The following is a 57,671-nucleotide window of genomic DNA, read 5'->3' as shown; positions in this document are numbered from 1 at the left end:
ACGGAAACGTCCTGGAAGAGGCCGTGCCCATCAAAAACCAGGCCATTGAGCCGTCCACCGCCTACCTCATGACAAGCCTTTTGAAGAGCGTGGTGGAAGAGGGCACGGGCAGGCGCGTGCGCAAGCTCGGACGCCCTGCCGCCGGGAAGACCGGCACCACCAACAACCTCTACGACGCCTGGTTCATGGGCTACACCCCCACCTACGTCACCGGGGTCTGGGTGGGCAACGACAAGAAAGCGCCCCTGGGCAAAAGCGAAACCGGCTCACGGGCCGCCAGCCCCATCTGGCTGAGCTTCATGAAGGGGATCCTCGCCGACAAGCCCGTGAAGGTCTTTGAGGTGCCCGAAGGGGTGGTCTTTGCCAAGATCGACACCGAAACCGGGCTCCTCCCCGGCCCGGACACAAAAAAAACCCTCTTTGAATGCTTCAAAGAGGGCACCGTTCCCACCGAGCAGTCCCAGCCCCTCACCCGGGAGGCGGACCGCGACGAAATTTTTAAAGAGAACCTGTAACGGCAGATTCCAGGGCATCAATCTCGGCCTCGCTGAAGACCCGGATGCCGTGCTGTTCAAGAAGGGCCGCGGTGACGCCGCGGCCCGGGATACGGGTGCCCTGAAAGCGCCCGTCGTAGATGAGGTGGCTCCCGCAGGAGGGGCTTCTCTCCTGGAGCAGAGCAAAGCGGATGCCCTTTTCCAGGCAAAAGGCCAGGGCCTTTCGGGCGCCGTCCACAAAGGCTTCGGTCACATCCTCCCCCTTCTCTGAGACAACGCGGGCCGTGCCGTCCAGCACGGCCTTTCCGCCCCCCTCACCGATGATCTCTGCCGGGTCCCGGGGGGTGACCAGTCCGCCCTCCACCTCCGGGCAGAACAAAACAGCCTTTCCCTCCGCCAGCCACTTTTTGATCCGTTTGTCCACATCCTCCACGGGAATTCCGTTGTACCGAACGTTTTCTCCCGCCAGGCAGGCGCTGATCATCACATGAGGCATGTTTACTTTTCCTTCCATCCTTCTATATAATTGCCCAAACAAAACCATGCCCTTCACCCTGACGCAGGATGAGACATGTCCCTTTTCATCACACTTTCCACGATTCTTTTTCTGGCCCTCATCGGCTACCACCTGGTCTACGGGAGCCCGGGCAGCCGCTTTCACCTTTCGGGGGCTGCCTTTCTCCTGGTGGGATACCTCCTGGGCCCGGACCTGCTTGGAATCCTCGACGAACAAACCGCCACGGAGCTCTACCCCCTGGACGGGCTGGTCACCGGGTGGGTGGGGCTGATGTACGGCCTGCAGCTCGACCTTCCTTTCATGCGGCGTCTCTCCCCGCCGTTTCTGGTGGCCGTCATCCTGGACACCGGCATGACCCTTCTTCTCTTCGTGGCCGTGATCCTGCTCTTTTTCCCCCTGCTGGAGCCGGGACACACCCTCTCCCTGGCCCTGGTGACGGCTGCCACGGCCGCCTGCAGCTCCCAGGCCGCCCTGGTCATGGCCAGCCCGGGCCTGAGACCCACCCGGGCCGTCACCACCCTGATGCGCATTGCAACGGCGGGAAGCCTCCTCAGCCTCGGGGTGTTTGCGGCGGCCTTTTTCTTTTGCGCCCCCAACCCTTTGCCGGACCGGCTCTCCATGTCCATCCAGACCGACCTTCCCATGGTCCTCATGAGCACCGCCGCCCTGGTGGTACTCTACACCCTCTTTTTCTCGGAGCGGCGCCCCAGGGAAGAACTGCTCCTCATTGTCACCGGCATGGTGGTCCTCACGAGCGGGCTGGCGGCAACCCACCATTTTTCCCCTCTGCTGGCCAACGCCATCACCGGTTTTTTCCTCGGAAACACCACCCGGTACAGGGACCGCATTTTATCCATGGTGATCATCCTTGAAAAGCCCCTTTACCTGCTCCTGCTTATTTTACTGGGAGCCCGGGCCGTCACCTTCTCCCAGAGCCTTGTGCTGACGGCGGTCCTTTACCTTCTCCTGCGCTCGTCAGCCAAGCTGGCCGGGGGATGGCTCATCTCTCACCTGCACACCGGCGTGGCCCTGCCCAGGCGCGCTGGCATTGCCTTTATGGAGCAGGGAGGCCTGGCCCTGGCCCTCTGCTTTGACGCCCAGCACGCCTTTCCAGGACCGATCACCCACAACCTTGTCACCGCCATCCTCCTGGCCACCCTGGTCAGTGACCTCTCCGGACGGCTTACCTGGGGCGAGCTGGTCCCCAAAAGGGAGACCACGCCATGACCCCGCGCCCCGCCACCCGCATCGTCCGAAACGCCATCACCCTGGCCATGGCCGTGGCCCTGTGCGCCTGGTCCATGGAGATCCCCATCGACAGCAGCTGGCAGGTGGCAGGCGCCATCAACATCACCCTGGCAGCCACCCTGCTCTGCGGCTTTCTCACCGCCGAACTCCTCGCCCACCTGGGCATCCCCAAAATCACCGGCTACATCCTGGCAGGGGTGGTGGCAGGGCCCCACGTGACTCAGTTCCTCGACGTGGACACCGTGGAAAAGCTCCAGCTCATCAACGAGATCGCCTTAAGCTTCATCGCCCTGCACGCCGGGGCCGCCCTGGACCGCACCCTGCTCTCGGGCCGCAGCCTGGCCCTGGGCCTCAACCTGGCCTTTCAGTGCCTGCTGGTTCCCCTCATCGTCTTCGGCGCCATCATGGTCACCGCCCCCCTCTTTGCCTTCACCGCCCAGATCACCCAGGCCCAGCTCCTGGCCCTGGCCCTTTTGTCGGGCATCATCGCCATCGCCAGGTCCCCCTCGTCAGCCATGGCCATCATCACCGAATGCCGCGCCCGGGGCCCCTTTACCGAAACGGCCCTGGGCATCACCGTGGCCATGGATGTGCTGGTCATCATCCTGTTCACCGCGGCCCTGGCCCTGCTCTCCCCCCTTTTGGACGGAAGCCGCGCCACGGGCTGGCACCAGGCCGGAGTCCTGGTCCTCGAACTGGCAGGCTCCCTTACCATGGGGGCCCTTCTGGGCATGGGCATCAACGCCTTTTACAAGCGGGTGGGAAAAGACCACGCCCTTTTTCTGCTCTTCATCGCCTTTACCGTCACCCGCCTCTCTGTGCTCACAGGGCACCAGCTCAGCGCGTTTACCGCCCTCCACCTCAGCCTGGAACCCCTGTTGATCTGCATCGCCGCAGGCTTTGTGGTACGCAACGCCACCCCCTTCGGCGAAGAACTTGAAGGGGATCTCATGCGCCTCTCCCTGCCCATCTACGTGCTTTTCTTCTCGGTGGCAGGGGCCTCCCTGGACCTTGGCGCCCTGGCCATCTGCTGGCCCCTGGCCCTGGTCCTGGCCACCTCCCGCGCCGCAGGGCTTGCCATCTCCACCCGCCTTGCAGGGCGCATGGCAAACCTCCCCGCACCGGAACGCCGCCTCGCCTGGATGGCACACCTCACCCAGGCAGGGGTGGCCATCGGCCTTACCCAGATCATCGCACGCAAAGACCCGCTCACCGCAAGCTACCTCACCACCCTCACCCTGGCCGTCATCACCATCAACCAGTTCATAGGCCCCGTGGCCTTCAAACGCGCCCTGGTGCTGACCGGAGAAGAGGGAAAAGACCGGCGGTAAAGACTGCCTCCGGCGGCCCTGCCGGGGGCTAAACTTTTAAAAAGTTTAACAAACAGGTCATAAAAAACATTTTTATAGATGTCGTTTTAAATGCGGATGTGATTTGACCCGAGGAACGAGGGGCAAAGCACATCCGCTACCTGCTTTCAAGGTGGCACACCTTGCCGCCGGAGGCATTTTTTAAAAGGGAATCAAACCAGGTTGGAGAGGGGACCGCCTTCGGTCATGGGGGTGACGGTATAAAACCCGCGCTCTTCGCGTCGGCCGGAGATGGTGCGGCCCACGAATTTTTTCAGGCGGCGAAGCAGGGCATCGGTCTCCACGATGGAGAAGATAGCGCGGCTGCGGGTGATGCCGCCCCCTGCCATAAGACGGAAGCCCGCAAACAGGGGCACATGGTGGCTGATGATCTCCAGGGCGTCCGTGGCATCCACCACGGCGCTCATGGTGACGCCCAGGTCCATAAAGCCGGTGATGAGTTCATCGGCGGTCTCTTCGCTCTGCACCACAATCATCATCTGGTACACGGCTACACCTCCCCGCCGTACCAGGCAATCTCCGCATCCTTTTCAATTCGCCGGATGGTCTCCCAGAGGGTCCCGGCATCCGAGGACTGGCGAATGGCCTCGGGAAAGGCCTGCTGCTTGCACAGGCGTGCGGTACGGGCCAGGATCTGAAGGTGCTCCGACGGGTTGGTGGTGGGAATGATCAGGGCCAGGACCACGTCCACGGGCTCATCATCGATGGAGTCAAAGTCCACGGGCCGGGTGAGGCGCAGGAGAAACAGGGTGGTGCGGGTGCACAAAGGCGACGTGGTGTGGGGCAGGGCAATGCCCAGGCCGATGCCGGTGGTGAAGCTCTCTTCACGCTCCCGGAAACCGGACAAAAGGGTCGGGGCATCTGCGGCAAGGCCGGAGGCCGCCGCTTTGTCCGCCAGGAACGCCAGCACGTCGTCCTTGCCGGGCAGGTGAACCCCCACGTAGATATGGTTCACGTCAAGGCATTCTCGAATCTTCATGGCGCCCCCTTTCCCCTAAGTTAATTGGGAGATGCATGGCCAAAGAATACCCAAGGCCGGGCATCATTTCAAGGGGGACAGCGCCCCGTCCCCCTTGAACGGTCCCTGAAAACCAGGGACCGGATTTCTTCCTTAGGGCTGGATATCAATGGTGAAAAAATATCTCTTGCTCGGCCCGTCAGGTAAGGCTGCAGGGTGTTGAAGGAGATCATATGCCCGGCCTGGGCATGGCCCCTCACCTTGCTGACATCCCCGGAGATAAAAGCGCCGTTGGCCTCCAGCATGGTTGATGCGGTGCTCGAAGGTGTACACCAGATCGTATCCGCTGCCGGAGAACGTCAGGTTGCCCAGGGTCACCTCGCCGGTGACCTCGGAGAGGTCGTCCAGGGAGATGCTGTGATTCTTCAGGTCGTCGGCGTTTCGGATATACCCCCAGACCGCATGGCGCTCTGGAATGGTCAGGGGCTCTTCCACGTCGATGATGGTGTGGGGCATCACCATGGAACCGGCGCCGATGGAAACAGGCATGCCGGGCTTGCCGTTGATAAAGGAGTTGAACCCCACAAACACCCGCTCACTTAAATTGGCGTTGATGATCTTGGCGCCATGGGCGGTGACATCGTTCTTCTCCAGCATGGAGTTGATGACGTAGGAGTGCTCCTGGGCGTTGGTGCCCGGCCCCATCCAGGCATTGTCCAAATAGGCCCGCTGGGAGACGAGGACATTTTCATGGATGTGGGTGTCCCCGGCCACGTAGGCGTACCGGTTGAGGGCAGACTTGCTGGAGACAGTCACGGGCGTCGTGCTCACAGCCGAGCTGTAGATATCGCTGTAATCCCCTTTCCGGTCCTCCATGAAGTCCCAGAGCACCCCTTCGGGCTTGCCGCCGGGAACGTTCTTGATGTAGCGGGCCAGCACCTCGGGATCGTAGGTGTACTTGAACTCAAAGGTGCCCCCGTTGATCCAGATGGTGCCGTCGGGGATCTCTTCGTGGTAGAGGTCCGTGGCGCTCTGGACAAAGGCAAAGGTCCCCACCTTGCAGCCGTGCAGAGAGGTCAGGTCCACGGTGGCAAAGGGGGCGATATAGCACCCTTCCACCGGGGCGCCGTGGATGTTGGAGTAAAAGCTGGCGATGGTGTTCCGGATCAGGAACTCTTCCGGGGCTTCGGGGTCGTGGGAGTAGTTGTGGATCAAGGCCTTGATGAGGTAGCTGTCCTTGATGTGGATCTCTTCATCCTTTTCCACGGGAACTTCCGCGCCCTGGAAGAGCATGGTGTCCCCTTTGCGCTTGAGCTCGTCCCCCCGCACATCGGTCTTGTACAGGACGGCGTTGTCCGTAAAGCACTTGCCGAGAAAATAGCTGCCCGCCAGGCTGGAGTTCTTGAAATTGACGTGGAGGGGATGGTGGCTGGTGACGCCGTAAAAGGCGTTGAAGCGAAGCATCTGCTTAAAGGGAACCACATCTTTGGCATAGGGTTCCGCATCAAACGAAAACGTCCGCAGGTTCACGTTGACCCGGGCGATCACGCGATCAATGAGTTTTTCCAACTGTTTCATCTTGTGGTACCTCCTTTTTTCGATTGCCGCCACAGGAAAGGGGGGTTTTGCCCCCATGCCGTCCTTTTGAAAAAAACGGCGGCATGGTCGTCCGGGCTTCAAACGGTCCATGGACCGTCCTGTTCGGCAATGTTGTCCTTCGTTGCCGGGGGACGGGCACATGGCCCGTCCCCCCTCGTCTTGCACCTTGGTTCGGCCTTGATCAGGCGCTGGCTGCCTCTTCCGCAGGCAGATACTTGGAAAGGGGACACCCGCCACAGGCGCCCTCTTTGTGGATCTGCTGGTAGATGGCGGTCAGGGCCCTCTCCCCGTTGGGGTAGATGTTCTCCTTGCCGATGGTCTCCAGGAGATGGGTCCGTTCCAGAACGGCGACCACCTCCTCCTTCATGGAGCTGAAGGAGATGCCGCGCCCGCTCTCGCGCACCGTCTCGATGAGGATTGCCAGGGCCTCTTCCCCGGAGGCATCCACGTCGTTGATGCCGCTGGATTCAATGAGGATGTGACGAAGGTCCGGCTTTTCGGTGATGAACTCCAACACCTTGTCCTCAAGATACGAGGCGTTGGTGAAGATCAGGGGTCCGTCGAACCGGACAACGGCGATGTGCTGGCACTCCTTGAGACCGAACTTCACAGAGCTTCGGAAGGTCTGGTCTTCGGATCTGGAGAGCAGTGCCACGCGAGGCCGCAGGTTCTTGTAGATGAAGACGATGAAGGTCAGGGCGACCCCCACCATGATCCCCTCTTCCAGGTGCGGTGCAAAGTAGAGGGTGCAGATGAAGGTGATGACGCTGATGGCGCCGTCGGCCCGCTTGGCTTTCCAGGCGTGCACAAAGCCTTTCACGTTCACCAGCCCGATCACCGCCATCATGATGACCGAGGCCAGCACGGCCTGGGGCAGATGGTAGAGAAGGGGGGTAAAAAAGAGCAGGGTCAGGGCCACCATGAGGCTGGTAACCACCGAGGAGATCCCGCTCACCGCGTTGGCCTGCAGGTTCACGGCAGACCGCGAAAAGGAGCCGGAGACCGCGTAGCTCTGGCCGAAGGAGCCGATGATGTTGGCCAGGCCCTGGCCGATGAGTTCCTGGTTGGGGTCCAGCTTCTGGCCGGTCTTGGCAGCCATGGCCTTGGCAATGGCGATGGCCTCCATGAAGCCCAGAAGGGAAATGATCACGGCAAAGGGCAGCAGCTGGATAAAGGCCCCCAGGAAGGTGGTGTTGTCGGGCAGGGTGGGAATGCCCACCTTGAGGCCCTTGGGGATGTCCCCCACCGCATGCCTCTTCAGGCCGTCCAGGGCCAGGGGCTTGTTCCCCACCTTGAGGCGCCATTTACGCCCGTCGGTCACCATGCCCTGGGGTTCTTTGCCGCCCACGTAAAAGGCAGGGCTCTCCCCGGCCTCCTTGGGTGCGGAGAAATGAACCAGGCGCAGCTCTTCCCGCAGGGACCCCGAGGAGGTCTTCAGGGTGTCGATGCGGGCATTGATCCGTGCCAGCTCATAGTCCAGTTCCATCTTCTCGGAGCTGGGAATGGGCCCTTCGGATTGATCCTCCACAGCCTTGAGCCGGGTGTTGAGGGCGGCACGCTCTGCCCCCAGAGTCGCAATCTCTGCAACATCCCGGTTAAACGCGTCGATCTTGGCGGTGATGGCCGGGGCCTTGATGCTCTCCACAGGTACGAACACATCGTGGTTGAACTTAAAGGCAAAGGAGATCACCGTTGTGACGGCAACGGCCACCAGCACGTTGGGAATCTTGGGATTGACCCGTTTGAGGATCACCATGATGGCGATGGAGAAGACCCCCATGGCGAGGGTCGGAAGGTGGGTGTAGTGAAGGGCCGAACGGCAGACATGGAGAATCGTCTCATAATGATGAGGCGCCTTGTCCACATAGACCCCGAAGAGCTTCGAGAACTGGCTCGATGCAATGATGATGGCCGCCGCGTTGGTGAACCCGTTCACCACCGGGTGGGAGAGAAGGTTCACCACCAGGCCGAGGCGCAGCACGCCCAGCAGGAACTGAAAGGTCCCCACGGTGAGGGCCAGCAGCACCGAGTAGGCGATGAATTCGGTACTCCCTGCCGTGGCCAGCGGTTCAAGCGACGCCGCCGACATCAGCGACACCACAGCCACTGGTCCGGTGGCCAGTTGGCGGCTGGAGCCAAAAAGCGCCGCCACCATGGGCGGCAGAAATGCGGCATACAGGCCGTAGTAGGCCGGAAGCCCGGCCAGCTGAGCGTATGCCATCGATTGTGGAATCAAAACCATGGCCACGGTAATGCCGGCCACCACGTCGGTTCTGAACTTTCCTGTGTCGTAGTCCTTGAACCAGAGCAGAAATGGAAACACTTTGGTCAACATAACGATACTTCCCCCTGAAAATCAGAAAATTAAATACATAAACCTCTTTCTTCCTATTCTTAAAAGGAACTTCCCTGTCCTTTTATATCCGGTGTCCAAACCGCAGAGGGTCTTGCACAAACCCTGCCGGTTGTTCATAAAACAACAAACGCCATCACCTGGAGCGTGGTTTCGTCCCTTGTGCTCCAGCAGGCGTCTGTTCCACTTGCGATTACTTGCCGAAAAGCACGTATTGGCCTTCCCAAACCAAATAAAAAGTTCTTTTCGAGCAATTAGAATGCAGATATATGACGATGAAAGTTTTGTCAATTGTAAAGCCGCTAACAAAATGATTCCCTTCAACTTTTTCTTGAAGGAGTACCGGGGGAACGCAAAAACAAACGCCGGATCGGCGAATAGGTCCGGTCAATAATCCCATTGATTTTTTATCAATCCCCGACGCGAACATCTCCCCGCGCGCCTTCCCATCCGGCAAAGCGGACAACCACACCGAAAATCCGGTCCCAGACCCGGAACGACGTTCACCACGCGTAGGGTCCTTTTGGGATCGATCCGCATCAGAAAAAAGGCGCAATCGCACAAAAAACAGAGCAGTTCCGATATGTCGATAGATGAATCGGGCAGGAGGGATCCAGGCGCACGGTCATGCGCCCGGACAAATAAAAAACGGAAGAAAAGGCGTCAGGAAAGACGGCCGACAAGGACGGTGAGATCCAGCCCCCCATGGGACATGGGATGCCCATGGAACCCCTTGGGCATGGGCCGGGGAACCTGCTGCTTGGGCACGGCCAGGGCAGCGGTCCATCCGCGCCAGTGAACGGCGAGATGATCCAGCAGGCGCACCACAAAGGCATCGTTGCCCCCTTTGATCCGCTTGCCGTAAGGCGGGTTGAAAACCACCACACCGGGCTCAGAAGCAAAGGAGGTCGGATCCAGGGCGAAAAAATCCCCGGACCTGACCCCCACGGCCTTGCCGAAGGGCAGCCCATCCAGGGTGGCCCCGAGGCGATCCACAGCCCCCTGGTCCAGATCCGAGGCAAAGATCACGGGGGCCGACACCTCGCGCAGCCCCTTTTGGGCCTCCCGCTTCATGTGGGCAAAGCCTTTCTCCCGAAAAGAAGGCCAGGATTCAAAGGCAAAATGGCGATACATGCCCGGGGGCGTGCGGGTTGCCCGCATGGCCGCCTCCAGACTGAAGGTCCCGGCACCGCACATGGGATCTGCCAGGGGCGCCTCCCCGGTGTACCCGGCCAGGGTGAGGATGGCTGAAGCCAGAGTCTCCCGTATGGGCGCCCTGCGCCGCCGCTTGTACAAAGGCTCACCCACGGCATCCAAAGAGAGGGTAAAGCGATCGTCCTCACCCCGCAGGTAAATCTTCTGGGACACCTGCCCCTCCCCGCCGGGCAGGGCCTTTTCCACCACCCCTGCCACCCTCTGGGCCACGGCGTCGGTGTGGTAGAGACGGCAGTGGTGGGTGGCCACCACCACTTCAGGGATTGCATGGACAGGCAGCCAGAGCTCCCAGGGAATTTCTGCGACCCGCCGCTCCAGCTTCTCAAAGTTCTCGGCCTTGAAGCTCGCCAGGCGCACCAGGATGCGGTTGGCAAGGCGCAAGGAGAGAGCCGCCTGCCACATGGCCTCCAGGCGTGCGGTAAACTCCACCCCGCCGGTGACCCGCGCGACGGAAAGGCCCAGGCACTCCTCGGCCTCCTGGGCCAGCAGCCCGCCGAGGCCCGGTGCGGCACTTACATAAAAGGTGTGCTCTCGACCCGCCACACGACGGCGCACCCTCTTTTCAAAGGCGGTGTCGCCTTTTTTCGTCTCCTGAGGTGTTTCCAGTCTCCGGTCCTCCAAAAATAAAAAACATCAATAAAAAACAAGCCTCCGGCGGCGAGGTGAGCCACCTCGAAAGCAGATTGCCCTTGCGCTTTGCCCTCGTTCCTCGGGCCAAAGCGCAAGGGCCTTCGGCTCGGGCTTCGCCCGAAACATATGCTGGTGGTTTGTACGAGCGATACGACAAGCCTTGAAAGGCTAAGATTCGTTGTCGCAACTCGTTAATTATCAGCGTTAACCGGACTACCTCCAAGGAGGCCGGGCAATTTAAAAACCTGTTTGTCAAGCTTTTCAAAAGTTTGCCCCCCGGCAGGGCCGCCGGAGGCACATTGATTAAATCAGCAGTGCCTTCTCCCGGGTTTCGGTCTCCAGGAAGGTCTTGGCGATGTTGGATGAGTAGACAATGATCTGAACCATGAGGTTCATCAACTCGGTATTCTCGCACCTCGTGCAGTTCGACGGAGGCCTCCTGCTTGCCCACCAGCCGGTCAAGGTGGTGGACCCGGTACTGAAGCTCCAGGTCCAGGTACTTGCGTTCCTTGACCATGATGCGGTTGGCCTTCTCCAGATCCTGTTCGGCAAAGGCCTCTTTCAGGAGCCGGATCTGTTTGCACACCTTCTGGTGATAGATGGTGAGCTCTTCCCTGCCCTCTTCGGAGAAGTCGTGGGCCAGGGCATGCTTTTTCCGGATCAGGGGCAGCACGTTGCGGTGAATGATATCCCCGATGCTCTCCATGTCCCGGACAATGGAGACCATGGCGTAGACCACGCGCAACTGGGCGTCCGAGGCCCCGCTGCGGGCCACCTTGAGCAGGTAGTCGGTGATCTTCTCCTCCAGGAAGTCGATCTCCTCTTCGCGCATGTCGATGCCCTCCATGAGGGTCAACTCCGGATAGACCTTGTCCCGCTTGGGGCTCTGGGTCACAAAGGGGATGGCCACGGCCTTGAGCAGGTACTCCAGGGCCGCTGCCATGCGTGAGATCTCGGAACGGGCCAGGTCAACGGCCAGGGCCGGAGAGAAGATCTTGCTCTCATCCAGGAAGGTGGTGGTGTACCTGGGGATGGGGCAGGAGGTCTCCGGCAGCATCCGCACGATGAGCCTTGCCCAAAGGCGTCGCTGAAGGGCAGTACAATCACCCCGATGACGATGTTGAACACGGAGTGGGCGTTGGCGATCTCACGGGCAATGTCGGAATTGAACTCAGCCCCCAGCCAGGCAATGCACCAGGTGAACTCGGGGATAAACCCGATAAAGATCATGACCCCGATGACCCGGATCATCACGTTGGCCAGGGCCACCCGCTTGGCGTCCCGGTTGGCGCCGATGCTGGCAAACCCCGCGGTGACACAGGTGCCGATGTTGGCTCCCAGGACCATGGGAATCGACGCCTCCAGGGAAATGAGCCCCTCAAGGCCCAGCACGATGAGGATCCCGATAAAGGCGGTGGAGCTCTGGATCAGGGTGGTGAGCACCACCCCGATGAGAAGGCCCAGGAACCGGTTCTCAAGGCTTGAGAGCAGGGTGATCACCTCCTGGCTGCTGCGCAGGGGCCGCATGGAGTCCCCCATGAGCTTAAGGCCGTAAAACAGGACCCCGAACCCCAGGAGCACGTCGCCAAAGGATTTCACCGAGTCCCGCTTGGCAAGGAGCCGGATGAGAAAACCCGCCACGATCATCAGAAGGGCGTAATCGGTCACCTTGAAGGCGATGAGCTGGGCCGTGATGGTCATGCCGATGCCCGACCCGATGAGCACCCCGATGGTCTGGATAAACTGCATGAGACCGGCCTGGACAAAACCCACAAGCATCACCGAGGTGGCGCTGCCCGACTGCACCAGCATGGTGACCACGATGCCCAGGAGCATTCCACGGTATTTGTTCTTGGTCAGGTTGGCCAGGATGGTTCGAAGCCTGTCCCCGGCCGCCCGCTGCATGCCGTCGCTCATGAGCTCCATGCCGAAGAGGAAAAAGGCCAGCCCCCCCATCAGCCCCATGATCTGAAATCCCCAGTGAATCTCCGAAAGACCGTCGGCCCAGGCATCCGCCGCAAAAAAAAGAGTGCCTGCTCCCACGAGCCAGGCCCATACGTTCCGTTTCGACCTCATCCAACACCTGCCATCTCAAGAGTGGTCATTCAGCGCCCGTTGTCCGCGCCCTTCAGGCCATACCCCGTTTTGGAAAAAACCGTCACAGCATAGGCGCGCATCCCCTTTTCGGGGTCCCACCATCCCTGCAGTTTTTTTTAAAAGCCGCCATGGGAGCTTCTCTCCGGTTCGGCTATGGGATTTCATCATCTTAGTGAAGGCACTTGGCAACCGTCAACAGGATTTACGCTCCCTGAAGAAGCCCGCCCGCCCCGGTTAACCCCGCCTGTGGCCCGGAAATCCGCCCCGGCATGGATAGGCGAGCAGATTGACAACCCTTTCCATATCTTGTATCTAATCCATTCATAATGGCTTGTTCGACTTTTTGCGAAGCTGTCATTACTTAATTGATCTGTAAATAAAGGGCTCCGGCCCATTCGATTTGACCTTCCAAGGAGGCATCCATGGCCAGTTTAAACAAGGTGATGATTATCGGAAACCTGGGCAGGGACCCGGAGGTGAGCTACACCCCCAGCGGTCTTGCCATTTGCAAATTCAGTGTCGCCACCACCGACGTCCGCGTGGACCGCAACAGTGGAGAGCGCAACGAGCGAACAGAGTGGCACCGCATCACCGTGTTCGGGAAAACAGCAGAAAACTGCGGCCGGTTCCTTGCCAAGGGACGGCAGGTCTACGTCGAAGGACGCCTCCAGACCAGCTCCTATGAAAAGGACGGCATCACCCGATACTCCACCGACATCATCGCCAACCAGGTCACCTTCCTGGGCGGTCGCAACGCAGACGGCGGCGGCCAGCAGGGCGGCGGCTTCGGCGGAGGCCAGAACGGCGGCTACCAGGGCGGCGGATACAACCAGAACCAGAATCAAAACCAGGGCGGCGGCTACGGCAGCGCCGGAGGCTACCCGGGCAGCTACAACAGCGCGCCCCAGCAGCCCGCACAACAGCCCGCACAACAGCCCCCCCAGCAGCCTGCGGCCCAGCCCCAGGGCAACGGCTTTGACCAGGGCGGAAGCTTCGGCGGCGGTGATCCCGGTTTCACCAACCCGCCCGACGACGACATCCCCTTCTAGGCCCTGTTAAAACGCCCGGGACCCAACACAAAAAGCCCCCTTGCAGCGCAAGGGGGCTTTTTTTGTTCAACACACGCTTATCAGTCCGTAGAAGACTTACACGCTGCAGGATTCCGCGGCCCTGAAGGCGGTGGCAATGGAGATCCCTGCCCCGCTCTTCTCCCGTTTCCAGTCCTGGTGGGCCAGGATGCTACCGGCCACAAAAAGGCTCGGGTCCACCACGTTGCCGTCGCTGTCCAGGGGGCGCATGGCCGTATCGGCGATGATCCCGGCCCGGTTCACGGCGTGGCCTTCGGGGTGGAAGAGGTCGCATCGGTGCCAGGCGTCCCGGCTCTGGGGCTGGGAGACATACAGATCCAGAAGGGGCTCGGTAATACGAAGCCGGTCCCCGGCCAGTCCGCCCCCCATAAAGCGACCGGTGGCCAGGATCATTTTGCGGGCCGAAACGGTCCGCTCCTCGCCCCTCAGGGAGGCGGTCACGGTGAACCCGCCCTCCCCTTTGGAGGCCTTTGTGACCCGCCCGCCCACGAAGGTCGCAACACCATACCTTGAGAAGGCCCGGTCCAAGGCTTCTCGCAGCCGGACGCCGGCGGCCGTGGGGGGCATGCCGGGGATTTCAAAACAGGGAACGCCCAGGGCCTTTTCCATATAGGCCAGGGTCTCGCGGCTCTTCTCCATGCCGAGGACCGGGGGAAGGCCCACGGCCTTGTGCCCGTCCAGGTGGGGACGGATGGCCTCGATGAGCCGATCGCATGCTTCGGGAAGGTCCAGCTCCCGCGCCAGGGCTTCGGGGTAGATGTCCCCGGGACGCCCCAGGCCTTCGGGTGCCACCACAACCGATGAGAGCCCCGGCCAGATGGGGGCAGCCGACTGAGCAACCTGGCTCGCCTCAAACCCTTTGAGCCTTCGGATTCCCACAATAAGGCTCTTGAGCCCCTGCTCAAGGGCCGTTGCCCCTGCGACCATGGTCTCGGGCAGGGCATAGCTGGCCTTGAGAGACCCCACGCTGGTCACCACCCGGGCGTTGGTTTCACAGATTCGATAGCTCACCCCTTCCTCTTCCAGAACCGCCAGGAACCCTTTAAAGGCCTGGGCAATGGCGTCGGCCCCGACCTTTCCGTAGGGGTGGCCGGGCCCCTGGCTCACCAGGTCCTGAACAGTCTGCCAGGGAGCTGCGGAGTACGCCTTGTCACCGGGCAACATGCCCGCCAGGTCAAACAGGCCGCTGGACAAAGGCAGCTGGCTGCCTGTGCCCACCACGGCAACCTTGAGCCCCTTTTTTGCCGCAAAGAGAGCTGCCGCGCTTCCGGCAAGTCCGTTTCCCACCACCACGACGTCTCGCTGGCCGTCCCAGGGGTCTCTGGCCGTACGACCCATATCCGCTGCATTACTCATGACCCACCTCCATTCCAAAGAGTCCGCACTGCAGGGCTTCATGAAGCTCCGCCCGGGCGAGGTTCTCTCCCCAGGAGACGGATCGCATCCCCTTCCAGCGCTCCTTATAAAAACGGGCCAGACCGGAGAGGCCCTCGTCCCCTGTCACGTGCCCCTGGCCGTACATCCAGGCAGCCAGCCTCAGCCCGCAGAAGCTCCCCTGACAAGGACCTTTGCCCACGCGGCTTCGCAAGCCCACTTCCACAAGGCCCCGGGCAAGGCCCTGGCTTTCCAGAGAGGCCACCAGGGAACCGATGACCGATTCGGAGACCATTTCACACTCGCAGATCATGCCGTCACCGTCCTGATGACCGGACATCCACTTTTTCGGGGCCGCGCCGGGCTCGGTCCACATGGCGTCGCCACTGGCCGGCAGGATGCGGGTACGGGTCAGACAGGGTCCGCCTGTGCCGAGGTAATGACAGACGGCGTCCGCAGCCCTTTCCGCCATGAGTCGGTAGGTGGTGAGTTTTCCGCCGGTGATGGTAAACAGGTTTTCCACCCCCTCCTCCGCATGATCCATAAGGACAAACCCTCGGCTGACGCTTCGATCGTCTCCACCGGAGGCGGCGCCGAACAGGGGACGTACCCCGCTGTAGGCCCGGATCATCCGCGTCCGTTCAAGGATCGGCAACAGGGGAATGGCCTCCTCCACCATGCGGTCCACTTCATCGGTGGTGGGCCAGGCCGCATCCGGGTCATCCACATGGGAGGACGTGGTCCCCACAATGGAGACGGTGCCTCCAGGCACCACAATGTCCGCATCCGAGGGGGGACGCAGGCGGTTCACCACCCGGGTGGTGAGGCGATGGTCCGTCACCAGGAGGCTCCCCTTGGAGCACCGCACCTGGGTCGTGGCCCCGGCAATGGCCGCCACCTGGCCTGCCCAGGCGCCGGCGGCGTTGACCACGCAGGAGGTCTCTACCTCCACGGTCTCGCCCGTTGCCCGGCGTTTCAAAAGAGCATGGGTCACCTTGGATCCCTTACGGGTCACCCCTGCCAGCTCGGTGCCGCAGAGGAGCTCCGCCCCGTGGCTCAGGGCATCGGAGACGTTGTCAAGGGAGAGTCGAAAAGGATCCACGGTGGCGTCGGCGACCTCGTAGGCCGCAACAATACCGCCGGTGAGGTTCGGCTCCATGGCACGCGCTTCGGCCACGTCGAGCTGCCTGTGGGGCATATCGCTCTGACTGAGAAGGCTCTCAAAGTCGGCCATGTAATTTTCGTCATCCCCTTCAACACCCACAAACAAGCCGCCGGTGGCCTCGATGCACTGAGGGGCCATCTCGCGGAGCAGGGCGTTCTCATCCCTGCACTCTTCGGCTGAGTGCCGATCCGAATAGAGATACCTCGCCCCGCTGTGGAGAAGGCCGTGGTTGCCCCCCGACGCGCCGGAGTTGACGTCCCCGCGCTCCACCAGCAACACCTTCAATCCCCGAAGCGCCAGGTCGCGCGCTACGCCGCACCCGGTCGCTCCGGCCCCGATGACCGTTACATCCGCTTTTATTCGCTTCATCATCCCATGATGTCCGCCCAGATGATTAAGGACCTGCCCATCAGTGCAACAGCGCCCCCGTATTCCACACACGGACCGAGACCGCACGTCAAAAGATCCCCCGCAGCTCAGGATGTTCGTTTTCCAAAACAGACACACATTTCGGATACCCGGCGGACACGCTGCGGTAACCCCTTTGGTTTTCAACCATAAACTTCTTGGCATTTCCAGCGCGTCCGGTTCCCTGACAAGGTTCGGAATCGATCCTTTGACCATCCACATCCAGCAGATTGTTCACAATACAACATAAATTTTCGGATTTGAAAACCCAAAACTATTGCTTCGGGCACAGAGAATCGGGATAATAGCTCTTGAGAAAAAGGAATTACGATGCTATCACACATTAAACTTTGCAGGTTCGTTCTCATCAAAACCGAAAATAAGGAGAGTAGAGGTGAACACCGGGGATCGGGAATACAACGCAGCAGATGTCATCCGAACGCTGCCGAGGCGTCAGAAGGCGATCTATGACATGGTCCTTGAAAAGGGCTTTGTCTCCATCGAAGGGCTCTCCCAGCACTTCTCCGTGACGCCCCAGACCATCCGGCGGGATATCAACAACCTGTGCAGCGCCAAGCTGCTCCAGCGTTACCACGGAGGCGCCGGTCTCCTGAACAGCGTGGAAAACTTCACCTACTCCACCCGAAAATCGCTGTGTTCGGAAGAGAAAATCCGCGTGGCCCAGCACGTGGCCCAGTTCATCCCCAACAACGCCTCCCTGTTCCTGGACATCGGTACCTCCACCGAAGAGGTGGCTCGGGCCCTGGTGGACAAGACCGGCCTGCGGGTCATCACCAACAACCTCAACGTGGCGTCTATCCTGGGGCAGAACCGGGGCTTTGAAATCCTGGTCTCCGGGGGCGTGGTCCGAAACCACGACCTCGGCATCACCGGGGAGGCGGCCATCGATTTCATCAGCCAATTCAAAGTGGATTTCGGCATCATCTCGGTGGCGGGCATCGACCCCGACGGCACCCTCATCGACTTCGACTACAACGAAGTGCGCATCGCCCGGGCCATCATCAGCAACTCCCGCCAGGTCTTCCTGGTGGCCGACCACTCCAAGTTCAACCGAAGTGCCATGGTGCGCATCGGCAACTTGGAAGAAGTAGACGCCCTGTTTACAGACCGCACGCCCCCGGCCTCCTTCCTTGAGATCATCAAGCGGGGCGATGTGAAGCTGCACATCGCGCATGGCGGCAAGCACTGACCCCTGAAACAACTGAACGAACCACCGCCGCATTCGAACGCAAAAAGGGCCGCCCCCATCCGGGACGGCCCTTTTTTTTTGCCGATGCACGGCTTTTTTTTGTGCTCACAACCACTGTCTGCAGTGACGACCCAGACCCCAGGGAGAACCAGCCGTCGCTGCAATGCCGGGGAAGGGGCCAATGGCGATGGCGGGGTGCCCCTCCCCCGAGGACACCGACGGTCGCCGGTGCCGGGAGACTGGAAAAAATCAGAAGCGGGCTGTCAGGGTCACGCCCCCGCCCACGATGTAGCCGTCGGCGCTGGCTGAAACCACGTTGCCTGCAAAGCTTTCGTTGAGGTTCGTGCTCTCGCCACCCACCACACGGGCCTGCTCGATGTCCGTGTACTGGAACACCGCATCGATGGTGTAGCGACCAAAGTTAAAACCTGCCCCCAGGGAGTAGGTCTTCTTGTCCGCGTCGGGCCACTGCATATCCAGGGTGTTATCGGGGATGGGCGTGGGGTCGTAGAAGTAACCGCCGCGCACGGTGATCATGTCGTTGATGATGTATTCCATGCCGAAGCGGAGCTGCTTGGTGTCTTCCCAATCCCTTTCATAAGCTTCTTCCATACCACTCTGTATGGGATCAGCACCCGGAAACACGCCAATGTCTATGGGGTTGGACAGCTTGGACACCTGGTCCTTGTTAATGCTCCAGTCCGTCCAGACCAGGTCGCATTCGATGGAGAACTTGTCATGGGGCTGGTAGCGTACACCGGCCTGTATCTGCTGGGGATGATTGTAGTCCATCGTTGCCGTTGCAACCTTGACACCGTCTTTAAACACGTCGCCTTCAAAATCGGCATCGCACTCGCTCCGGTAAGTCAAACCGAGGGTAATGGTCTCCTTGGGCTTGTACATCACACCGATGTTGTACGAATAGTTTACATCATCTTCCAACTCCATGCCGATGGCGGCCTGATGGTCGGGGGAGGGAAGATTCCCAAATTCACTTCCGTCCACGATCCCGGCTGCGCTCAGCTGGGCTGAGTAGGCCGCGGCTTCCCCATACTTTTCAGGATCCAAGGCAGCTGCACCGGCGTACACTGCTGCTGCACCCGCTACATTTGTTATCGCTGGCCCTCCCGTTTTTTTGCTGATCGTATCGGCATTGTCGATCAGTTTCCCCACAAACTCAGTGGTATTGGAAATCAGATACTTACTCGTATCTGCACCGGCCTCGGACTTGCCGATGGTAACCCCCACACCAAAGGAGAGCTTATCGTTCACCTTGTACGAAAGGGAAGGCGTCACGCCATATCGCTTATAGTAAGAGTGATAGGCACTGTAAGAACCCGGGTTTTTCGTAGGGTCCTTTTCCCAGTCCAGCTCCATGCCCCAGGGTGCGTAGGCGGCAACGCCCAAGGCGAAACGCTCGCTGATCTTCTGGGCATAGCCCAGATGAGGGGCCACCAGAATGTCGGACTCGTCGCTGAAATCCGTAGGCTCAATGAGGTTTTGCGACATGTCCGAGCGGTTGGTCACCGTAAACTGGGACATCTCGATTGTGGGATCCACCGCAAGGGCCCCCACGGAAAAGACCTTGCCCTCAATCTGGGAGAGGCCCGCCGGGTTGTAGTACGCAGCAAAGGGGTCGTCGGCCGTGGCCGCATAGGCCCCGCCCAGGGCCGTGGCCCTGGCACCGATACCGTATGTATCCACCGAACCAGCATAAGCCATCGTGGAAGCGGCAAGCACACAAACCGCCGCACAAGCAAAACGTTTCACCATTGTTTCCTCCTTACACATAGCATGTCAACATAGCAGCGACGCTCGAAACCCGGGACTGCAATCATCCCTTCATACCAGTGCCCCATCCATAAACACCGTCCCACCGTCACACCTACTCGCCCTCTTCAGGGAGATTTCCGGCAAGATATCTGGGATGTTGCGACCCAGCACACCGATCTCAGAGTCAAAAAACCGACCGTACGGAACACTACACATCAGGTGCATATTAAAGCCCGGTTCAAAAGTTAATGACGCCTTCTACATATGCGACCAGCGTTCACTTAAACCGCGCAGCAATGTACCACTCTTCTACCGGAAGTCAATTGTGCAACCATCGTGCCACTGCGTGAACAATGGTTATTGAGTAATCATTCCACCACATTCACAGAATCCCGGAACGGACAGGTTACACGCCATTTCGTTTCATATTGAAATCATAATTTCAAAATGATACAAAGTTTAAACCCTGAGCCCACTTTCACAGAGGTGATCATTATGCTTTCCGACCCCTTCTCTCCGTCGCAACTCATCACCAGGGACCCCCAATACGGGTTTCCCCTTTTCGGCCCCAGCCGTGTCCTGGGCGTCAGCATCGCCACCCTGGAACGGTTTTACCGGGATTTTACCGAAATGGTGGACAAAAAAACCCGCCGACGCATTGCCGAAAACCTGGGCTACGAGGTCGGCCTGGGCCAGGCCACAACCCTGTCCGGGCTCTGCGCCTTTTCATCGGCCTCGGAGCACCTTCACGCAGGGAGCAGGCTTCGGAACTTCACCGGCTACTGCAACGAACGCATCACCTCCCTGGACATCACCCCCGAGGGAAAGCTGGTGCGATTCAGCGGCCGGTGGGCCGGATCCTTCGAAACCGCCATCTACCTCAAAACAAACAGCCGCAAAAACAGGGGACATGCCGGGCGACCGGTGTGCCTGGCCCTGTGCGCCATCCTCAGCGGGTACGCCTCGGCGGTGTTCGGAGAAAAAATTGTGGTGAGGGAAACGGCCTGCCAGGCCATGGGGACTGCGGAATGCCACTTTGAAGGAAAACCGGCGACGGAATGGGACATGGGCGAGGCCCCGCCGTACATGGACGATGAGGGCGACCACGCCCTGGAGAGCAACATCACCAAGCTGAGGGAAATCCTGGGCCTTGAACATCGCCCGGCCGCAGCCCCGCCCTTTTTCGCAACAGCCGACCCGGTGTGCAGGGATTCCGGCTTTCGGGCCGTGCTGGATCGCACCGACAAGGTGGCCCCCACCGACGCCACGGTCCTTATTTTAGGGGAGAGCGGATCAGGCAAGGAGGTTGTGGCCCGCCGGATCCACGCCGGATCCCGCCGCAGCAATGCCCCCTTTCTGGCCATCAACTGCGCGGCCCTGCCCCCGGAGCTCCTGGAATCCGAACTCTTCGGCCACGTGCGCGGAGCCTTTACCGGCGCTGAAAAAACAAAAAAAGGGCTCTTTGTCTCCGCAGGGGAAGGCACAATCTTTCTGGACGAAATCGGGGACATGCCCCTGCCTGTCCAGGGCAAGCTCCTGCGCGCCCTGCAGGAGAGGGAAGTACGCCCGGTGGGCGGCCTGGAGGACATCCCCGTCAAGGCCCGCATCGTCGCCGCCACCAACCGCGACCTGGCCGCCATGGCCCGGGAAGGCTCCTTCCGCCAGGACCTCTACTACCGGTTGTCGGTCTTTCCCATCACCCTGCCTTCACTGGCCCAGCGCAAAGCGGACATCCTCCCCCTGGCCCACGCCGCCTTGAAAAAACGGGCCCCGGATCACCCGGGGTTCTCGCCAGAGGCAGAAAAAGCCCTGCAAAGCCACACCTGGCCCGGCAACGTCCGCGAGCTTGAAAACTGGGTGGAACACGGCCTCATCCTCGCCGGCAACACCCCCATCGACACCGATCACCTCCCGGAAGCCCGGCGCACAACCCCATCCGGCGACAGCATCGACGGCGACCTCCCCAGCCTGGAAGACCTCACCCACCGCTACATCCACAAGGTCCTGGCCCACACCAACGGCAACAAAAAAGAGACCGCCGGTATCCTGGGCATCGGTACGGCAACCCTGTGGCGACACCTTAAAAAGGAAACGATGGGGGCTAAGGGCTAAGGGCTAAGGGCTAAGGGCTAAGGGCTAAGGGCTAAGGGCTAAGGGCTAAGGGCTCATAGGTGCCGGAGGAACGGATGTCAAGCCCACGATTCGGCACCTTGTCACCCTTTCTAATGATGCCTCCGGCGGCCCTGTCGGGGGCCAAACTTTTGCCAATTAGATGTCTTGGGTTTGACAAACAGGTTTTGCTTGGGTTTCACAAAATCTTCGCGAAAGCTCTTCCCCTGAGGAACGAAGGGGGAGGGCTTTCGCAACCTGGGGTCCAGGGGTGGCGAAGCCACTTAGGCCCAAAATCCCCTGGCCGCCGGAGGCAATGCGGATAGATCCACATTGGACAAGTAGCAACAACGTATCCTGTTACGTCGAAGCTTGTGAGCCTGCCCGTATAAACCCTCAGCGTTCATGTCGGGCGTAGCCCGAGCCGAAGGCCCTTGCGCTTTGGGCCGAGGAACGAGGGACAAAGCGCAAGGGCAATCAGCTTTCGAGGTGGCTCACCTCGCCGCCGGAGGCTTGCTTTTGCCCCCGACTTTAACCATAGAAGGCATCGCTGCCTGTGTTTTAACTGGGGCAGGTTGCTTCCCAGGGTTCCCGTTCGTCGGCCCGGGAGAAGATCTCCCGGTACTGGATGGCTTCGGCCACGTGGGGGGTATCGATGGCATCGACGCCTTCGAGGTCGGCGATGGTGCGGGCCATTTTCAGGCAGCGCATCCAGGCGCGGGCTGAGAGGCCCAGGCGTTTCACCGCGGCTTCAAGCAGGTCCCGGGAGTCCGGGCCCACCTGGCAGAAGGCTCTCACCTCGCGGCTTCCCATCTGGCCGTTGAACCGGACGGGAAGGTCTTTGAACCGATGTGATTGCCGGGCCACGGCGGCCACCACCCGCTCCCGCACTGCGGCTGAAGCCTCTGCCCCGGTCTGTTTTCGTCCGGAGAGTTCGTCAAAGGAGACGGCGGGCACCTCCACATGGAGGTCGATGCGGTCCAGCAAGGGGCCGGAGATGCGTTCCTGGTATCGTTCCACCTGCACGGAGGAGCAGCGGCATTCCCGGCCGGGGTGGGTGGCGTATCCGCAGGGGCAGGGGTTCATGGCACAGACAAGGAGGGTGTCGCTGGGGTAAGTGACCTTGATGCGGGCCCGGGCGATGTGGACATCCCCATCTTCCAAAGGCTGCCTCAGGACATCCAGGACCCGCTTTTTGAACTCGGGCAGCTCGTCTAAAAACAGCACCCCGTTGTGGGCAAGGCTCACCTCCCCGGGCATGGGGTTTTGGCCCCCACCGATGAGGCCCGCATCGGAGATGGTGTGGTGGGGGGAACGCACCGGGCGAATGGTAACCAGGGGCGTGTTTCTGTCCAGAAGGCCAGCTGCGGAGTGGACCCGGGTGGTCTCCAGGGCCTCGCCAAAGGAGAGGGGAGGCAAGATGGAGGGAAGGGCGCGGGCCAGCATGGTTTTCCCGGAACCCGGCGGCCCGTTCATCAGGAGGTTGTGGCGCCCTGCCGCCGCGATCTCAAGGGCCCGTTTGGCATGTTGTTGGCCCACGATGTCTGAAAAATCCACGGGGCAGGTCCCGGCACCGGGCTCCAGCCCCTCAAAGGGCGGCTCGGGCATCAGGGGATGGATGCCCTTGAAAAACCCCACGGCCTCGGAGAGGCTTCCCACGGCAAAAACCCTGATGCCCCGCACCACCGAGGCCTCGATACCGTTGTCCCTGGGGACCATCACCGCGTTCATCCCGCGACGCCCGGCCTCCATGGCCATGGCCAGGACGCCTCGCACCGGCTTGACTCGTCCGTCCAGGGCCAGCTCCCCGCAGATCAAAAAGCCCGATGCCGCGCCCTGGGGCACCATGCCCGTTGCCGTGAGAACCCCTAAGGCCACGGGCAGGTCAAAGCCCGTGCCCTCCTTGCGCATGTCGGCCGGGGCCAGGTTGACGGTGATGCGATCCCTGGGAAACTGGAAGCCGGAATTGGTCACCGCCGCCTTGACCCGCTCCCGGCTCTCCCGCACGGCGGTCTCGGCAAGCCCCACCGTGGTAAAGGCCGGAAGTCCGCGGGCGATATCCACCTCCACATCCACCACCCGGGCTTCCACCCCCACCAGTGCACTGCTGAAAACCCTGGCCAGCACGCCCCCTCCTTTTCACCCCCCAGGGAGCCCCGGGGCTCCGGGATGACAATGACTTTGATATTTCATGGTATTTGATATATAAACCCACTAAGTTGAGATTTTTCCGAATAATCAGGGGCCACGGACCACGGCACCCACATCCACCCGCGTGTGTCGACTTTACGAGTGATACCACGCACAGACAGACGGCCCTTTCGGGGCATAGGATGTCGACACGCCTGATGCGTTTATCGGACAAACCCATCACACAACCATGCACAAACGATTTGGATACGTCGGGAAAGACTCTCAAGGGACACTGAAACGATCGGACACGATCAAAACGACGATATCGGGCGGCCTTTTTCAGGCCCCCGCAGACGATACGGTGATGACAATTTACATGAATCAACGCACCTTAGCAAAACCTTTTTCATGCTCGGGAACCGGCGTCCACTCCGGTGTTCGGGTCAACCTGACCGTCCATCCGGCCCCCGCCAATCACGGCATCCGATTCCAGCGCAGCGACCTCCCGGACAGCCCCACCATCCGGGCCCTGTTCCGAAACGTCGTGGACACGAGCCTTGCCACGGTCATCGGCCAGGAGGGCGCCATTGTCTCCACCATCGAGCACCTCATGGCCACATTCGCTGGCCTTGCCATCGACAACGCCCTGGTGACCATCGACGGGTATGAGATGCCCATCATGGACGGCAGTGCCCGCGTGTTTGCCGAAGGCATCATGGAAGCAGGCATCGTGGCGCTGGACAAACCCCGGAGCTTTCTGGCCATCACCAAAAAAGTGGAGCTCTGCGAGGGGGACAAGCGGGTGACCGCCGTGCCGTGCGACCACTTCTCCATCACCTGCGGCATCGCCTTCAATCACCCCATGATCAACGAACAGAGCGTCACCCTGGACTCCCGGGACAACACCTTCCTCACCGACATCAGCCCGGCCCGCACCTTCGGGTTCTACCGGGACATCAAGATGCTCAAGCTTTACGGGCTGGGGCGTGGCGCGGAGCTGGACACCGGCATCGCCCTCACCGACGACGGCATCATGAACGAAGGGGGCCTGAGGTTCCCCGATGAGTTCGCCCGCCACAAGCTCCTGGACTGCCTGGGTGATTTTTCCCTCTTGGGGATGCCGATCCTTGCCCACATCACCACCAGCAAGTCCGGCCACGCCTTTAACCACGCTTTCCTGGAGACCCTGTTCGAACACAAGGACTCCTGGGAGACACGCACGGTGGAAGCCGACGCCCTATGAAAAGCCGACTCTCAACCCTTGCCGTCTGTGTGGTGCTCCTGATCCTTCTCCTTGCCGCAGCCGCAGGGGCTGCGTCCCAGGACCCGCGGCTCGCAAGCCTCACCATCACCAACACCCGGGACCATCTGCTCCTTTACACCGAGCTGGAGGGGGCCTTTGTGGAAAAGGTGGAGACCGCCGTCCAGAGCGGGGTGGAGACCACGGTCTCCTACGACATCGACATCTTCGAGCAGAAGCGGTTCTGGTTTGACAAGCGCATCGCCTCCATCCGGGCCGAACACCGGGTCAAGTTCGACGCCATGAAAAAGGTCTACACCATCACCCGCTCCTGGGCCGAGCCCCAGAGCCTCACCACGGAAAACTACGAAGAGGCCAAGCAGGTCATGAGCCGCCTGGAAGGGCTGCGCGCGGCCGCCCTCACCGACCTGACACGCGGGGAAGCCTATCAGGTCAGGGCCAGGGCCCGCCTGGAAGAGTTCACCCTGCCCGTCTACCTGAAGTTCATCGGCCTCTTTGCCGATCTGGACGCCTTTGAAACCGACTGGCGACACGCCGCCTTCGTCTATTAAGAGGTGGCCATGACCCCACCCCTTGACACGCCCCCCACCGAGTCTTCGCATAAAACCGGTTCCTCCCCCGGCCGGATGCCCATGGACTTAAGCATGAAGCGTCCCTCGGCCGAGGCGGAAAAAAAGCGGCAGAAGCGGGAGTTCCTCTTCATTGCCCTTCTCATCGTAACCGTGGGCCTCATCTCCTACGCCATCAGCAAGGCATCAAACTACGGCGCCAACTTTCCCATCTCCAACACCCTGTTGATGTTCATTCTCATCAACATCAACATGATGCTGCTGCTGACCCTGATCATCCTGGTCTTCCGCAACCTGGCCAAGGCTTACTTCGACAGGCGGAAAAAGACCATGGGCTCCAAGCTCCGGGTGAAGCTCGTCATCGCCTTCATCTCCCTGACCCTGGTGCCCACGGTGGTGCTCTTTTACTTTTCCATGCAGTTCATCTCCACCAGCATCGCCTACTGGTTCAACGCTCCGGTGGAACAGGCCCTGGAAAACTCCCTGTCCATCGGCCGGGAGCTTTACACCCACATTGAAAAGAACAACGCCTTCTTCCTGGATCGCATCGCCTACCAGCTGGACAAAAAGTACCTGAACTCCAACAAAAAAAGCGCCCTGTCCAATTACATCGTGGTGAGCCAGCGCGCCTTCAATTTAGACGCCATCGAGGTCTACGGCAAAAACACCGATCGCCTCACCTTCTCCATCTCCTCGGACACCGCCCCCACCACCCTCAACCTCATCGCCGCCGGGGAACTCCAGAAGGCTGCCCAGTCCAAGGGGATCCACACCCTCATCGAAGAGAGCGGGGGCCAGGAACTCATCCGCAGCATCGCCACCGTCCCCTTCCGGGCCGATCGCCAGAACGCACGGGCCTATGTGGTGATCACCATCCGGGTCTCCAGGGAGCTGGTGGGCAACATCTCCTCAGTGACCCGGGGCTTTGAAGAGTATCAGCAGATCAAGCTGATGAAAAAGCCCATCCGCACCACCTATTTCATCGCCCTGTCCATTGTGGCCCTGCTGGTCCTCTTCTGCGCCATCTGGTTTGCCTTTTACCTGGCCCGCTCCATCACCATCCCCATCATGGAACTTGCCAAGGGCACGCGGCGCGTGGCCGAAGGGGACCTCTCCTTTCACATCGACGTGGTGGCAAACGACGAAATCGGCAGCCTGGTGGTGGACTTCAACAAGATGACCCGTGACCTCGGGATCAGCCGGGAACAGCTGGCCCTGTCCGCCCGCATGCTTAAAGAGCAGAACCTGGAGATCGAAGAGCAGCGGCAGTACATGGAGATTGTCCTGCAGAGCGTCTCGGCCGGGGTCATCTCCCTGGACCCGTCGGGCCATGTGGCCACCATCAACAAGTCTGCCGAGCGCATGCTGCAGGTCAAAAGCAAGCATGTGATCCGCCACCACTACACCGAGCTTTTAGGGGACCAGGAGAGCCAGACCGCCAAGGAGATCTCCGAAAAACTGGAGAATTCGGGCAACGGCATCAACTTTCCCGTCTCCCTTGCCATCAGCGGCAAGCCCCGGAGCTTCAACGTCCACTCCACCACCCTCCGGGACGACAACGGCAACCCCATGGGTCTGGTCATCGTCTTTGACGACATGACGGAGCTTGAAAAAATCCAGCGCCTTGCGGCCTGGCGAGAGGTGGCAAGGCGCATCGCCCACGAGGTCAAGAACCCCCTGACCCCCATCGCCCTGTCGGCCGAGCGCCTCAAGCGCCGCTACTCCAAGGTGGTGGCCGAGCCGGTCTTCGACGAGTGCACCCGCACCATCATCGAGCACGTGGACCTCATCCGCAACCTGGTGAACTCCTTTGCCTCTTTTGCCCGATTCCCCACCGCCAACCCTGAGCCCTGCGAGCTGCCTCCCATCGTGGAAGACTGCCTGGTCCTTTACCGGGAGGGCCTCCCCGATATTGAGTTTACAGTTGAGTTTGTAAATGATATTCCCCTTTTGAATCTCGACCGTCAGTTGATCAAGCAGGCCCTCATCAACCTGATCGAAAACGCCGTGGCGGCTGTTCGGGGACGGGGGCGAATCGCCCTATCCCTTTCGTACAACAGCCTCAAGCAGGTGGTCACCCTGGAGGTGGCCGACTCCGGAACCGGCATCCCCGATCCCGTCAAAGCCCGGCTCTTTGAGCCCTACTTTTCGACCAAAAAATCCGGGACCGGCCTGGGCCTTGCCATCGTCAACTCCATTGTTTCCGACCATAACGCCGAAATCCGGGTGCTGGACAACGATCCCACCGGCACCCGCTTCGTCATTGAATTCCCGGTACAGGCCCCGGCCTGATCCCGGCTTCGGCTCACCAAGAGCCCGTCCAAGGAGAACACCTTATGTTTCCAACCCTGCTTATTGTGGATGACGAACAGCCCATCCTCCATTCCCTTGAGGGGCTGCTCTCCGACGAGGGGTTTAACGTCCTGACCGCCCCCAACGGATATGAGTGCCTGAAGACCATCGACGCCGAGCACCCCGACCTGGTGCTGCTGGACATCTGGATGCCGGGCCTGGACGGCATCGAAACCCTGCGGGAGATCAAGAAGTCCCACCCGGACATTCCCGTTATCATGATCTCCGGCCACGGCACCATCGACACGGCGGTCACCGCCACCAAGTACGGGGCCTTCAGCTTCATCGAAAAGCCCATCAGCATCGACAAGGTCATCGTAGCCATCAACAACGCCCTGAACTTTCGCAAGCTGGAAGAGGAGAACCGCTTCCTGCGGACCCGCATGATCGCCAAAAACGCCATCGACGGCTCCAGCCCTCCCATCCTGGCCCTGAAGCAGCAGATCATTGCCGCCGCCCCCACCGAAGCCCCCATCCTCATCACCGGGGAGAACGGCACCGGCAAGGAGCTTGCAGCCCGAACCATCCACCAGTTCAGCACCCACTCGGAGAGCCCTTTAATCACGGTCAACTGCGCAGCCATCCCGGAAGCCCTTTTTGAAAGCGAGCTCCTCGGCCACGAAAAAGGCGCCTTTGAAGGGGCCAAGGCCAAGCACATCGGCCGCTTTGAGCTGGCCGACGGGGGCACCCTCTTCTTCAACGAGATCGGGGACATGACCCTGGCCAACCAGGGCAAGCTGCTCCAGGTCATCGAAGAGAAACGCTTCTGCCGCCTGGGCGGAAGCCGGGTCATCGACGTCAACGTGCGCATCATCGCCGCCACCAACAAGGACCTCAGAAAAGAGATCGAAGAGGGGCGCTTCAGGGAAGACCTCTACTTCCGCCTCAACGGCGTGCCCCTGGACATGCCCCCCTTGCGCAACCGGCTGGAGGACCTCCCCCTGCTGGTGGGGCGCTTCACCCAGGAGTGGTGCAAAACCTCTGAGTCCGAACCCAAAGCCTTTGAGCAGGACGCCATGGAAGCCCTGGCCGACCACAACTGGCCCGGCAATGTGCGGGAGCTGAAAAACCTGGTGGAGCGCCTCCTCATTACGGTCAATAAAGAGACCGTCGCCCTGGCCGATCTCCCCACGCCCTACCGCGCCCCGGACGCCAAAGAGATCACGGACAGCCTCTCTGAGCTGGCCGATATCGCCGACTTCCGGGAGGCCAAAGAGGCCTTTGAGCGGGAGTACATCAAACGGCGCCTCGCCGAATGCGACAACGACACGGCGGCAGCAGCCAAAAGCCTGGGCGTCAGCAAGGGCCACATCACCAAAATTCTCAAATCGTAAGGGCATCAGGCATCATCCATGCGCATCATTGGCGGAGAACGACGCAAGAAAAAACTCCTGGCCGTCCCAGGCATGGCCACCCGGCCCACGGCGGACCGGGTCAAGGAGACCCTCTTCAACATCATTCAGAGCCACATCCGGGGGGCCTTTGTCCTGGACCTCTTCTCAGGCACCGGGGCCCTGGGCCTCGAAGCCCTGAGCCGAGGGGCGGACCATTGCCTCTTCGTGGACAACCAGAGGCAGGCCCTGGAGACCTGCCGGAAGAACATCACCGCCTGCGGCTTTGAGGAGAGAAGCACCGTCATCAAGTGGGACATCGCCCGCAACCTGGGCTGCCTCTCCCGCTACCCATCCCGGCTGGACCTGGTGTTCATGGACCCCCCTTACCGTAAGGGCCTGGACGACCTGGCCCTGGCCCACCTCATCCAAGCCGAGGCCCTGGCCCCGGAAGGGCTTGTGGTGGTAGAACACGCCGCAGACGAGGCACCGTCGGCGCCCGACGGCCTGACCCTCACCGAGACCCGGCACTACGGCTCCACAGCTCTCTCCTTCCTCTCTCCCCAGTAAGGGCTCCCCGAAAAATACGGGCCTTCCGGCACGTCCCGGGCAACCCCCCTTAATTCATGGGGTTCCCGCCACCTGCTGCCGCGGCATTCACTGCCGCGGTGGCGGAACCGGTTGCACGGCCCCGTCTCCTGCCCCTCTAACATATGCAATTTCCGATGAAAAAGGTTGTTCCCCCTCTTTTTTTTGTGTTAGAGCTTCTCTGACATTGGGCCCACTGTTCATTCAGCGAAAAAGGATCTGACACCATGGAGACAATCGCCGTTTACCCCGGTTCCTTCGACCCCCTCACCAATGGCCACATCGATCTTGTGGAACGTGGATTGAAAATCTTCGACAAAGTGGTCATCGTGACCCTCAACAACAGGGCAAAAAAGCCCCTCTTTTCCGTGGAAGAGCGCCTGTCCATGATCCGGGACTGTTTTCAGGGAATGGATTCCGTGGAGGTGGATGCCTTTGACGGGCTGGTGGTGGATTACGCCCGGAAGCGAAATGCCAACGCCATCCTGCGCGGGATGCGGGCGGTTTCGGACTTCGAGAACGAATTTCAGATGGCCATGTTCAACCGGCGGCTCAACCGCGATGTGCAGACAGTCTTTCTCATGACCGGCATGCGCTGGATCTTCACCAGCTCCTCCGGTATCAAGGAAGTAGCAAGCTTTGGCGGGGACGTCTCAGGCATGGTGCCCCCCTCCATCGAGAAAAAGCTCAAAGATAAATTTCACCAGGCATACAGCAAGGGTTAACGGGCATGGATTTCTGGCAACTGACCATATTCTGCAAGGTGGTGGAGCTCAAGAGCTTCTCCCGTGCAGCCGAAGCGATCTACCTCTCCCAACCCACGGTGAGCAGCCACATCAAGGACCTGGAGGAGCACTGCGGGTTCCGCCTCCTGGACCGCCTGGGCAAGGAGGTGCTGCCCACCAAGGCCGGCACCCTGCTCTTCAGCTACGCCAAGCGCCTGCTGGCCCTGCGGGACGAAGCCGAGACCGCCCTCTCCCAATTCCGGGGCGTCACTAAGGGCTCTTTGACCCTGGGCGGAAGCACCATCCCCGGCGGCTACATCCTGCCCGAGATCATCGGCCGGTTTGCCAAGGCCCACCCCGAAGTCCAGGTCTCGCTTATCATCCGGGACACCCGGGACATTGCCGACGGCATCTTGAACGGTGACGTGGAGCTGGCCGTCACAGGGGCGCCCCTTTCGGACCCGGCCATCTTCCAGGAGCCCCTTTTCGAGGACGACATGCGCCTCATCGTCCCCGCCGATCACCCCTGGGCCAAACGAAAAAGCATCCCCGTGGAGATGCTGAAAACCGAACCCTTTGTCACCCGGGAAAAGGGATCCGGCACCCTGAAGTCCCTGGACCAGAGCCTCTCCGACGCCGGGTTCAACCCGTCTGACCTCAAGATCGCTGCCCGCATGGGCAACACCGTCTCCGTGTGCGAGGCCGTCAAGTGCGGGGTGGGGGTCTCCATCCTCTCCACGCGGGCCGTGGAACGGGACATCCAGGCCGGCCTGCTGGCCGCCATCGCCATCGAAGGGGTGAACCTCAAGCGCTCCTTTTACCTCACCCGCCACAAAAAGCGCACCCCCTCCCCCCTGGCAGACGCCTTTGCCGCCTTTCTCAAGAAAACAAGTTAAAAGCGAGCCTCCGGCGGCGAGGTGAGCCACCTCGAAAGCTGATAGTCCTGGCGCTTTGCCCGACATAAACGCAGATGGTTTATGCGGGCTGGCCCGCAAGCATCCACGTAAGAGGACACGATGTCGCTACGTGGCCATTCTCGGTTTCACCGCACGGCACCCGGCGACCAGATAGGGCTAAACAACACGTCCTGCGTTTTAACCTTTCTTCCTCGGGTTAAGACACGGAGGCATTGATAAAGCCTCGATACCGCTTGCAGCGATGGGTTCCGTCATGCAGTTTCAAACGCCCCCCAGCGCGTGCCCTACATCACGTGGGCAATAAGGACAAACCCGCCCACGAGAAGGACGGTGAAGGCGGTGACCACCAGGTTGAAATACTTGTCGATGAAGGCTTTGATGGTGGGGCCGAAGAGGTAGATGAGCCCGGCCACCAGGCAGAAGCGACCGGCCCTGCCCACGGCGGAGGCAAGGACAAAGATGGGGAAATTGATGGAGAAGAGCCCTGCAGCAATGGTGAACACCTTGTAGGGAATGGGGGTAAACCCGGCGATAAAGACCACCCAGGCGTCCCAGGTGTTGTAGAGGTGTTCCACCCGGGCGAACTTGTCGGCAAAGCCGAAGAGGGCCACGATGCGATCCCCGATGGCGGCCATGAACTGCCAGCCGATGAGGTACCCGAGCATGCCCCCCAGCACCGAACCTGCGGTGCAGATCAGGGCAAACCGAAAGGCCTTTTTATGGGCGCCCACGGCCAGGGCCACAAGGAGCACGTCCGGTGGAATGGGAAAAAAGGACGACTCGGCAAAGGCGATGAGGAAAAGGGCCCAGCTCCCGTAGGGGGACTCCGACCAGCTCAACACCCAGTCGTAAAGACGACGCATGATCTGCATCGGTTGTTACTCCTTCCAGCCGAACTCCCCGATGAGGGGAACAAATCGGCATTTGCCCATGTTTTCGTGCACCAGCTCATCCCCCGCCCGCGTGATGCGCAGCAGGTCCTGGGTATCGGCGCCCCCCACCGGCATGACCAGGCGACCGCCGTCTGCCAGCTGATCGGTGAGGTGAGTCGGGATCTCCGGGGCCCCTGCCGTCACGATGATGGCGTCAAAGGGGGCCTCTTCGGGCCAGCCCGTGGTGCCGTCTGAAAACCGGGGTACGATGTTGAAATAGCGCAGGGTGTCAAACACCTTCCGCGCCCTCATGTACAGGGTGTGAATCCGCTCAATGGTATACACGCGATAGACCAGCCGGGACAATACCGCCGCCTGGTAGCCGGAGCCGGTGCCCAGTTCCAGGACCCGGTCATCCGGTGACAGACAGAGGGCCTGGGTCATCTCGGACACGATGAAGGGCTGCGAGATGGTCTGCCTCTCTCCGATGGGGAGGGGAAAGTCTCCGTAGGCCCGATCCATGAGGGCTTCACTGACAAAAAGGTGACGGGGGACCTCCCCCATGACCTTCAGCACGCGGGGATCGCTGATACCGCGCCCGGCGATCTGACGCTTGACCATCTCCTCCCGCTGGCGTGCGTATTTTCTCTCCAACACATCCATGCCCATCCCTTCCAACCCTTGCTTGATGAAAATATCGTAAGCGGCGAACACCGGCAGCACCGGGCCTTGGTATTGCCTACGACCTCTCCGTCAGTCTACTAGAAATTTCGTCTGGGCTGTGTATAGCACAACTTATTAACGAATAGTATTGGAAATACTGCTTTTTTTTCTGTAAAATGGGGGATCTTTTCACCCGCAAAAGGCAAGACGCTGAAGGTGATTTTCCTTTAAACACAGGATGTTGCAACATCAAACATCCGACTGTCAACGACAGGGACGGATCCATTGGAAGGGCTCAAGCAGGTCGCTATTTCGGTCATTCTCCTGATGCTCATCATCACGGTGGGCATCGGCGGGTTTATGACCATCGAAGGGTGGGGCATCACCGATGCCGCCTACATGACCCTGATTACCATCACCACCGTGGGTTTCGGAGAAATACACCCCCTCTCCCCCGTCGGTCGGCACTTCACCATGGTCATCATTGTCCTCGGGACCAGTTTTTTCATTTACGTGGGCGGATCCGTGGTTCAGTTCATGGTGGAGGGCCAGATTCAAACCCTCATGGCAGGTAGGCATTGGAAATCACCCGTCTGAGAGACCACCACATCATCTGCGGCTACGGCCGCATCGGCCGTGTCCTTTATCACCAGCTCATGGCCACCACCCCCATGGACATCGTGGTCATCGAAAAATCACCGGAGCTGGTGCCCCACATGGAAGCGGACGGCGCCCTGTACATCTCCGGCGATGCCGCCTTGGAGGAGAACCTCATCCGGGCGGGCATCAAAAAAGCATCCTGCCTCGTGGCAGCCCTGGCAACAGACACGGACAACGTCTTTCTCGTGCTCACGGCCCGACAGCTCAACCCGGAGATCTTCATCATGGCCCGCTGCTGCTACAAGGAGTCCCGGTCCAAGCTCATCACGGCCGGGGCCAACATGGTGGAGTCTCCCTACGACATGGGGGCCGCCAACATGGCCCTGAAGCTGCTCCGCCCGACGGTCACGAACTTTCTGGAGCTGGCGCTCCAGGACCGAAACAAGGACATCCAGATGGAGGAGATCGTCATCCACGAGGACTCCGAACTGGTCAACGTAATGCTTCAGGATTCGGGCATCCGGCAACGATTCGACCTGATCATCATCGCCATCAAAACCCGGGAGGGGACCATGCTCTTCAACCCCTCCTTTGAAACCGTCCTCAAGCCCGGAGACACGGTGATTGCCGTGGGCAAAGGGACAAACCTGGCAGGCTTGCAGGCTGCGCTCCAGCCTTGAGGAACGGAGAACCCGGCCCACATCAAATCTTGTAGATGGTCCGGGTATCGGTAACGATAATGTCGATGTGCTTGTTTCTCGAATCGGTGGGGACCTGGGCAATCACCTGCTCTTCAAAGGCGATGGCCACCTTTCGGGTGGTGATGGGGAGTTTCTGGACAAACTTGTCGTAAAACTTGTCCCCGATGCCGATGCGGCCGCCCTTTTCATCAAAGGCCTGGCCCGGCACGATGGCAATGTCGATGTGATTGATGGGAACGGTCTTGCACCGGCCGGGATCGGGGACCAGGCAGCCGTCGGGGCCGTCAATGAGATCTTCGGGGCTGTTTTCCACTTTATACAGGGTGGTTTTGCTGGACTCCCGATTGAACACGGGCAGCACCACGACCTTGCCCCCTTCCAAGGAACGCTTGATGATATCAAGGGTTTCCACCTCGCTCTGCTTGGCCAGGTAGAGAAGCACGACCTTGGCTTCCATGAAGTTGGCAAAACCGAAGAGCCGCTCTTCAATGGTCTTCTGCTTTCGAGACTTCTCCTCGGGCGGAAGCGCATCCAGAACAGCTTCCACCTCAGCGATTATTTCCTTTTTTTTCTCTCCGGCATCTTCCATATATAATCTCCAGTCTTTTTCGCTAAACACATAAAATCAGTAATGATTGGTAATTTTCAAAGCTATTGACTGCCACCATGGACCGTGATAGTAATTTTAAGTTTTTAAAAACAAAAAACCACAATGCCGACCATACCACGAAACGGCATGATATCCGTGGTCCAGCCCGGTCCTCGGTCCATACCATAACACAATACGATATGGGAATCGACAGCTCTGACACAAAATCGTGGTTGTGTGTCCTGCCGAGGCTCTGTAAGGCCGGGTTGCCAAGCGTCCACCATCCCACGTTGCCAGAACAGGTACCTTAATTATGCTTGAACTCAAGTACGTCAGAGACAACCTCCAGACCGTGGAGGATGCCCTCAAGAAACGAGGCGGCAAAGCCGATCTCGCCACCTTCGCCACCTGCGAAGCCAAACGCCGTGAACTCATCGGTGAACTCGAAGCGCTCCGTAACCAGAGAAACACGGTCTCCGATGAGATCGCCGCCATGAAAAAATCCGGGGAGAACGCCCAGCCCCAGATTGATATGATGAAATCGGTCTCCACCCGCATCAAGGCCCTGGACAAAGAGGTCAACGAGGCCGAAGCCACTCTGCAGGAGATCCTCATGGGGATCCCCAACATTCCCCACCCCTCGGTCCCCGAAGGCAAAACCGACGAGGACAACATCCTGCTGCGCACCGTGGGCACCCCCACCTCTTTTGCCTTCGAGCCCAAGGCCCACTGGGACATCGGCGAAGACCTGGGCATCCTGGACTTCGGCCGGGCTTCACGCATCACCGGCGCCCGCTTTCCCCTCTACTTCGGGGCCGGGGCACGGCTGGAGCGGGCCCTCATCAACTTCATGCTCAACCTGCACACCGAAGAGCATGGGTTCTCCGAGGTGCTGCCCCCCTTTATCGTCAACCGCAACAGCCTCAAGGGCACGGGCCAGCTTCCCAAGTTCGAGGAAGACCTCTTCAAACTGGAGGGCCAGGAGTACTACCTGATCCCCACGGCCGAGGTGCCGGTGACCAACATCCACGCAGGGGAGATCCTCACCGACAAGGACCTGCCCATCCGGTACACGGCCTACACCCCCTGTTTCCGATCCGAGGCAGGCTCCTACGGCAAGGACACCCGCGGCCTCATCCGCCAGCACCAGTTCAACAAGGTGGAGCTGGTCAAGCTGGTGGACCCGGCCACCTCTTACGACGAACTGGAGACCCTCACCCAGAACGCGGAAAAGGTCCTCCAGCTCCTGGGCCTGCCCTACCGGGTGGTGACCCTCTGCAGTGGCGACCTTGGTTTCTCCTCTGCCAAGACCTACGACATCGAAGTGTGGATGCCCGCCCAGGACACCTACCGGGAGATCTCCTCCTGCAGCAACTTCGAAGACTTCCAGGCCCGCCGCATGGGCATCAGGTTCCGCCCCGAGGGCGAGAAAAAGCCGCGCCTGGTTCATACACTCAACGGCTCCGGGCTGGCTGTGGGCCGCACCGTGGCCGCCATCCTGGAGAACTTCCAGCAGGAAGACGGGACTGTCAAAATCCCTGAAGTGCTCGTACCCTACATGGGCGGCAAGGAGGTTATTGCCAAATGAAACCATCGGATTTTCCAGAAGACATCCGGGACCTGATCCTTCCGTCCCCGGAAGGCACCATGATCTACCGCTGCCTGGGCTGCGGCAGCGAACACGGCATTGACGAGCTGCTCTACGTCTGCCCGGACTGCGGCAGCGTCATGATGCTCCACGAGACCTCCAACCTGGCGGCCCAAAAAGCAGACGGCCCCACCTGGCGAAAGATCCTGGACTACCGGCGCATGCTCAACATCCCCGCACTCAAGGGGATCTACCGGTACCACGAGTTCCTCGGCCCTGTGGTCCCCCTGGACGCTGTGCTCTACCTGGGCGAAGGACACACCCCGGTGGTGGAAGCCAACACCCGCCTCCAGGAGCTTACCGGTGCCCGTTTCTTTTTCAAAAACGACGGCCAGAACCCCAGCGCCTCCTTTAAGGACCGGGGCATGGCCAGCGCCCTCTCCTACATCAACTCCCTGGTGAAAAAAGGGAGCATGAAGGAGATCCTGGCGGTGTGCGCCTCCACCGGAGACACCTCGGCGGCTGCCGCCCTGTATGCCTCCTACCTCACCGACGGGATCAAGTCCGCCGTCCTGCTTCCCCAGGGCAAGGTCACGCCCCAGCAGCTCTCCCAGCCCCTGGGCAGCGGGGCCAAAGTCTTTGAAATCCCGGGCGTGTTCGACGACTGCATGAAGGTGGTGGAGAACCTCTCCTCCCGCTACGACGTGGCCCTGTTGAACTCCAAGAACGCCTGGCGCATCCTGGGTCAGGAGTCCTACTCCTTTGAGATCGCCCAGGACTTCGACTACGCCATGGAGAACATGGTGGTTGTGGTTCCCATCGGCAACGCCGGGAACATCACGGCGGTGATGAACGGCTTCCTGAAATTCTACGAGGCAGGCATCATCGAGACCCTCCCCAAAGTTATCGGGGTGCAGTCACACCACGCCAACCCTGTCTACAAGTACTACCTGGAGCCGGACACGGCCAAGCGGGAGTTCAAGCCCGTCACCGTCAAGGCCAGCGTGGCCCAGGCGGCCATGATCGGCAACCCCGTCTCCATGCCCCGGGTCATCAACGTGGTGGAGACCTACAACCGCCTCTCTGAGAAGAAAAACGTCTTCTTCATGGAAGTCACGGAGCAAGCCATCATGGACTGCGAACTCCTGGCCAACCGCAACGGCCACATCGCCTGCACCCAGGGCGGCGAGACCCTGGCAGGGCTCATGGAGGCAGTCAAGCAGGGCCTGATCACCGACGGTGAGACCGCTGTCATCGACTCCACGGCCCATGCCCTGAAGTTTTCCGGCTTCCAGGAGACCTACTTCTCCGGAACCTTCCCGGAAGAGTTCGGCATTACCCCGAACCCGGAGCTGGTCAACGCACCTGAGGATGTCAAGGCCGAGGGCCTCACCGAGTTCCCCGCGTCCGGGGCGCCCCTCACCGGGGAATCCTTTGAGCGATTTGTCCGCCTGACGGCCGATGCCATCGCCACCCGCCTGGACCTTGCCCGTCAAACATCATAAATTATTGCAGGGCAGGGGCCTTTTCCCGTGAAAAGGCCCCTGCCCCGTCAAATCCCAGGCCCCTTCCCGGTTCATGCCGAGCCATGGACGGGGCCTCAGTCCACCATGGAGGCCCCGGAGCCTATGGGTTGTAGGATCAAACGGCTGTTGCCCCTGCTGGTTCTTCTCGTCATCTGTATCGTTGCGTCCGGCCACGCCCGGGCCGAGGTACTCTACAAGCGCTATTACGTCCAGAACGTCAACGGCCGGGATGTCCTCAGCGAGCCCTACACGGTGCGCCCTAACGACTATGTCATCAAGATCCTGAAGCGAAAGGGGGAGATCTCCCACACCAACTTTCCGCTGTTTTTGAACATATTCAAGCTCATCAACCACCACATCGCCGACATCAACCGCATCCACCCCGGCCAGAGAATCTTCGTCCCCCTGAAATGGCTGGAACCCGACGCCCTTCCCGGGCAGCGGCGAGGGGTCGTGGACCTTCCCTTTATTACGGCGGCACCGGTCAAGCAACTCATCACCCAGGGCGCCAAAACCCACAAGGTGGCCCCCGGAGACTCGGTCTCCCGCATCATCTCCAACCAGTTCGGGCCCACGGGAAGCCGGACCTACCGGGAAGGCGTCAAACTCTTCCGATTGGTGAACCCCGCGGTCAAGGACCTCAACCGCATCTACATCGGCCAGGCACTCAAGATCCCCGATGCGTCGGTTCTGAATGAACAATGGTACTCCTCTGTATTTGAAGCAGACGGTGAGGTGGTGTTGAACGCCTCCCCCACCGATGCCTCGACACCGGAGGAAACCGGGGACACCCAGTACGACGAAGAGGAGGCAGACGGCCTGAAGGATCCCTTTGACGCCCTTGCCAAGCTCCTGGGAGGTGTTCTCCTGAACCGAGGGCGATACTACTTTCCCGACGCCGAGGGCACGGATTTTTCCGTGAACCTGTCGGAAACCCCCATTCTGCAGCTTCCCGAAGGGCGACGAATCCTCTTTGTCCAGAACGGCCTCTCCCTGTCCGCAGAGCGACGGCGTATCATGTCCACCCATTTCAAGAACCTGCAGTTCACCGACATCTCCACCGAGCCCAGCCTGCCCCTGCTCCTTGACGCGGTTCAGCTGGCCTACCCCAAGATGCGCCTGCCCATGCCCCTCTCCTTTTCTGAAGAGGGCATGAACCTCTCCCTGAAAGCGCGCTGGGCCTTTAAGTACGACCGGTCCAAATCCCCTGAGGCTTTCCGGGGCATCATCGTCTCTGACCTTTCCGGCCCCTCCGGGCGATTTCCCGTTCCCCTGACCGCCTACTTTCGAAAGCACGGCCTTGTGCTGCGGGAATCCCTTCAGGGCGAAGCCCTCCCGCCGGTCTTCTATGCGGTGGAAAAGAGCACCTCACTGAAACGGATTGTCCCCCGCACACGCAAAATCTACGTTGAAAAGCTCGCCAAGGCCCTGGGCCTTATGTACGATTCCAACATCACCATTTCATTCTCCTATGCCGGTACCCAGCTGGAGACCACCTCCAACATGATACGGGATCCCCAGGGAGAAGGCGCCCTGGTTGACTTTGGCCAGCTCTACGGCGATGCCGCTTTCGCCATCGAAAGCTCCGGCCTCAAGGTGGTCTCCATCCGAAAGGGAGACTATCTTTTCAACGCCACCCTGAGGCTTCTCTCCAAGCTGGGCATTCCACATGAAAAAAACCCGCGCTTCGAGTTCGGAAAGGCGGGTGACGGCCTTTCCTGCGCCCTCACCGTGGACGGCATCCTGGTCAAGCCCGCCCCCCTGGTCAAAAAGCTCATCGTCGCCTCCACATTGCCCGACCCGGTCATCGCCCTCCTTGAAGAGCAGGGCATGGGCATTATCCAGGTCCGGTAGCCCGAACCTTTTTGAAAAAAGGGACCCGCCGGAGGCAACTGGCAATTGCAATAAAACGAGATTCATGGCACGTTGCGCTATAGGCGCAAACACAGCGTTTTCTCCAAAGATACCTCCCTTCACGGGGGCTTGACCATGACCCATAGGCGATACGAATCGCAACGATCCCGACCATCGCACACACCATCTAAATACCGGGGGCATCATGAATTCATCTTCACGCATCCTGCTCGTTCTTCTGGCCGCGGCCCTGCTGGCCGGTTGCGCCAGCAAAACACCCATGTTGAAAAAGCAATCCGAGGCCCAGCGCAACCTGGGTGAGGCCTACCTGAGCCAGGGCGACTACACCGCCGCCCTCAAAGAACTCCTTGAGGCCGAGAGCCTCTACGCCGACGATTACCTCCTTCAAGACGACCTGGGCAAGGCCTACACCGCCAAAAAAAGGTACGAAACCGCCCTCATCCACTTCCAGCGTTCCATCGACCTGCAGCCCGACTACGGCCCGGCCAAGAACAACATGGGATCGGCCCTGTTGCTGATGGAACGATGGGACGATGCCATCGAAATCCTCAACCAGGTGTCAAACAACATCCTGTATGCCACGCCCCACTACCCCGTCTACAATCTCGGGTGGGCGTACTATAACAAAAAAATGTACGCCAAGGCCGTCGGCTACTTCAACAAAGCCCTGGAGATCCACCCGGAGTTCGTCCTTCCCATGCGGGGCATTGCCCTGTGCCACATGGCCGAAGGGCGCCTTGCCGATGCCACGCACTGGTTTGAAAAGGCCGTCGACACCGCCCCCAGATTTCAGCAGCTTCACTACGAACTGGCAGGGGCCTACCTTCGCTCCGGTTCCTATGAAAAGGCCAAAACCACGCTGACAGCAACCATCGCCATCAACGACCAGACCCCCATTGCCGCCAAAGCGCAGCGTGAGCTCGCGGCCCTTTCCATTTAACCCTCCCCTTCCAACGGCACGGCCCCGGTCTCTCACCGGGGCCATGGGCCACGTGAGACCTTTCGCCACGGGCCAGTGATGCGCTCCGGAAGAGCCACGTATAAGGCATCCCCACACTCAAAAGAAACGAACTGTCTCCTCCGCCAAGCACGTCCGGCTGTTTCGGCCCGGGCCCTCCCCCGCACATACGTCTACCACCATAAAAAAAGGGAGCGAGGTGTTTACCACCTGCTCCCTTTCGTTGCTCAAACCACTCTTTGGTATTTCCCCCTGCCACGAAAAGCAGGGGGAAGCATGTCTAAATTTTCAATTCATCCATTTTCACCACGCGGGGGGTGAGGAAGACCAGCAGCTCCTGCTTCTCTTCCGTACGCGTGCGGTTTTTGAAAAGCCAGCCCAGAACGGGAATCTGGGACAGCACCGGAAAGGCCGACTCGGCAAAGGTCTTGTTGGACTTGATGATGCCGCCGATGACGATGGTCTCCCCGTCATTCATGATCAGCTCGGTCTCCACCCCTTTGGTGTTGAGGCCCGGGATCCCGTCGGTGATGCTGCCCACGTCGTTCTTGTCGATGAGCACCTGCAGGGAGATCCGATCGTCGGCCGTCACATGGGGGGTCACCTCCAGCTTCAGCTCCACCTCTTTGAACTCGATGTCCACGTCGCCGTCTTCAACGGTCTGGTAGGGAATCTCAACCCCCTGCTTGATGGTGGCCTTCTTGTTGTCCAGGGTGAGGACCTTGGGTGAGGAGACGATCTTGCCGGTGCCCTTGGTCTCCAGGGCCGTGAGCTTGGCATCCAGGATCAGGGTGTTGCCCGTGAGCCGTGAAAAGTTGATGCCGATGCTGTTGGTGGTGTCCACCCCGTAGTCCATGGCCACGCCGTAGCCGTACACACCGCCCAGGGTGCCGCTCTCGTTGCCCTCCCCAACGGTGGGATACCCCTCGGTCTGGGCGTTCCAGGTCACACCAAAGGCCCGGGTGAAGTTGGATGAGGCTTCCACAATCCGAGCCTCGATGATCACCTGGGGCGTGATCCGGTCGATCTGGGTGACAATTTCACGGGCCTGGGCGATCTTTTCCGCGGTGTCGGTGATGATCAGCTGGTTGGTCCGGATGTCCACACTGACGCTCCCCCGCTCCGGGGTGAGGATGCGCTCGATATGGGGCCTGATGTCCGCGTCTGCGTTGGAGTAACTGATGAGGATGTACTCCGTGAACATGGGGGCCATGGCCTTCTGGATCTCTTTGGAGAACTGCTGGGAGGCGATGTACTGAAGTCGGGCCGCCTCTTCTTCCTTCAGGGTTTTTAAGGTGGCGATGCGGGTGATGCCGTTTTCTTTCACCGACCCCAGCATGTTCATCTTGAGCACCAGGTCCAGGATCTGGTCCCAGGGAACCGGGTTCTGAAGGGTCATGGTGACCTGGCCCGTGACATCCTTGTCGATGGCAAAGTTCTGCCCGCTCACGGCCCGGATGATGCGGAACACGTTTTTGATGTCCGTCTCAAAGAAATCCACGGCGATTTTCTCGCCGGTGTAGGTTTTGGACTTGCCCACGGAGATCTCCGGTTCCGCGTCCGCCACCACCACGTCCGGAACCGGGGCGGCACCCACAGCCCCTTCAGGAAGTACGGCCATACCGGCATCCGCCCCTTGGGGCAGGTCCATCACATCGGCGCCGGTAATCGCCTCTTTCCAGCTGGGCAGGTTGGCCTCGTCCTCTTTCTGAGGAGGCACGGTGGTGGGGTCGATGCTTACCTCAATCTGGTCGCCGCTCTGGGTCACCAGGTACGGTACGGCATCCCTGAGTTCGATGATAAACAGAGCGTCTCCGGCCATCCGGTCCGTCTGGACCGGCAGAATCCGGTTCACGGCACTGTTGAAACGCGTGGTGATAATGGGGCGCTTCCGGGAATCGGGCAGGGTGGTGTCGGCGAGCTTGATGTAGAGGGTCTTCTCATCTTTCTTGCTCACCTTGTAATCCACCGGGCCGGTGGTGCCGATCAGGATGGTGGATGCCCCGCTCTGGCTGCTGGTAAAATCGATCTGGCTCACCGTGGCAGGTCCCACGGCAACGGACTGAAGGGGCGGTGCCTCTACCGTTTTCTCGGGCTGAACCGCCACAGCTTCGGACTCCACCGTCATCTCAGCCACGTCGGCCTCTGCCGGTGCGTCCTCAGGGACCAGGGCCACCTCGGGTACGTCCGCCCCCACGGAGGTGAAGATCACATCCAGTCCGTTTCCGTTGCGAACCACGTCGTACTCCGCCTCTTCCGTAAGGAGGATCTTGATCTGTGTGGCGCTTCCCTTGCGGGAGGTTGCGATGGTCTCCACCACCTCATAGTTCGCCGGCGACTGAACCGCCCCTTCCGCCACATCCGTATCGGGAAAATGCAGGACAACCCCCGGGGGAAGGGACTGGGGTATCATGGCATAGGTCAGCATGGCACTGCCCTGGATGGACACAACCACTTCATCGGAGTTTCCACGGGTGTCCACACCGGTAATGACCCGCTCAGCCATGACAGATTGCGTCTCGACAGCAGGCGTGATCGCACCCTTATCGGATGCACAGCCGCCGGCCGCAAGCGCCGCGAAAAAAACAAAAAGCACGACTGAAGCTGCCTTCCAGCGCAACGTTGAGGTCTTGTCAAACATATTAGTCTTCTCCAAGAGGTTTCTGAAGTTTAAGTTCCCGTGTCCGAACCACAATTTTTCCGAGGAAATTCTCCACTTCTTCTTCAATAACCACCCGGTCCCTGGTGATCTCCACTACCTGTCCCGAGTTAACGCCCATATAGGTTCCCTTACGAACCACATACCCTTTGCCGCCGGTCTCTTCCACCATGGCCATGCTCCGGCCCGGCATGCTCACGATCCCCACGAGTTTCAGCTGGCCGATATCCAGCTTTTCCAAGGGGGTCAACCGGGACATCCTGCTCTGGCGTATCGTGGGACGCGCCTCTCCCTCAACGGCCTGGGAGCTGATGCTGCCCCGTGCGAACAGAGGCTCAAAGGGGTCCACGCGCCCTGCGGGGTCGTAACTTGTTTTCCCGTAGAGCATCTCGTCCGAGGCCTTTTCCGAGAGAACCTCCGGCTTGGAGGCTTTGCCCGAATCAGCCGGTGGCAACCCGGCCACGGCCGGGATCTGCGTCACATCCGCCGCCTCGGGCTCGGGTTTGGCCTTGGCCTTGATCGGCACCGTCTCCTTTTTCGATACCTTGAAGGTCTTGACGGTGTCCCGGGACTGTGATGCGTCGTCCGCCCTGTCACACCCTGAAAAGAGAGGCCCGGCAAGAAACGCAACCGTCACTATCGATGTCATGATCTTTTTTTGCATGGCTCACGATCTTTGTATTTGATGGATTATTTCTTCTTTGCAGGCTCTTTCTTATCGATGAACTTATACGTCACAGCCGTACACTTCGTTGAAATTTTTCCCTCTTTGTACCCGCCGATCTTGATGTCCCGGATGTTGACGATACGGTTCAAACCGGTCACCTTATCCATGAACATCACCGTGTTGTGAAAGTTCCCCTTCACATGCAGGCTCACGGGAATTTCGCCGTAAAACTCCTTGTTCACCTCTTTCTGGGGCTGAAAGAGGATAAACTCAAGCCCCGTGTCCTGGCCGGATTGGGAGATACTCGTCAGAAGCGAGGGGATCTCCTTTTTTTCAGGCAGGGCCCGCATCACTTTCCTGAATTCCGCTTCCTTCATTTTCCACTCCCGCTTGAGGGAGGCCAGGCGGGCGGCTTTTTTCCGGGCTATCTCAAGCTGGGTCCCAAGGGACTGAAGCGTCTGCTTCTGCTGCTTGATCTCTTCGTATTTGGGCAGGATGGAGAAGTAGAAGATCGACCCGATCAGGACGATGCAGGTGATGGCGCAGATGGCGATCCGCTGAATCTTGTCGAGCTCTTCGACCCTTTTGAACAGGGGGTCCATCGACTGAAACGCTGAGGACTTGTTCATCATTTTACCTTCATACCGGTTGCATTGGTGTTTTTTTGTTTCAACTTGGCCCGGGTGCACACGATCTCAAAATTCTTCATGGCCACGCTCTTTTTCGACGCCCCCAGCTTCAGGAACCTCAGGCTTGCGCTGGAAAAATACTCCGATGTTTCGAGTTTCCGTGTGAAATCCGCCACGGTGATCTCGTCCAGGGCCGCTCCCTTGAGGGTAATCGTCCTTCCTGCCTCGTCGTAGCTCTTGATCCACATGCGATCGGGAATCACCAGCTCCGTCATGGCGCTGAGAACCCGGACAGGATCCTTGCGAACCACCTGAAGGGATTCAATGATATCTATTTTCTTCTGAAGCACCTTGTTTTTCTTGTTGATGGCGTCCACCTCACGGGCCTTTTTCTTGAACTTGTTCAGCTCGGCCTGGGTGTCGCTCACCTCCTGTTTATACTTCTCCACCGCCGCCCCCACGCTCAGGGCGTAAGCCCCCATTCCCACCCCGATCAAAATGATCAGGAGCACGAAGATGGACACCTGACGGCGGACATTCTCTTTGGTTCGAGCATCTCGAAAAGGCAGTAAATTGATTCGTATCATTTGTCGTTCACTTTCCTTATCGCAAGCCCCATGCAGATGGCGGCCTGGGGCGCCATCTGCTTGAGATAGTCATCGTCAATGCGCCCGTCTCCCAAATCCACGCCCTTGAACGGGTCGATGGTTTCAACCTCGGTGGAGGTCCTCAGCGCCAGCATCTTTTTGAAATCGGCGATGTTGCCGCCACCTCCGCTGATCAGGATCTTCTGGATCCTCTCCTCGGGGTAGGTGGAATAGAAAAAGTCCAGGGCCCGGCTGATCTCGGTACACCAGTCCGCAATGACGGCCGATTCGATGTCTTTGAGCTCTTCATTGGAGATTCGTTCGCCATTGTTGTTCAGCTTGATCTCCTCGGCTTCGTCGGCAGAACAATCCAGCATGGAGGAAATTTTCTGGTTTGTCTGGCCGCAGCCCAGGGAAACATCCCGCATAAACAGGGAATTTCGCCCTTTGAGAATGTTCAGGGAGGTTTTGCTTGCGCCCACGTCGATGAGGGCCACGAACTGAACCTGCAGATGTTCACCAGCCCCATGTACCCGAGTTCGTAGATGTTCTGAAGGGCAAAGGCGTCCACATCCACGATGCAGGAGGCCAGGCCCGCCATGTCCAGGACATTCACATAATCGGCGATCATCTCTTTTTTGGCGGCCACGAGGAGCACGCTCATCTGGTTGGGGTTGTGCTCACTCTCGCCCATGATTTGGAAATCGAGGTTAACGTCGCTGATATCAAAGGGGATGTACTGTTCGGCTTCGAAGTGGATGGTGGACTGGAGGGCCTCCTCGGTCATGGTCTGGACGTTGATTTTCTTGACCACGACCGAATACCCCCCGATGGAGATGGCTGCGTTGGGGGTCTTGATATTGTAGGCCCGAAGGGCCTCCCGGACGGTTTCCGCCACCTCCTCGGGGTCTCGGATGACCCCCTCCTCGATGGCGCCGCTGGGCATGTCGTAAAGGCCGAACCGCTTTAACGCATACCCGTTTTTCGTATCAGCCACCTCAGCCACCTTGATGGCACTGGACCCGATATCAAGACCGATCAGCTGATCTTTTTTACCAAATGTCATAAGTACACCCTAATACAGGAATGGAATTTTACGGACCTCATGCGCATGCCCCATCGGGCACACGATGACTCCACGGAGGGCAACACGCCGCATCTGCGGTGCAACAGATTTGAATCTCGGATTTTCGCGTTGATGTTGAAACGGAGCGGCGTACGCCTTGCGAAAACCTGTTTATGATTTTATTAATTGTCAGATACATATATTCGAGTATTGCTATAATGAAGTCAAGGGAAATATATAACTCGCTTGGATAACTGACATATATTGTGCAGTAGACAAATTCAAATCAAGATATTGTATTCATAGCTCGCTCTTCATTCCTTTTTTTCATATTATAACAATATCCGACAAAGGTAAAAATGATGGGGTTGATTGTGACGTGACGAGCAACGGCTCCAGGGCCAGGACAATGCCTAAGTCAAGGCGAAAGAGGAGCACATTCCGGAAGATTTGGTGAGTCCTTTAACGCGGCCTATTTCTCAAAAATGGGGGGAACGATCAGGCCAGGACGTGGATAAAGATATACTATATCTTTACGATTATCCACTCGCACATGATTCTGTCAAGGATTTTCCATTGTGAGGCAGGTGAAAAGAGGGGACGATGGGCGTTCCGGGCACTGGGACAAATAAGCAATGCAACGCCCAAACAAAACGGCGCCCAATAAGGGCGCCGTCTCTATCTGTGATCGCGCGGCGGGGCCAAGGCCTGTGGGCCAGGCCAGAGCGGCCTCACCGCAATGCACTTAGTACTGACCGGCGACCTTCTCCGCCGCCAGGTCTTTATACAGAGAGGTCGAAGGGCTCTCGAGGATTTCGCGGTAAAGGGACTCGGCCCCCTGGGTGTCGCCGCTCTTTTCCTTTATACGCGCCAGGAGAAACGTTGCCTCCTCCTGCTTGACAGAGGCCGCACTGGCCCGCACCTTTTCATAAATGGAAGCGGCTTCATCGGCTTTCCCAAGCCCCTCCAGGGCCTGAGCCTGACCACACAGGGCAATGTTCCGAAGGGCACTGCCCGAGTCGAAGCCCTTGGCAGCCGACGCGTACCAGGCGGAGGCGGACTCGAAGTCACCGCTTTCAAAGGCCAGTCCGCCGTACCAGAGCAGCGCGGCGTCGTAGGTGGCGGCCCCGCCCTTTATGCTCGCAAGGGCCTCAGGGGCTTGACCCAGCCATCGCTGCAGGGCAACCTCACGGCCTTCCTTGGCCTCAAGGGCCTGAAAATCCACTTTCAGTGTCTGAAACACCAGGGACGCCTGCCGGGCAGCCTTATGGCGATACAGGCCCATCCCGGCAACCAGGACCAGGCACAGGACCACGCCGGCAACCCCCAGGGTCACCTGGGATTTGTGTTCCCGCGCAGCAACAAGGGTTTTCTCAACAAATTCTACGAACCGATCCTTTTCGGCCACGGCCTGGGGGTTCTCTTTCTGCATCTCGCACCATCCTCCACAATAGTCTCGTCGTAAACCGCCCGCGCCTTGCTTCAGGATGCGGGCAGCGTGTTTCTGATGCGGGCCCATCCCGCCTCGGGGATATCCGCCCCGGTGACACAGCACACCTCATACCCGCAGGCCGAAGCGATGTTGCCGCACGTCTCGGCTGAATAACCCATGACCATGCCGTAAAGGAAACCGGCGGCCCAGAGATCGCCCGCCCCCGTGGTGTCGACAATGGTCCCCCCGGATACGGGCGCGACCTCGGTCACGACGCCACCAACGGCAATGCGGCTGCCGCGGGACCCGAGCTTTAAAACGGCGACATCGGCACACCGACTCATCTCGTCCAGGGCCGCAGCCTCGTCGGAGAGCCCGGTAAAGGCACGGGCTTCGTCTTCGTTGGCGATAAGGATGTCCACAGCAGGGATCACCTCCTCCTTGATAAAGGAGAGGGCCTCTTCCACCACGGTAAAGCTGGCCAAGTCCATGGCCACGAGGGCGCCTGCCTCTTTGGCCGAGGCCAGGGCCTTGGTCATGAGGGACTGGTTGAACACAAGGTAGCCCTCGATGAGGACGATGGCGGCCCCTGCAAATGTCTCCGGGGAGATCTCCTCGGGGGCCAGCTCCGAGGCCGCCCCCAGGTAGGTGAACATGGAACGCTGGGCATCCGGTGTGATAACAGACAGAACGCGCCCCGTGGGGGTATCGGACATCACCAGGTCCGGGGTCACCCCGTTTTGCTTCAGGTCTTTTTCAAAGTGCTCGCCGTAGCTGTCCCGGCCTCGCTTGCCCACAAAGGTGGCAGCCCCGTTCAGACGCCCCACCCCTACGATGGTGTTGCAGGCAGCCCCGCCGGGGACCACCGTCACCTCTGAGGTGACCTTTTCAAGGACCCCGTCGGCAAAAGAGCCGTCCACAAGGGTCATGCCGCCCTTGATGTCGCTGATCCCCTTCAAAAACGCGTCGTCTTCGAACACCAGAAGGTCCATCAACGCAGAGCCCACCCCGACAATGCCCTTTTTTTCTCCGCTCAACTTGTCGTACATAGTCAACAACTCCTGCAACCCCGCCCCGGGTATCAGCGGGGCATTAAAAAAACGGTGCGGCTTACCACACCAGCGATTTGTGAATCCACCCCTTGTCACCGTCAGCGTGCTGGACCTGGATCCAGTTGCCTTTGCGGCTCAACACCTTGAACGGCACCCCGCTGTCCACCACAAACGCCAGGGGCTTCTTGGTTCCCGGCCCCTTTCGGACATTGCATCTCTCTTTTATGGTGATCACGGTGCGGGTCTTACCCACCAGCTTCTTGTAGATCCAGCCGGTGTCGCTTTCGAAATCCTTGACATAATACCAGGACCCGGCCTGGTCCAGAACCAGGAGCGGGTAGTGCTTCTCGACCCCTTTCCAGACAATCTCATGCTCGGTTCCGGGACCGGTTCGCACATTGGCCGACTCTACGCTGACACTGACGCGCTGAGCTGCCGCACACAGGGCGGGTGCCGCCAGCAGCACCGCCAGCACGAAAGGAATCATCCTGCGGATTCGCATCTGTTACTCCGTTTTATGATGGTTGTTGTGATCGAAGCAGACCGGCTGCCCGACGCGCTACGCACCGGGACAGGGCTGGGCCCCTTTCGTTCAGTGGATGGGCTCCACCATGATCTTCTGGGCCATGCCCCGGCCAAGGATGTACCGCTTGTTCTCCACGGCAATGACAAACTGTCCCCGGCCCTGGCTGGTGATCACCTCAATGACGTCTCCCCGCCGGATGCCCATGGACAGCAGGCGGGCCTCCAGGTTTTCACCGCACTGGTACTCTCGAATGATCAGCCTTTCGCCGGGCTTTGCCAGCATAAGGGGCATGAGGGGCACCCTCTTCTTCAGGCAGGCAGAGCAGATGCCGTAGATGTCCATGCGATGCTGAAGCATGTGAAACCCGTGACGGGCTGCGATGGCCTCCTGGAGCCTCTCCAGATGGGCATCGGCAAACTCGGTGATTCCGCCGCATCGGGTGCAGATCATGTGGTCGTGGTGGTCCCCCAGGTGCCGGTGCTCGTAGAGTGTCCGGCCGTTATCGAATCGATTCTCCTGGGCAAACCCGTAATGGCACATCAACTCAAGGGTCTCTCGGAGGAAATCCGTGTCCACCGTGTGCCCCTCTTCGGCCAGGAGCCGGGCCAGGTCATCGGCGGTGATGTGCTCTTCCGTTTTCAGAAACGTGTCAAGAATGGTGAAACGTTCGTCAATATTATCAATCCCCTCTTCCTTGAAGAGGGTGATAAACTGCTGTTTTTCAAGGTCATGAATCTGCATCATTGTCATATGTGCCTCCGCCCCGGAGGATAGTACAGCGTCTATAAGATGTCAACCGACCGAAACAGGTGATCCGCCCTGTTTTCAGTCGCCTTCCAATGGGGCCGCCATGAAAAAAGGCCCGCCCTCCCACGGGGGGAAAGCGAGCCTTGTCTCGTCGGTCGGGATAAGCTGCGGGCGATGCCCGGGCGGCGCTACAGCGCCTTGGCCATCAGGTCACCCACGCGCTTGGAGAAGAGGGCCGGGTCTTCCACGCGTCCCCCTTCGCTGATGATGGCCAGGTCATACAGAAGCTGTGCATGATCCGGCAGCACGGGGTTTCCGGCGTCCTTTTCAAAGAGGGACTTGACCGCGTCAACCAGGGGATGATCCCCGTTGAGCTCCAGAACACGCTTCTGCTTGGGCATCTCCTGGCCCGAGGCCTTCATGATCTTTTCCATGTAGGCGCTCATGCCCAGGGCGTCCCCGGAAAGGCAGGAGACGGAGTCCTTGAGGCGGCTGGAGAGCTTGACCTCTTTGATCTCTTCGTCCAGCTGCTTCTGGAGGTACTCCATGAAGTTCTTGAAGGCCTCTTTCTTGTCGTCATCCACCTCGGTGAGGTCAAGGTCGCCCATTTCCGCGCTCTTGAGCTTCTTGCCGTCGAACTCGGGCAGGGACTGAACCACCCACTCGTCCACGGGGTCGCTCATGAGAAGGACCTCGTAGTCCTTGGCCTTCAGGGCCTCCAGGTGGGGGCTTCCGGCCAGGGAGACCAGGTCTTCGCCGGTGATATAATAGATGAACTCCTGGTCCTCTTTCATGTTCGCCACGTACTCTTCAAGGGAGACATAGGCCCCGTCGGACTTGGTGGTCTTGTAGCGGATCAGCTTGGCCAGCTTGTCCCTGTTGTCGTGATCCATGGGGATACCGGACTTGATGGCTGCGCCGAACTCGTCAAAGAAGGTGTCGTAGCTCTCCTTCTCCATCTTGGTGAAGAGCTCCAGGACCTTTTTCACCAGGTTCTTGCGGATGTTCTGCACCAGACGGTTCTGCTGGAGGATCCCGACCGTCACGTTGAAGGTTCCAGTCGAAGGCTTCACCACCCCCTTCGACGAAGCCCAGGTACTCGGGCATCAGCTCGGTGCAGTCGTCCATGATGAAGACGCGCTTGCAGTAGAGATGGATGCCGTTCTTCTTCTCGCTGTAGTACATGTCCATGGGCGCCTTGGAGGGCACATAGAGCAGGGCATCGTACTCGGTGGTCCCCTCGAACTTCATGTGGATCTTGTCCAGGGGGGCGTTCCAGTCGTGGCTGATGTGACGGTAGAACTCGTCGTACTCCTCGTCGGTGACCTCGCTCTTGGGCTTGGCCCAGATGGCCTTCATGGTGTTGAGGGTCTCGTCGGCGCGGACCTTTTTGGTGGTCTCTCCGATGGGCTTGCCGTCGGAATCCTTGATGATCTCCTCATCGGGAAGGGGCTCGGTCTTCTCCACGTTCATGATCACCGGGTAAGCCACAAAGTCGGAGTGCTGCTTGACCACGCGCTTGATGGCCCACTCCTCGGTGAAGTCCTCTTCCAGGCCCTCTTCCTTGAGCTGGAGAGTGATGGTGGTGCCGTGATCCTTTTTGGCGCAAGTCTCCAGGGTGTAGGCCCCCAGTCCGTCGGACTCCCAGCGTACGGCCTCGCCCTCGCCCGCCTTGCGGGTCTCAACCGTCACCTTATCGGCCACGATAAAGGCACTGTAAAAACCCACGCCGAACTGGCCGATGAGTTCAGGGGCAATGGCGTCGCCCTTCTTGGACTCTTCCATGGCCTTCATAAAGGCCGCGGTGCCGCTCTTTGCGATGGTGCCCAGGTTCTCCACCACCTCGTCACGGGTCATGCCGATGCCGTTGTCCGAGATCACAAGGGTCTTGTTGTCGCTGTCCGGCGTGATGCGAATATGAAGGTCGCCTTCCCCTTCCAGCAGCTCGGTGTGGGTCTGGGCCTCGAAGCGAAGCTTGTCGATGGCATCCGACGCGTTGGAAATCAGCTCCCGGAGAAAGATCTCCTGGTTGGAATAAAGGGAGTTTACGATCAGGTTCATCAGTTGCTGAACTTCCGTTTCAAACTGACGCGTCTCTTTGCTCATGGTCTCTCCTCACATCATGTGTGTTCATGGTTGTTCCGTGGTGCCGCAAGGACGTCCCGCCTCTGTCCGGCGGGCGCCCGAAAAGGCCCGAATATGTTTTCCCTGCCCCCGGCAGAGATATAAACCACATAAAATTTTATGCAGAATCAGGTGATGTCAAGCGCACCGGCCAAAAAAAATCGAAGCCCGGCCCCTGCCTTGAAAGAGCTTGCACCCCGCCATGAATCTACGATAATGTGGCGTAATCATTCAACCCGGAGCCCTTTTCCCGGAACCAGGGGGCCCAAGCCCGTTGATTTTGTTAAGGGTTCAAAAAAATGTGCCGCGCCAGGCATCCCGGCCACCTCCACCGGCCCGGAGCCCGCTGCACCGGATTTATTACGACGACCGAAGCCGCGCCCGTCCAACCCGGGCGGAGAGCGCGCTTCCACACACGATCGGACACACGCTATGAATGAGTACGGCATGGATTATGAAGGCATGATTTTCAGGCCCCCTTCGGAGGCTTACAGCATCCTGCTCCAGGTGACGGTGGGCTGCTCCCACAACAAGTGCACCTTCTGCGAGATGTACAAGGAAAAGCGAATCTTCAAGATCAAAAGCGATGAGCAGATCATGAAGGACCTCGCCTTTGCGGCAAAGCACCACCGCCACATCCGGCGCCTCTTCCTCTGTGACGGCGACGCCCTCATCCTGCCCCAGAAACGTCTGGTGCACATCTTGAAAGAGATCAGACGACAGCTCCCCTGGGTGGAACGGGTGGGCACCTACGCCAACACCAAGAGCATCGCAAAAAAAAGCGTGGAACAACTCAAAGAGCTGAAAGACTTGGGGCTTTCCATCGCCTACATGGGCCTTGAAACCGGTGACGACGAGACCCTTACCGCCATCAAAAAAGGGGCGGACTCCGCCCGCATGATCGAGATGGGCACCAAGATCCGGTCCGCCGGCATCAAACTCTCGGTGACCGTCCTTCTGGGCATCGCTGGCCGCAAACGCTCCATGGTCCACGCCCGGGAGACCGGTCGGGTCATCTCGGCCATCGATCCCGAGTACGTGGGGGCCTTGAGCCTCATGCTCACCCCTGGCACCCCCCTGTACCAGGATCACCTGGACGGCAAATTTCCCGTGCTGGAGCCAGACGAGCTGCTCCATGAGCTGGGTGCCATGATCGCAGCCACCCACATGACCGACGGCCTCTTCCACTCCAACCACGCATCAAATTACCTTCCCATCCGGGCCAAACTGCCCGAAGAGAAGGAGAAGACCCTTGCCCTTATCAATCGGGCCCTTGAGGGAAAAGTGGCCCTGAAACCGGAGCATTTGCGGGCCCTGTAATCCATTGATTTGGTTTGACAAAGGGGAGCGCCCCCTGTAAAACCAGTGGCTCAACGAATCATTCGGGCAAATCGACATCCGCGCCCCCGGAAAGGACGCCTCCCCGCGGAGGAGACCTGAGCCGCGCTTCTGCGTGTATTTAAGGAGCGTTGCCGCGTCCCGTCTCCGGTGAGGCCAGGTGTCGGTCTGCCCCAAGACGTTTGCCATACTCTATTTTTCAGTTTGTAATACTCAGTAAGGAGACAGTACGCCATGAGCGACAGCCAGCTCACCCTTGACGATCTTTGCATCAACACTCTGCGCACCCTGGCCATGGATGCGGTTCAAAAGGCCAACTCCGGCCACCCGGGTGCCCCCATGGGGCTGGCACCGGCCGCCTATGTGCTCTGGACCAAACACCTCGCCCACAACCCCAAAAACTCCGCCTGGCCCGACCGCGATCGATTTGTCCTCTCCGGCGGCCACGGGTCGGCCCTGCTCTACAGCCTGCTCCACCTCACCGGATACGGCCTGAGCCTGGACGACCTCAAGTCCTTCCGCCAGTGGGAGAGCAAGACCCCCGGCCACCCCGAATACGGGCACACCAACGGGGTTGAAGTGACCACCGGGCCCCTGGGCCAGGGCATTGCAAACGCCGTGGGCATGGCCATGGCCGAACGCCACCTGGCTGCCACTTACAACACCGACGAGCACACCATCGTGGACCACCGCACCTACGTGATGTGCGGTGACGGGGACCTCATGGAAGGCGTGGCCCTGGAGGCCATCTCCATGGCCGGCCATATGGGCCTGGGCAAGCTCACCTGTCTCTACGACGACAACCAGATCACCATTGAGGGCGGCACAGACATCGCCTTCACCGAAGACGTGGCAGCCCGCTTCGAAGCCTGCGGCTGGAACACCATCCGCGTAGAAGACGGCAACAACCACGAAGCCATCGACGCGGCCCTCACCGAAGCCAAGTCCCAGGACGAGAAGCCCACCGTCATCCTCATGCGCACCACCATCGCCTACGGCAGCCCCAACAAAGGGGGCACATCCGGTGCCCACGGCGCCCCTCTGGGCGAAGAGGAGATCCTCCTCACCAAAAAAGCCCTGGGCTGGCCCTCCACCGAGCCCTTCTTCGTACCCGAAGAGGCCAAGGCCGTCTATTCCGCCTGCATTGAAAAAGGTGCAGAGGCCGAAAACCAGTGGCAGGAACGTTTCAACGCCTACGCCAAGGCCCACCCCAAGCGCACCAACCAGTGGGTGGACGGCGTCAGCGGCTTCCTCACCTTCGGCTGGGACAAGGAGATCCCCACCTTCACCCCCGAAGACGGCAAGATCGCAACGCGCTCTGCGTCCGGCAAGGTCCTCAACGCCATCGCCCCCAACCTGCCCGGCCTTGTGGGCGGCTCCGCCGACCTGGCGCCCTCCAACAACACCTTCATGAACGACTGCGGTGAGTTCCAGAAAGGCGCTTACGAAGGCCGCAACATCCGCTTCGGCGTCCGTGAACACGCCATGGGGGCCGTGATGAACGGCATGTTCGTCCACGGCGGCGTCCGCCCCTTCGGCGGCACCTTCCTCGTCTTTGCCGACTACATGCGCCCGGCCATCCGCGTGGCCAGCCTCATGAAGCTGCCCATCATCTACGTGTTCACCCACGACAGCATCGCCGTAGGCGAAGACGGCCCCACCCACCAGCCCGTGGAGCATGTGGCCGCCCTGCGCGCCATCCCCGGCCTCACCGTCCTGCGACCGGGATGCGCCTCCGAGACCGCCGACGCCTGGCGTGTGGCCCTCAAGATCACCGACGGCCCCACAGCCCTTATTCTCTCCCGCCAGGGCCTGCCCGTCTCCGACCGCAGCCAGGCCGAGGCTTCAGGGCGCCTACATCCTCAAGGACACCGAGGGAACCCCCGACGAAGGATCTCTATGGCCTCCGGCTCCGAGGTGCACATCACCGTGGAAGCCGCCGAAAAGCTGGCTGAAAAGGGCGTCAAAGCCCGCGTGGTGAGCATGCCCAGCTGGGAGCTCTTTGACATGAACCCCCAGAATTACAAGGATTGGGTCCTCACCCCCGAGGTCAAGACCCGCGTGGCCGTGGAAGCAGGCATCGCCATGGGCTGGGAAAGGTACGTGGGAGACAAGGGCACCGTCATCTCCATGGAGGGATTCGGCGCCTCCGCCCCCGGCGGCACCCTCCTCAAAGAGTTCGGGTTCTCAGCCGACAACATCGTCGAAAAGACCCTGGCCCTCATCGAGAAAAACAAGGCATAGGTTCGCACATGCTCCGGGGCGCGTTCCTCGCGCCCCTTTCAAAAGGCAGCACAATTCAAGAGCCAAAAAGAACCATTCAGTGATAGCCCCAGGCGGCTCTGCCGAGGAGCGCTAAAAAGAACGGAATGGTTACAATAAAAAAGCCCGACACCATTAAATCATGGTGTCGGGCTTTCTTGTTTTTTACGGGCGAGGGCCCAGAGCATTCGCAACCTGGGGTGCAAGGGATTTATCCCCTGCACGCCGGAGGCTGGCTTTTGGCCCTTAGTAACGGTAGTGATCCGCCTTGTAGGGACCTTCCACGGGCACGTTGATGTAGTCTGCCTGCGCCTTGGTAAGGGTGGAAAGCTTGACGCCGAGGCGGTCAAGGTGGAGACGGGCCACCTCTTCGTCCATCTTCTTGGACAGGGTGTAGACCTTCACCTCGTAGTTGCCGGTGGCCAGCTCGATCTGGGCCAGGGTCTGGTTGGTGAAGCTGTTGCTCATGACAAAGCTGGGGTGGCCGGTGGCGCAACCCAGGTTCACCAGGCGGCCTTCGGCCAGGACGATGATGGAGCGGCCTGAGTTCAGGGTCCACTTGTCCACCTGGGGCTTGATGTTGAGCTTGGTGCAACCGTCGTTGGACTCAAGGTAGGCCATGTCGATCTCGTTATCAAAGTGGCCGATGTTGCAGACGATGGCTTCGTTCTTCATCTTCTCCATGTCGGCACCGGTGATGACGTGGTAGTTGCCGGTGCAGGTGACGAAGATGTCGCCCTGGCCCACAGCGTCTTCCAGGGTCACGACCTCAAAGCCTTCCATGGCGGCCTGAAGAGCGCAGATGGGGTCGATCTCGGTGACCAGGACTCGGGCACCGTAACCACGCATGGAGCGGGCGCATCCTTTGCCCACGTCGCCGTAACCGAGGACGATGACCACCTTGCCGGCCAGCATGATGTCTGTGGCACGCTTGATGCCGTCGGCCAGGGACTCCTGGCAGCCGTAGAGGTTGTCAAACTTGCTCTTGGTGACGGAGTCGTTGACGTTGATGGCGGGGAAGAGAAGCTCGCCGCGCTCTTCCAGCTGGTAGAGGCGGTGTACGCCGGTGGTGGTCTCCTCGGAGACGCCTTTGATCTTTTCAGCCATCTTGGTCCACTTGGTGGGATCCACTTTGTAAGCGGCCTTCAGGCGGTCCAGCAGGCACTTTTCTTCGGCGTTGCCGGGCTCACGGTCGAGGAGGGAGGGGTCTTTCTCGGCCTTCACACCTTCGTGGATCAGCAGGGTGGCGTCTCCGCCGTCGTCCACGATGAGGTCGGGACCGCTTCCGTCAGGCCAGGTCAGGGCCATCTCGGTGCACCACCAGTACTCTTCCAGGGTCTCGCCTTTCCAGGCAAACACCTTGGCGGATTCGTTGGCGGCAATGGCTGCGGCTGCGTGGTCCTGGGTGGAGAAGATGTTGCAGGAAGCCCAGCGGATGTCCGCCCCGAGCTCCTTGAGGGTTTCAATGAGCATGGCCGTCTGAATGGTCATGTGAAGGCTGCCGGTGACCTTGAGGCCCGCCAGGGGCTTTTCGGGTCCGTACTTCTCGCGGGAAGCCATGAGGCCGGGCATCTCCAGCTCGGAGAGCTGCATGTCCTTGTTGCCCCAGTCCGCCAGGGAAATATCGGCCACCTTGTGTGAAAGGGTCAAATCGAGTTCCTGAAACGCCATGTCGCGTCCTCCTTAAAGAATGTCTGTAGTCAATGACTGTTTGGTCTTTGGGTTG

The 57,671-nt window shown here is 59.8% G+C and carries 49 protein-coding genes (1 of these 49 running past the window's edge); 21 read left to right on the top strand and 28 right to left on the bottom strand.

Annotation, left to right across the window (positions count from 1 at the left end; genetic code table 11):
• On the top strand, nucleotides 1–515 hold the final stretch of the coding sequence (locus ACOYW2_RS27090) for a penicillin-binding protein 1A (RefSeq protein ID WP_482768593.1). It extends 1,951 nt beyond the left edge of the window; 515 of the gene's 2,466 nt are visible here — the last part of the coding sequence; its start codon lies off the left edge, out of view; its stop codon occupies nucleotides 513–515.
• Here ACOYW2_RS27090 and ACOYW2_RS27085 read toward each other — a convergent pair.
• Complete coding sequence (locus ACOYW2_RS27085; RefSeq protein ID WP_482768592.1) at nucleotides 499–990, bottom strand: 2-thiouracil desulfurase family protein; 492 nt, start codon at nucleotides 988–990, stop codon at nucleotides 499–501. The genes ACOYW2_RS27090 and ACOYW2_RS27085 overlap by 17 nt on opposite strands.
• Before the next feature lie 75 nt (nucleotides 991–1,065).
• On the opposite strand from ACOYW2_RS27085, the gene ACOYW2_RS27080 reads away from it, so the two are divergent.
• The gene (locus ACOYW2_RS27080; protein ID WP_482768591.1) at nucleotides 1,066–2,238 is read left to right on the top strand and encodes a cation:proton antiporter; all 1,173 of its coding nucleotides are present in this window, start codon (nucleotides 1,066–1,068) and stop codon (nucleotides 2,236–2,238) included.
• Nucleotides 2,235–3,590, top strand: coding sequence for a cation:proton antiporter (locus tag ACOYW2_RS27075; protein ID WP_482768590.1), 1,356 nt, complete (start codon nucleotides 2,235–2,237; stop codon nucleotides 3,588–3,590). The genes ACOYW2_RS27080 and ACOYW2_RS27075 overlap by 4 nt, the downstream gene beginning before the upstream one ends.
• 191 nt (nucleotides 3,591–3,781) lie before the next feature.
• Here the strand turns inward: ACOYW2_RS27075 and ACOYW2_RS27070 are convergent, their stop codons facing one another.
• The 7 genes from ACOYW2_RS27070 to ACOYW2_RS27040 all read right to left on the bottom strand — a co-directional run bounded on the left by ACOYW2_RS27070 (nucleotide 3,782) and on the right by ACOYW2_RS27040 (nucleotide 12,460).
• Nucleotides 3,782–4,117 (bottom strand): hypothetical protein, encoded by a 336-nt coding sequence (locus tag ACOYW2_RS27070; RefSeq protein ID WP_180138870.1) that lies wholly within the window; start codon nucleotides 4,115–4,117, stop codon nucleotides 3,782–3,784.
• Between the two features lie 2 nt (nucleotides 4,118–4,119).
• Nucleotides 4,120–4,608 carry a PTS sugar transporter subunit IIA gene (locus ACOYW2_RS27065; RefSeq protein WP_482414328.1) on the bottom strand — a complete coding sequence of 163 codons (489 nt, stop codon included), beginning with the start codon at nucleotides 4,606–4,608 and terminating at the stop codon, nucleotides 4,120–4,122.
• 132 nt (nucleotides 4,609–4,740) lie between these two features.
• Nucleotides 4,741–6,165 (bottom strand): transferase, encoded by a 1,425-nt coding sequence (locus ACOYW2_RS27060; protein ID WP_482768589.1) that lies wholly within the window; start codon nucleotides 6,163–6,165, stop codon nucleotides 4,741–4,743.
• 202 nt (nucleotides 6,166–6,367) lie between these two features.
• Nucleotides 6,368–8,521 carry a SulP family inorganic anion transporter gene (locus tag ACOYW2_RS27055; RefSeq protein ID WP_482768588.1) on the bottom strand — a complete coding sequence of 718 codons (2,154 nt, stop codon included), beginning with the start codon at nucleotides 8,519–8,521 and terminating at the stop codon, nucleotides 6,368–6,370.
• 681 nt (nucleotides 8,522–9,202) lie between these two features.
• The gene (locus ACOYW2_RS27050; RefSeq protein WP_482768587.1) at nucleotides 9,203–10,297 is read right to left on the bottom strand and encodes a THUMP domain-containing class I SAM-dependent RNA methyltransferase; all 1,095 of its coding nucleotides are present in this window, start codon (nucleotides 10,295–10,297) and stop codon (nucleotides 9,203–9,205) included.
• A 19-nt stretch (nucleotides 10,298–10,316) separates the two neighbouring features.
• Complete coding sequence (locus ACOYW2_RS27045; RefSeq protein ID WP_482771093.1) at nucleotides 10,317–11,216, bottom strand: PhoU domain-containing protein; 900 nt, start codon at nucleotides 11,214–11,216, stop codon at nucleotides 10,317–10,319.
• Nucleotides 11,217–11,275: 59 nt separating this feature from the next.
• The gene (locus ACOYW2_RS27040; RefSeq protein ID WP_482768586.1) at nucleotides 11,276–12,460 is read right to left on the bottom strand and encodes a Na/Pi cotransporter family protein; all 1,185 of its coding nucleotides are present in this window, start codon (nucleotides 12,458–12,460) and stop codon (nucleotides 11,276–11,278) included.
• A 443-nt stretch (nucleotides 12,461–12,903) separates the two neighbouring features.
• On the opposite strand from ACOYW2_RS27040, the gene ACOYW2_RS27035 reads away from it, so the two are divergent.
• A complete protein-coding gene (locus ACOYW2_RS27035) occupies nucleotides 12,904–13,530 on the top strand; it encodes a single-stranded DNA-binding protein (RefSeq protein WP_482768585.1) in 627 nt (208 codons plus the stop codon).
• A 96-nt stretch (nucleotides 13,531–13,626) separates the two neighbouring features.
• On the opposite strand, the gene glpB is transcribed toward ACOYW2_RS27035, so the two are convergent.
• Together glpB and glpA are read right to left on the bottom strand one after the other, a co-directional pair.
• Entirely contained in the window at nucleotides 13,627–14,925 is a 1,299-nt protein-coding gene (gene glpB / locus ACOYW2_RS27030; protein ID WP_482768584.1) for a glycerol-3-phosphate dehydrogenase subunit GlpB, read from the bottom strand.
• A complete protein-coding gene (gene glpA / locus ACOYW2_RS27025; RefSeq protein WP_218950974.1) occupies nucleotides 14,918–16,480 on the bottom strand; it encodes an anaerobic glycerol-3-phosphate dehydrogenase subunit GlpA in 1,563 nt (520 codons plus the stop codon). The genes glpB and glpA overlap by 8 nt, the downstream gene beginning before the upstream one ends.
• Before the next feature lie 430 nt (nucleotides 16,481–16,910).
• On the opposite strand from glpA, the gene ACOYW2_RS27020 reads away from it, so the two are divergent.
• Nucleotides 16,911–17,726, top strand: a complete 816-nt coding sequence (locus ACOYW2_RS27020) for a DeoR family transcriptional regulator (RefSeq protein WP_246317750.1) — start codon at nucleotides 16,911–16,913, stop codon at nucleotides 17,724–17,726.
• A 249-nt stretch (nucleotides 17,727–17,975) separates the two neighbouring features.
• On the opposite strand, the gene ACOYW2_RS27015 is transcribed toward ACOYW2_RS27020, so the two are convergent.
• Nucleotides 17,976–19,499, bottom strand: coding sequence for an OmpP1/FadL family transporter (locus tag ACOYW2_RS27015; protein WP_482768583.1), 1,524 nt, complete (start codon nucleotides 19,497–19,499; stop codon nucleotides 17,976–17,978).
• A gap of 495 nt (nucleotides 19,500–19,994) precedes the next feature.
• Between ACOYW2_RS27015 and ACOYW2_RS27010 the strand changes: the two genes are divergently transcribed.
• On the top strand, nucleotides 19,995–21,611 hold the full coding sequence (locus ACOYW2_RS27010; RefSeq protein WP_482768582.1) for a sigma 54-interacting transcriptional regulator: 1,617 nt from the start codon (nucleotides 19,995–19,997) through the stop codon (nucleotides 21,609–21,611).
• A 558-nt stretch (nucleotides 21,612–22,169) separates the two neighbouring features.
• On the opposite strand, the gene ACOYW2_RS27005 is transcribed toward ACOYW2_RS27010, so the two are convergent.
• Nucleotides 22,170–23,735, bottom strand: coding sequence for a YifB family Mg chelatase-like AAA ATPase (locus ACOYW2_RS27005; protein ID WP_482768581.1), 1,566 nt, complete (start codon nucleotides 23,733–23,735; stop codon nucleotides 22,170–22,172).
• 382 nt (nucleotides 23,736–24,117) lie between these two features.
• Between ACOYW2_RS27005 and lpxC the strand changes: the two genes are divergently transcribed.
• The 7 genes from lpxC to ACOYW2_RS26970 all read left to right on the top strand — a co-directional run bounded on the left by lpxC (nucleotide 24,118) and on the right by ACOYW2_RS26970 (nucleotide 31,463).
• Nucleotides 24,118–24,984 (top strand): UDP-3-O-acyl-N-acetylglucosamine deacetylase, encoded by an 867-nt coding sequence (gene lpxC, locus ACOYW2_RS27000; RefSeq protein WP_482414317.1) that lies wholly within the window; start codon nucleotides 24,118–24,120, stop codon nucleotides 24,982–24,984.
• On the top strand, nucleotides 24,981–25,553 hold the full coding sequence (locus ACOYW2_RS26995; RefSeq protein WP_180138846.1) for a DUF4390 domain-containing protein: 573 nt from the start codon (nucleotides 24,981–24,983) through the stop codon (nucleotides 25,551–25,553). The genes lpxC and ACOYW2_RS26995 overlap by 4 nt, the downstream gene beginning before the upstream one ends.
• Before the next feature lie 9 nt (nucleotides 25,554–25,562).
• On the top strand, nucleotides 25,563–27,863 hold the full coding sequence (locus ACOYW2_RS26990; RefSeq protein ID WP_482768580.1) for an ATP-binding protein: 2,301 nt from the start codon (nucleotides 25,563–25,565) through the stop codon (nucleotides 27,861–27,863).
• Between the two features lie 44 nt (nucleotides 27,864–27,907).
• Entirely contained in the window at nucleotides 27,908–29,257 is a 1,350-nt protein-coding gene (locus ACOYW2_RS26985) for a sigma-54-dependent transcriptional regulator (RefSeq protein ID WP_482768579.1), read from the top strand.
• Nucleotides 29,258–29,275: 18 nt separating this feature from the next.
• Nucleotides 29,276–29,824: a 16S rRNA (guanine(966)-N(2))-methyltransferase RsmD gene (gene rsmD / locus ACOYW2_RS26980; RefSeq protein ID WP_482768578.1), complete on the top strand. Its 549-nt coding sequence runs from the start codon at nucleotides 29,276–29,278 to the stop codon at nucleotides 29,822–29,824.
• A 245-nt stretch (nucleotides 29,825–30,069) separates the two neighbouring features.
• Complete coding sequence (coaD, locus tag ACOYW2_RS26975; RefSeq protein WP_180138840.1) at nucleotides 30,070–30,567, top strand: pantetheine-phosphate adenylyltransferase; 498 nt, start codon at nucleotides 30,070–30,072, stop codon at nucleotides 30,565–30,567.
• 5 nt (nucleotides 30,568–30,572) lie between these two features.
• Nucleotides 30,573–31,463, top strand: coding sequence for a selenium metabolism-associated LysR family transcriptional regulator (locus ACOYW2_RS26970; protein WP_482414313.1), 891 nt, complete (start codon nucleotides 30,573–30,575; stop codon nucleotides 31,461–31,463).
• Between the two features lie 305 nt (nucleotides 31,464–31,768).
• On the opposite strand, the gene ACOYW2_RS26965 is transcribed toward ACOYW2_RS26970, so the two are convergent.
• A complete protein-coding gene (locus ACOYW2_RS26965) occupies nucleotides 31,769–32,356 on the bottom strand; it encodes a YqaA family protein (RefSeq protein WP_180138836.1) in 588 nt (195 codons plus the stop codon).
• A 6-nt stretch (nucleotides 32,357–32,362) separates the two neighbouring features.
• Nucleotides 32,363–33,025 carry a protein-L-isoaspartate(D-aspartate) O-methyltransferase gene (locus ACOYW2_RS26960; RefSeq protein WP_482418833.1) on the bottom strand — a complete coding sequence of 221 codons (663 nt, stop codon included), beginning with the start codon at nucleotides 33,023–33,025 and terminating at the stop codon, nucleotides 32,363–32,365.
• Nucleotides 33,026–33,304: 279 nt separating this feature from the next.
• Here ACOYW2_RS26960 and ACOYW2_RS26955 point away from each other — a divergent pair, with 279 nt between their 5' ends.
• Complete coding sequence (locus tag ACOYW2_RS26955) at nucleotides 33,305–33,616, top strand: potassium channel family protein (protein WP_482768577.1); 312 nt, start codon at nucleotides 33,305–33,307, stop codon at nucleotides 33,614–33,616.
• A complete protein-coding gene (locus tag ACOYW2_RS26950; RefSeq protein ID WP_482420745.1) occupies nucleotides 33,598–34,299 on the top strand; it encodes a potassium channel family protein in 702 nt (233 codons plus the stop codon). Before ACOYW2_RS26955 ends, ACOYW2_RS26950 begins: the two co-directional genes overlap by 19 nt.
• A 22-nt stretch (nucleotides 34,300–34,321) precedes the next feature.
• On the opposite strand, the gene ACOYW2_RS26945 is transcribed toward ACOYW2_RS26950, so the two are convergent.
• Nucleotides 34,322–34,909 carry a 5-formyltetrahydrofolate cyclo-ligase gene (locus ACOYW2_RS26945; RefSeq protein ID WP_482414311.1) on the bottom strand — a complete coding sequence of 196 codons (588 nt, stop codon included), beginning with the start codon at nucleotides 34,907–34,909 and terminating at the stop codon, nucleotides 34,322–34,324.
• Between the two features lie 313 nt (nucleotides 34,910–35,222).
• Between ACOYW2_RS26945 and serS the strand changes: the two genes are divergently transcribed.
• The 4 genes from serS (at nucleotide 35,223) to ACOYW2_RS26925 (ending at nucleotide 40,838) form a co-directional block, all read left to right on the top strand.
• The gene (gene serS / locus ACOYW2_RS26940) at nucleotides 35,223–36,497 is read left to right on the top strand and encodes a serine--tRNA ligase (RefSeq protein ID WP_482414310.1); all 1,275 of its coding nucleotides are present in this window, start codon (nucleotides 35,223–35,225) and stop codon (nucleotides 36,495–36,497) included.
• Nucleotides 36,494–38,002: a threonine synthase gene (gene thrC, locus ACOYW2_RS26935; protein WP_482768576.1), complete on the top strand. Its 1,509-nt coding sequence runs from the start codon at nucleotides 36,494–36,496 to the stop codon at nucleotides 38,000–38,002. Before serS ends, thrC begins: the two co-directional genes overlap by 4 nt.
• Nucleotides 38,003–38,125: 123 nt before the next feature.
• Nucleotides 38,126–39,877, top strand: coding sequence for a LysM peptidoglycan-binding domain-containing protein (locus ACOYW2_RS26930; RefSeq protein ID WP_482768575.1), 1,752 nt, complete (start codon nucleotides 38,126–38,128; stop codon nucleotides 39,875–39,877).
• Between the two features lie 205 nt (nucleotides 39,878–40,082).
• The gene (locus ACOYW2_RS26925) at nucleotides 40,083–40,838 is read left to right on the top strand and encodes a tetratricopeptide repeat protein (RefSeq protein WP_482768574.1); all 756 of its coding nucleotides are present in this window, start codon (nucleotides 40,083–40,085) and stop codon (nucleotides 40,836–40,838) included.
• A 298-nt stretch (nucleotides 40,839–41,136) separates the two neighbouring features.
• On the opposite strand, the gene ACOYW2_RS26920 is transcribed toward ACOYW2_RS26925, so the two are convergent.
• From ACOYW2_RS26920 to htpG, 12 genes are all read right to left on the bottom strand, one after another.
• Nucleotides 41,137–43,362: a type IV pilus secretin PilQ gene (locus tag ACOYW2_RS26920; protein WP_482768573.1), complete on the bottom strand. Its 2,226-nt coding sequence runs from the start codon at nucleotides 43,360–43,362 to the stop codon at nucleotides 41,137–41,139.
• 136 nt (nucleotides 43,363–43,498) lie between these two features.
• Nucleotides 43,499–44,164 carry a pilus assembly protein PilP gene (locus ACOYW2_RS26915; protein WP_482768572.1) on the bottom strand — a complete coding sequence of 222 codons (666 nt, stop codon included), beginning with the start codon at nucleotides 44,162–44,164 and terminating at the stop codon, nucleotides 43,499–43,501.
• Between the two features lie 41 nt (nucleotides 44,165–44,205).
• On the bottom strand, nucleotides 44,206–44,814 hold the full coding sequence (locus tag ACOYW2_RS26910; protein WP_180138815.1) for a type IV pilus inner membrane component PilO: 609 nt from the start codon (nucleotides 44,812–44,814) through the stop codon (nucleotides 44,206–44,208).
• Entirely contained in the window at nucleotides 44,811–45,323 is a 513-nt protein-coding gene (locus tag ACOYW2_RS26905) for a PilN domain-containing protein (protein ID WP_482414303.1), read from the bottom strand. Before ACOYW2_RS26905 ends, ACOYW2_RS26910 begins: the two co-directional genes overlap by 4 nt.
• A 71-nt stretch (nucleotides 45,324–45,394) precedes the next feature.
• Nucleotides 45,395–45,895 (bottom strand): pilus assembly protein PilM, encoded by a 501-nt coding sequence (gene pilM, locus ACOYW2_RS26900; protein ID WP_482420739.1) that lies wholly within the window; start codon nucleotides 45,893–45,895, stop codon nucleotides 45,395–45,397.
• Nucleotides 45,856–46,464, bottom strand: a complete 609-nt coding sequence (gene pilM, locus ACOYW2_RS26895; protein WP_482420738.1) for a type IV pilus biogenesis protein PilM — start codon at nucleotides 46,462–46,464, stop codon at nucleotides 45,856–45,858. The genes pilM (ACOYW2_RS26900) and pilM (ACOYW2_RS26895) overlap by 40 nt, the downstream gene beginning before the upstream one ends.
• A 745-nt stretch (nucleotides 46,465–47,209) precedes the next feature.
• Entirely contained in the window at nucleotides 47,210–47,896 is a 687-nt protein-coding gene (locus ACOYW2_RS26890; RefSeq protein ID WP_482768571.1) for a tetratricopeptide repeat protein, read from the bottom strand.
• A gap of 50 nt (nucleotides 47,897–47,946) precedes the next feature.
• Complete coding sequence (locus ACOYW2_RS26885; RefSeq protein ID WP_482768570.1) at nucleotides 47,947–48,945, bottom strand: adenosine kinase; 999 nt, start codon at nucleotides 48,943–48,945, stop codon at nucleotides 47,947–47,949.
• A 61-nt stretch (nucleotides 48,946–49,006) separates the two neighbouring features.
• Nucleotides 49,007–49,450, bottom strand: a complete 444-nt coding sequence (locus ACOYW2_RS26880) for an SH3 domain-containing protein (protein ID WP_482414299.1) — start codon at nucleotides 49,448–49,450, stop codon at nucleotides 49,007–49,009.
• Between the two features lie 90 nt (nucleotides 49,451–49,540).
• Entirely contained in the window at nucleotides 49,541–50,218 is a 678-nt protein-coding gene (locus ACOYW2_RS26875) for a transcriptional repressor (protein ID WP_482420735.1), read from the bottom strand.
• Nucleotides 50,219–50,409: 191 nt separating this feature from the next.
• Nucleotides 50,410–51,267, bottom strand: coding sequence for a hypothetical protein (locus tag ACOYW2_RS26870; protein WP_482768569.1), 858 nt, complete (start codon nucleotides 51,265–51,267; stop codon nucleotides 50,410–50,412).
• A complete protein-coding gene (htpG, locus tag ACOYW2_RS26865; protein ID WP_482768568.1) occupies nucleotides 51,149–52,327 on the bottom strand; it encodes a molecular chaperone HtpG in 1,179 nt (392 codons plus the stop codon). The genes ACOYW2_RS26870 and htpG overlap by 119 nt, the downstream gene beginning before the upstream one ends.
• A gap of 465 nt (nucleotides 52,328–52,792) precedes the next feature.
• Here htpG and ACOYW2_RS26860 point away from each other — a divergent pair, with 465 nt between their 5' ends.
• The gene (locus ACOYW2_RS26860) at nucleotides 52,793–53,665 is read left to right on the top strand and encodes a radical SAM protein (protein WP_482771092.1); all 873 of its coding nucleotides are present in this window, start codon (nucleotides 52,793–52,795) and stop codon (nucleotides 53,663–53,665) included.
• A gap of 252 nt (nucleotides 53,666–53,917) precedes the next feature.
• The gene (gene tkt / locus ACOYW2_RS26855; protein WP_482768567.1) at nucleotides 53,918–55,927 is read left to right on the top strand and encodes a transketolase; all 2,010 of its coding nucleotides are present in this window, start codon (nucleotides 53,918–53,920) and stop codon (nucleotides 55,925–55,927) included.
• A 264-nt stretch (nucleotides 55,928–56,191) separates the two neighbouring features.
• Here tkt and ahcY read toward each other — a convergent pair whose 3' ends face one another.
• Nucleotides 56,192–57,616 (bottom strand): adenosylhomocysteinase, encoded by a 1,425-nt coding sequence (gene ahcY, locus ACOYW2_RS26850; protein ID WP_482768566.1) that lies wholly within the window; start codon nucleotides 57,614–57,616, stop codon nucleotides 56,192–56,194.
• Nucleotides 57,617–57,671: the final 55 nt, after the last annotated feature.

The organism is Desulfoluna sp. CLI2B (genome assembly GCF_056847375.1).
The sequence above is the reverse complement of the archived record's forward strand: the minus strand, read 5'-3'. Positions and strand labels throughout refer to the sequence as shown.

Coding starts and splice junctions, on each gene's coding strand:
- ACOYW2_RS27085 (WP_482768592.1), bottom strand. CDS start 990: ATGCCTCATGTGATGATCAGCGCCTGCCTGGCGGGAGAAAACGTTCGG.
- ACOYW2_RS27080 (WP_482768591.1), top strand. CDS start 1,066: ATGTCCCTTTTCATCACACTTTCCACGATTCTTTTTCTGGCCCTCATC.
- ACOYW2_RS27075 (WP_482768590.1), top strand. CDS start 2,235: ATGACCCCGCGCCCCGCCACCCGCATCGTCCGAAACGCCATCACCCTG.
- ACOYW2_RS27065 (WP_482414328.1), bottom strand. CDS start 4,608: ATGAAGATTCGAGAATGCCTTGACGTGAACCATATCTACGTGGGGGTT.
- ACOYW2_RS27060 (WP_482768589.1), bottom strand. CDS start 6,165: ATGAAACAGTTGGAAAAACTCATTGATCGCGTGATCGCCCGGGTCAAC.
- ACOYW2_RS27055 (WP_482768588.1), bottom strand. CDS start 8,521: ATGTTGACCAAAGTGTTTCCATTTCTGCTCTGGTTCAAGGACTACGAC.
- ACOYW2_RS27045 (WP_482771093.1), bottom strand. CDS start 11,216: ATGCGCGAAGAGGAGATCGACTTCCTGGAGGAGAAGATCACCGACTAC.
- ACOYW2_RS27040 (WP_482768586.1), bottom strand. CDS start 12,460: ATGAGGTCGAAACGGAACGTATGGGCCTGGCTCGTGGGAGCAGGCACT.
- ACOYW2_RS27035 (WP_482768585.1), top strand. CDS start 12,904: ATGGCCAGTTTAAACAAGGTGATGATTATCGGAAACCTGGGCAGGGAC.
- glpB (WP_482768584.1), bottom strand. CDS start 14,925: ATGAGTAATGCAGCGGATATGGGTCGTACGGCCAGAGACCCCTGGGAC.
- glpA (WP_218950974.1), bottom strand. CDS start 16,480: ATGATGAAGCGAATAAAAGCGGATGTAACGGTCATCGGGGCCGGAGCG.
- ACOYW2_RS27015 (WP_482768583.1), bottom strand. CDS start 19,499: ATGGTGAAACGTTTTGCTTGTGCGGCGGTTTGTGTGCTTGCCGCTTCC.
- ACOYW2_RS27010 (WP_482768582.1), top strand. CDS start 19,995: ATGCTTTCCGACCCCTTCTCTCCGTCGCAACTCATCACCAGGGACCCC.
- lpxC (WP_482414317.1), top strand. CDS start 24,118: ATGAATCAACGCACCTTAGCAAAACCTTTTTCATGCTCGGGAACCGGC.
- ACOYW2_RS26995 (WP_180138846.1), top strand. CDS start 24,981: ATGAAAAGCCGACTCTCAACCCTTGCCGTCTGTGTGGTGCTCCTGATC.
- ACOYW2_RS26990 (WP_482768580.1), top strand. CDS start 25,563: ATGACCCCACCCCTTGACACGCCCCCCACCGAGTCTTCGCATAAAACC.
- ACOYW2_RS26985 (WP_482768579.1), top strand. CDS start 27,908: ATGTTTCCAACCCTGCTTATTGTGGATGACGAACAGCCCATCCTCCAT.
- rsmD (WP_482768578.1), top strand. CDS start 29,276: ATGCGCATCATTGGCGGAGAACGACGCAAGAAAAAACTCCTGGCCGTC.
- coaD (WP_180138840.1), top strand. CDS start 30,070: ATGGAGACAATCGCCGTTTACCCCGGTTCCTTCGACCCCCTCACCAAT.
- ACOYW2_RS26970 (WP_482414313.1), top strand. CDS start 30,573: ATGGATTTCTGGCAACTGACCATATTCTGCAAGGTGGTGGAGCTCAAG.
- ACOYW2_RS26965 (WP_180138836.1), bottom strand. CDS start 32,356: ATGCAGATCATGCGTCGTCTTTACGACTGGGTGTTGAGCTGGTCGGAG.
- ACOYW2_RS26960 (WP_482418833.1), bottom strand. CDS start 33,025: ATGGGCATGGATGTGTTGGAGAGAAAATACGCACGCCAGCGGGAGGAG.
- ACOYW2_RS26945 (WP_482414311.1), bottom strand. CDS start 34,909: ATGGAAGATGCCGGAGAGAAAAAAAAGGAAATAATCGCTGAGGTGGAA.
- serS (WP_482414310.1), top strand. CDS start 35,223: ATGCTTGAACTCAAGTACGTCAGAGACAACCTCCAGACCGTGGAGGAT.
- thrC (WP_482768576.1), top strand. CDS start 36,494: ATGAAACCATCGGATTTTCCAGAAGACATCCGGGACCTGATCCTTCCG.
- ACOYW2_RS26930 (WP_482768575.1), top strand. CDS start 38,126: ATGGGTTGTAGGATCAAACGGCTGTTGCCCCTGCTGGTTCTTCTCGTC.
- ACOYW2_RS26925 (WP_482768574.1), top strand. CDS start 40,083: ATGAATTCATCTTCACGCATCCTGCTCGTTCTTCTGGCCGCGGCCCTG.
- ACOYW2_RS26920 (WP_482768573.1), bottom strand. CDS start 43,362: ATGGCTGAGCGGGTCATTACCGGTGTGGACACCCGTGGAAACTCCGAT.
- ACOYW2_RS26915 (WP_482768572.1), bottom strand. CDS start 44,164: ATGACATCGATAGTGACGGTTGCGTTTCTTGCCGGGCCTCTCTTTTCA.
- ACOYW2_RS26910 (WP_180138815.1), bottom strand. CDS start 44,814: ATGATGAACAAGTCCTCAGCGTTTCAGTCGATGGACCCCCTGTTCAAA.
- pilM (WP_482420738.1), bottom strand. CDS start 46,464: ATGACATTTGGTAAAAAAGATCAGCTGATCGGTCTTGATATCGGGTCC.
- ACOYW2_RS26890 (WP_482768571.1), bottom strand. CDS start 47,896: ATGCAGAAAGAGAACCCCCAGGCCGTGGCCGAAAAGGATCGGTTCGTA.
- ACOYW2_RS26885 (WP_482768570.1), bottom strand. CDS start 48,945: ATGTACGACAAGTTGAGCGGAGAAAAAAAGGGCATTGTCGGGGTGGGC.
- ACOYW2_RS26880 (WP_482414299.1), bottom strand. CDS start 49,450: ATGCGAATCCGCAGGATGATTCCTTTCGTGCTGGCGGTGCTGCTGGCG.
- ACOYW2_RS26875 (WP_482420735.1), bottom strand. CDS start 50,218: ATGATGCAGATTCATGACCTTGAAAAACAGCAGTTTATCACCCTCTTC.
- htpG (WP_482768568.1), bottom strand. CDS start 52,327: ATGAGCAAAGAGACGCGTCAGTTTGAAACGGAAGTTCAGCAACTGATG.
- ACOYW2_RS26860 (WP_482771092.1), top strand. CDS start 52,793: ATGGATTATGAAGGCATGATTTTCAGGCCCCCTTCGGAGGCTTACAGC.
- tkt (WP_482768567.1), top strand. CDS start 53,918: ATGAGCGACAGCCAGCTCACCCTTGACGATCTTTGCATCAACACTCTG.
- ahcY (WP_482768566.1), bottom strand. CDS start 57,616: ATGGCGTTTCAGGAACTCGATTTGACCCTTTCACACAAGGTGGCCGAT.